The organism is Nonomuraea sp. NPDC001699 (genome assembly GCF_053596455.1).
Genome location: NZ_JBSFGF010000032.1, coordinates 1 through 54,591, shown reverse-complemented (window position 1 = coordinate 54,591; position 54,591 = coordinate 1). Strand labels below are relative to the sequence as shown.

At 73.8% G+C, this 54,591-nt stretch carries 56 protein-coding genes and 2 pseudogenes (1 of these 58 only partly in view); 19 read left to right on the top strand and 39 right to left on the bottom strand.

Features of this window, described 5'->3' with window-relative positions:
* Positions 1-1,356, top strand: partial view of a hypothetical protein gene (locus ACWCSU_RS47600; RefSeq protein WP_449943079.1) — the final stretch only. The gene continues 2,127 nt to the left of window position 1, outside the view; the window shows 1,356 of its 3,483 coding nt (coding positions 2,128-3,483); the start codon falls outside the window, past its left edge; its stop codon occupies positions 1,354-1,356.
* Between the two features lies 1 nt (position 1,357).
* The gene (locus tag ACWCSU_RS47595) at positions 1,358-5,722 is read left to right on the top strand and encodes a hypothetical protein (protein WP_449943077.1); all 4,365 of its coding nucleotides are present in this window, start codon (positions 1,358-1,360) and stop codon (positions 5,720-5,722) included.
* 104 nt (positions 5,723-5,826) lie between these two features.
* Here the strand turns inward: ACWCSU_RS47595 and ACWCSU_RS47590 are convergent, their stop codons facing one another.
* A complete protein-coding gene (locus ACWCSU_RS47590; RefSeq protein WP_449943074.1) occupies positions 5,827-6,675 on the bottom strand; it encodes an IclR family transcriptional regulator in 849 nt (282 codons plus the stop codon).
* Between the two features lie 426 nt (positions 6,676-7,101).
* Between ACWCSU_RS47590 and ACWCSU_RS47585 the strand changes: the two genes are divergently transcribed.
* Both ACWCSU_RS47585 and ACWCSU_RS47580 read left to right on the top strand, forming a co-directional pair.
* Positions 7,102-8,976 (top strand): acyltransferase domain-containing protein, encoded by a 1,875-nt coding sequence (locus ACWCSU_RS47585; protein WP_449943071.1) that lies wholly within the window; start codon positions 7,102-7,104, stop codon positions 8,974-8,976.
* 126 nt (positions 8,977-9,102) lie between these two features.
* Positions 9,103-9,429 carry a hypothetical protein gene (locus ACWCSU_RS47580; protein ID WP_449943068.1) on the top strand — a complete coding sequence of 109 codons (327 nt, stop codon included), beginning with the start codon at positions 9,103-9,105 and terminating at the stop codon, positions 9,427-9,429.
* Positions 9,430-9,494: 65 nt separating this feature from the next.
* Here ACWCSU_RS47580 and ACWCSU_RS47575 read toward each other — a convergent pair whose 3' ends face one another.
* From ACWCSU_RS47575 to ACWCSU_RS47560, 4 genes are all read right to left on the bottom strand, one after another.
* Positions 9,495-10,091, bottom strand: a complete 597-nt coding sequence (locus ACWCSU_RS47575; RefSeq protein WP_364100195.1) for an LGFP repeat-containing protein — start codon at positions 10,089-10,091, stop codon at positions 9,495-9,497.
* A gap of 66 nt (positions 10,092-10,157) precedes the next feature.
* Positions 10,158-10,571: a DUF6294 family protein gene (locus ACWCSU_RS47570; protein ID WP_449943066.1), complete on the bottom strand. Its 414-nt coding sequence runs from the start codon at positions 10,569-10,571 to the stop codon at positions 10,158-10,160.
* Positions 10,572-10,632: 61 nt separating this feature from the next.
* The gene (locus ACWCSU_RS47565) at positions 10,633-11,085 is read right to left on the bottom strand and encodes a cupin domain-containing protein (RefSeq protein WP_449943064.1); all 453 of its coding nucleotides are present in this window, start codon (positions 11,083-11,085) and stop codon (positions 10,633-10,635) included.
* Positions 11,082-11,474: a VOC family protein gene (locus tag ACWCSU_RS47560; RefSeq protein WP_449943061.1), complete on the bottom strand. Its 393-nt coding sequence runs from the start codon at positions 11,472-11,474 to the stop codon at positions 11,082-11,084. The genes ACWCSU_RS47565 and ACWCSU_RS47560 overlap by 4 nt, the downstream gene beginning before the upstream one ends.
* Before the next feature lie 60 nt (positions 11,475-11,534).
* Here ACWCSU_RS47560 and ACWCSU_RS47555 point away from each other — a divergent pair, with 60 nt between their 5' ends.
* Positions 11,535-12,158 carry a TetR/AcrR family transcriptional regulator gene (locus tag ACWCSU_RS47555; protein ID WP_449943059.1) on the top strand — a complete coding sequence of 208 codons (624 nt, stop codon included), beginning with the start codon at positions 11,535-11,537 and terminating at the stop codon, positions 12,156-12,158.
* Between the two features lie 74 nt (positions 12,159-12,232).
* Here the strand turns inward: ACWCSU_RS47555 and ACWCSU_RS47550 are convergent, their stop codons facing one another.
* Entirely contained in the window at positions 12,233-12,469 is a 237-nt protein-coding gene (locus ACWCSU_RS47550) for a hypothetical protein (RefSeq protein ID WP_357705627.1), read from the bottom strand.
* Between the two features lie 69 nt (positions 12,470-12,538).
* Positions 12,539-12,940 carry a DUF6223 family protein gene (locus ACWCSU_RS47545; protein ID WP_449943056.1) on the bottom strand — a complete coding sequence of 134 codons (402 nt, stop codon included), beginning with the start codon at positions 12,938-12,940 and terminating at the stop codon, positions 12,539-12,541.
* 216 nt (positions 12,941-13,156) lie between these two features.
* Here ACWCSU_RS47545 and ACWCSU_RS47540 point away from each other — a divergent pair, with 216 nt between their 5' ends.
* The gene (locus ACWCSU_RS47540; RefSeq protein ID WP_449943053.1) at positions 13,157-14,269 is read left to right on the top strand and encodes a sensor histidine kinase; all 1,113 of its coding nucleotides are present in this window, start codon (positions 13,157-13,159) and stop codon (positions 14,267-14,269) included.
* On the top strand, positions 14,266-14,931 hold the full coding sequence (locus ACWCSU_RS47535; RefSeq protein WP_449943051.1) for a response regulator: 666 nt from the start codon (positions 14,266-14,268) through the stop codon (positions 14,929-14,931). Before ACWCSU_RS47540 ends, ACWCSU_RS47535 begins: the two co-directional genes overlap by 4 nt.
* Before the next feature lie 9 nt (positions 14,932-14,940).
* Here the strand turns inward: ACWCSU_RS47535 and ACWCSU_RS47530 are convergent, their stop codons facing one another.
* A complete protein-coding gene (locus ACWCSU_RS47530; protein ID WP_449943049.1) occupies positions 14,941-15,795 on the bottom strand; it encodes a universal stress protein in 855 nt (284 codons plus the stop codon).
* Positions 15,796-15,997: 202 nt separating this feature from the next.
* On the opposite strand from ACWCSU_RS47530, the gene ACWCSU_RS47525 reads away from it, so the two are divergent.
* On the top strand, positions 15,998-16,873 hold the full coding sequence (locus tag ACWCSU_RS47525) for a universal stress protein (RefSeq protein WP_449943047.1): 876 nt from the start codon (positions 15,998-16,000) through the stop codon (positions 16,871-16,873).
* A gap of 55 nt (positions 16,874-16,928) precedes the next feature.
* Here the strand turns inward: ACWCSU_RS47525 and ACWCSU_RS47520 are convergent, their stop codons facing one another.
* Both ACWCSU_RS47520 and ACWCSU_RS47515 read right to left on the bottom strand, forming a co-directional pair.
* A complete protein-coding gene (locus ACWCSU_RS47520) occupies positions 16,929-17,534 on the bottom strand; it encodes an Rv1733c family protein (RefSeq protein WP_449943044.1) in 606 nt (201 codons plus the stop codon).
* A 225-nt stretch (positions 17,535-17,759) separates the two neighbouring features.
* Positions 17,760-18,638, bottom strand: a complete 879-nt coding sequence (locus ACWCSU_RS47515; protein WP_449943043.1) for an AMIN-like domain-containing (lipo)protein — start codon at positions 18,636-18,638, stop codon at positions 17,760-17,762.
* Between the two features lie 134 nt (positions 18,639-18,772).
* Between ACWCSU_RS47515 and ppk2 the strand changes: the two genes are divergently transcribed.
* Together ppk2 and ACWCSU_RS47505 are read left to right on the top strand one after the other, a co-directional pair.
* Positions 18,773-19,567, top strand: coding sequence for a polyphosphate kinase 2 (gene ppk2 / locus ACWCSU_RS47510; RefSeq protein ID WP_357705635.1), 795 nt, complete (start codon positions 18,773-18,775; stop codon positions 19,565-19,567).
* A 123-nt stretch (positions 19,568-19,690) separates the two neighbouring features.
* Positions 19,691-20,881, top strand: a complete 1,191-nt coding sequence (locus ACWCSU_RS47505; protein WP_357705636.1) for a MarP family serine protease — start codon at positions 19,691-19,693, stop codon at positions 20,879-20,881.
* 16 nt (positions 20,882-20,897) lie between these two features.
* Here the strand turns inward: ACWCSU_RS47505 and ACWCSU_RS47500 are convergent, their stop codons facing one another.
* The 12 genes from ACWCSU_RS47500 to ACWCSU_RS47445 form a co-directional block, all read right to left on the bottom strand.
* Positions 20,898-21,455, bottom strand: coding sequence for a hypothetical protein (locus ACWCSU_RS47500; protein WP_449943039.1), 558 nt, complete (start codon positions 21,453-21,455; stop codon positions 20,898-20,900).
* Between the two features lie 112 nt (positions 21,456-21,567).
* Positions 21,568-23,064 carry a carboxylesterase/lipase family protein gene (locus ACWCSU_RS47495; RefSeq protein ID WP_449943037.1) on the bottom strand — a complete coding sequence of 499 codons (1,497 nt, stop codon included), beginning with the start codon at positions 23,062-23,064 and terminating at the stop codon, positions 21,568-21,570.
* 128 nt (positions 23,065-23,192) lie between these two features.
* On the bottom strand, positions 23,193-24,293 hold the full coding sequence (locus tag ACWCSU_RS47490) for an alcohol dehydrogenase catalytic domain-containing protein (RefSeq protein ID WP_449943034.1): 1,101 nt from the start codon (positions 24,291-24,293) through the stop codon (positions 23,193-23,195).
* On the bottom strand, positions 24,293-25,210 hold the full coding sequence (locus tag ACWCSU_RS47485) for a DMT family transporter (protein WP_449943032.1): 918 nt from the start codon (positions 25,208-25,210) through the stop codon (positions 24,293-24,295). Before ACWCSU_RS47485 ends, ACWCSU_RS47490 begins: the two co-directional genes overlap by 1 nt.
* Positions 25,211-25,236: 26 nt before the next feature.
* A complete protein-coding gene (locus tag ACWCSU_RS47480) occupies positions 25,237-25,848 on the bottom strand; it encodes a glycerol-3-phosphate responsive antiterminator (protein ID WP_357705641.1) in 612 nt (203 codons plus the stop codon).
* Between the two features lie 10 nt (positions 25,849-25,858).
* Positions 25,859-27,412, bottom strand: a complete 1,554-nt coding sequence (locus ACWCSU_RS47475) for an FAD-binding oxidoreductase (RefSeq protein ID WP_449943031.1) — start codon at positions 27,410-27,412, stop codon at positions 25,859-25,861.
* Complete coding sequence (locus tag ACWCSU_RS47470) at positions 27,409-29,082, bottom strand: glycerol-3-phosphate dehydrogenase/oxidase (RefSeq protein WP_357705643.1); 1,674 nt, start codon at positions 29,080-29,082, stop codon at positions 27,409-27,411. The genes ACWCSU_RS47475 and ACWCSU_RS47470 overlap by 4 nt, the downstream gene beginning before the upstream one ends.
* A complete protein-coding gene (locus ACWCSU_RS47465; protein WP_449943029.1) occupies positions 29,079-30,605 on the bottom strand; it encodes an FGGY family carbohydrate kinase in 1,527 nt (508 codons plus the stop codon). The genes ACWCSU_RS47470 and ACWCSU_RS47465 overlap by 4 nt, the downstream gene beginning before the upstream one ends.
* Positions 30,602-32,038 carry an MFS transporter gene (locus tag ACWCSU_RS47460; protein ID WP_449943027.1) on the bottom strand — a complete coding sequence of 479 codons (1,437 nt, stop codon included), beginning with the start codon at positions 32,036-32,038 and terminating at the stop codon, positions 30,602-30,604. The genes ACWCSU_RS47465 and ACWCSU_RS47460 overlap by 4 nt, the downstream gene beginning before the upstream one ends.
* A 197-nt stretch (positions 32,039-32,235) precedes the next feature.
* Positions 32,236-32,733 (bottom strand): hypothetical protein, encoded by a 498-nt coding sequence (locus ACWCSU_RS47455; protein WP_449943025.1) that lies wholly within the window; start codon positions 32,731-32,733, stop codon positions 32,236-32,238.
* A gap of 98 nt (positions 32,734-32,831) precedes the next feature.
* Positions 32,832-33,377 (bottom strand): GNAT family N-acetyltransferase, encoded by a 546-nt coding sequence (locus tag ACWCSU_RS47450; RefSeq protein WP_449943022.1) that lies wholly within the window; start codon positions 33,375-33,377, stop codon positions 32,832-32,834.
* 36 nt (positions 33,378-33,413) lie between these two features.
* Positions 33,414-33,812 carry a hypothetical protein gene (locus ACWCSU_RS47445; RefSeq protein ID WP_357705648.1) on the bottom strand — a complete coding sequence of 133 codons (399 nt, stop codon included), beginning with the start codon at positions 33,810-33,812 and terminating at the stop codon, positions 33,414-33,416.
* Between the two features lie 160 nt (positions 33,813-33,972).
* Here ACWCSU_RS47445 and ACWCSU_RS47440 point away from each other — a divergent pair, with 160 nt between their 5' ends.
* The gene (locus tag ACWCSU_RS47440; protein ID WP_357705649.1) at positions 33,973-34,497 is read left to right on the top strand and encodes a GyrI-like domain-containing protein; all 525 of its coding nucleotides are present in this window, start codon (positions 33,973-33,975) and stop codon (positions 34,495-34,497) included.
* Between the two features lie 5 nt (positions 34,498-34,502).
* On the opposite strand, the gene ACWCSU_RS47435 is transcribed toward ACWCSU_RS47440, so the two are convergent.
* The 5 genes from ACWCSU_RS47435 to ACWCSU_RS47415 are packed head-to-tail and all read right to left on the bottom strand — an operon-like array spanning position 34,503 to position 38,670.
* Entirely contained in the window at positions 34,503-35,729 is a 1,227-nt protein-coding gene (locus ACWCSU_RS47435; protein ID WP_449943018.1) for a hypothetical protein, read from the bottom strand.
* Positions 35,726-36,391 carry an ABC transporter ATP-binding protein gene (locus tag ACWCSU_RS47430; protein ID WP_357705651.1) on the bottom strand — a complete coding sequence of 222 codons (666 nt, stop codon included), beginning with the start codon at positions 36,389-36,391 and terminating at the stop codon, positions 35,726-35,728. The genes ACWCSU_RS47435 and ACWCSU_RS47430 overlap by 4 nt, the downstream gene beginning before the upstream one ends.
* Positions 36,384-36,890 (bottom strand): PadR family transcriptional regulator, encoded by a 507-nt coding sequence (locus ACWCSU_RS47425; RefSeq protein WP_397045461.1) that lies wholly within the window; start codon positions 36,888-36,890, stop codon positions 36,384-36,386. The genes ACWCSU_RS47430 and ACWCSU_RS47425 overlap by 8 nt, the downstream gene beginning before the upstream one ends.
* A gap of 50 nt (positions 36,891-36,940) precedes the next feature.
* Positions 36,941-37,570: a response regulator transcription factor gene (locus tag ACWCSU_RS47420; protein WP_357705653.1), complete on the bottom strand. Its 630-nt coding sequence runs from the start codon at positions 37,568-37,570 to the stop codon at positions 36,941-36,943.
* Positions 37,567-38,670, bottom strand: a complete 1,104-nt coding sequence (locus ACWCSU_RS47415) for a sensor histidine kinase (RefSeq protein WP_449943014.1) — start codon at positions 38,668-38,670, stop codon at positions 37,567-37,569. The genes ACWCSU_RS47420 and ACWCSU_RS47415 overlap by 4 nt, the downstream gene beginning before the upstream one ends.
* A gap of 87 nt (positions 38,671-38,757) precedes the next feature.
* Here ACWCSU_RS47415 and ACWCSU_RS47410 point away from each other — a divergent pair, with 87 nt between their 5' ends.
* On the top strand, positions 38,758-39,462 hold the full coding sequence (locus tag ACWCSU_RS47410; protein ID WP_449943011.1) for an ABC transporter ATP-binding protein: 705 nt from the start codon (positions 38,758-38,760) through the stop codon (positions 39,460-39,462).
* Positions 39,459-40,199 carry a hypothetical protein gene (locus ACWCSU_RS47405; protein WP_397045467.1) on the top strand — a complete coding sequence of 247 codons (741 nt, stop codon included), beginning with the start codon at positions 39,459-39,461 and terminating at the stop codon, positions 40,197-40,199. The genes ACWCSU_RS47410 and ACWCSU_RS47405 overlap by 4 nt, the downstream gene beginning before the upstream one ends.
* 26 nt (positions 40,200-40,225) lie before the next feature.
* Here the strand turns inward: ACWCSU_RS47405 and ACWCSU_RS47400 are convergent, their stop codons facing one another.
* A complete protein-coding gene (locus ACWCSU_RS47400) occupies positions 40,226-41,062 on the bottom strand; it encodes an EamA family transporter (protein WP_449943008.1) in 837 nt (278 codons plus the stop codon).
* 117 nt (positions 41,063-41,179) lie between these two features.
* On the opposite strand from ACWCSU_RS47400, the gene ACWCSU_RS47395 reads away from it, so the two are divergent.
* Entirely contained in the window at positions 41,180-41,779 is a 600-nt protein-coding gene (locus tag ACWCSU_RS47395; protein ID WP_449943006.1) for a helix-turn-helix domain-containing protein, read from the top strand.
* Positions 41,780-41,794: 15 nt separating this feature from the next.
* On the opposite strand, the gene ACWCSU_RS47390 is transcribed toward ACWCSU_RS47395, so the two are convergent.
* Complete coding sequence (locus ACWCSU_RS47390; protein ID WP_357705659.1) at positions 41,795-42,550, bottom strand: ZIP family metal transporter; 756 nt, start codon at positions 42,548-42,550, stop codon at positions 41,795-41,797.
* A 143-nt stretch (positions 42,551-42,693) separates the two neighbouring features.
* Positions 42,694-43,950 carry a cation:proton antiporter gene (locus ACWCSU_RS47385; protein WP_449943003.1) on the bottom strand — a complete coding sequence of 419 codons (1,257 nt, stop codon included), beginning with the start codon at positions 43,948-43,950 and terminating at the stop codon, positions 42,694-42,696.
* 188 nt (positions 43,951-44,138) lie between these two features.
* On the opposite strand from ACWCSU_RS47385, the gene ACWCSU_RS47380 reads away from it, so the two are divergent.
* Both ACWCSU_RS47380 and ACWCSU_RS47375 read left to right on the top strand, forming a co-directional pair.
* On the top strand, positions 44,139-44,660 hold the full coding sequence (locus ACWCSU_RS47380; protein ID WP_449943001.1) for a snapalysin family zinc-dependent metalloprotease: 522 nt from the start codon (positions 44,139-44,141) through the stop codon (positions 44,658-44,660).
* 81 nt (positions 44,661-44,741) lie between these two features.
* Entirely contained in the window at positions 44,742-46,163 is a 1,422-nt protein-coding gene (locus ACWCSU_RS47375) for a PI-PLC domain-containing protein (RefSeq protein WP_357705662.1), read from the top strand.
* Positions 46,164-46,179: 16 nt separating this feature from the next.
* Here ACWCSU_RS47375 and ACWCSU_RS47370 read toward each other — a convergent pair whose 3' ends face one another.
* A complete protein-coding gene (locus ACWCSU_RS47370) occupies positions 46,180-46,713 on the bottom strand; it encodes a GNAT family N-acetyltransferase (protein WP_357705663.1) in 534 nt (177 codons plus the stop codon).
* 53 nt (positions 46,714-46,766) lie between these two features.
* Positions 46,767-47,369 carry a hypothetical protein gene (locus ACWCSU_RS47365; RefSeq protein ID WP_449942997.1) on the bottom strand — a complete coding sequence of 201 codons (603 nt, stop codon included), beginning with the start codon at positions 47,367-47,369 and terminating at the stop codon, positions 46,767-46,769.
* 62 nt (positions 47,370-47,431) lie between these two features.
* Between ACWCSU_RS47365 and ACWCSU_RS47360 the strand changes: the two are divergent.
* Positions 47,432-47,548: pseudogene (locus tag ACWCSU_RS47360) on the top strand (hypothetical protein); the annotation flags it as partial.
* A gap of 49 nt (positions 47,549-47,597) precedes the next feature.
* On the opposite strand, the pseudogene ACWCSU_RS47355 reads toward ACWCSU_RS47360, so the two are convergent.
* Both ACWCSU_RS47355 and ACWCSU_RS47350 read right to left on the bottom strand, forming a co-directional pair.
* Positions 47,598-47,876 (bottom strand): annotated as a pseudogene (locus ACWCSU_RS47355) (alpha/beta fold hydrolase); the annotation flags it as partial.
* 12 nt (positions 47,877-47,888) lie between these two features.
* A complete protein-coding gene (locus ACWCSU_RS47350; RefSeq protein ID WP_449942995.1) occupies positions 47,889-48,305 on the bottom strand; it encodes an ATP-binding protein in 417 nt (138 codons plus the stop codon).
* Positions 48,306-48,461: 156 nt separating this feature from the next.
* Here ACWCSU_RS47350 and ACWCSU_RS47345 point away from each other — a divergent pair, with 156 nt between their 5' ends.
* A complete protein-coding gene (locus ACWCSU_RS47345; RefSeq protein WP_449942992.1) occupies positions 48,462-49,313 on the top strand; it encodes an MEDS domain-containing protein in 852 nt (283 codons plus the stop codon).
* Positions 49,314-49,326: 13 nt separating this feature from the next.
* Here ACWCSU_RS47345 and ACWCSU_RS47340 read toward each other — a convergent pair whose 3' ends face one another.
* Positions 49,327-49,941 (bottom strand): helix-turn-helix domain-containing protein, encoded by a 615-nt coding sequence (locus tag ACWCSU_RS47340; protein WP_449942989.1) that lies wholly within the window; start codon positions 49,939-49,941, stop codon positions 49,327-49,329.
* A 67-nt stretch (positions 49,942-50,008) separates the two neighbouring features.
* Between ACWCSU_RS47340 and ACWCSU_RS47335 the strand changes: the two genes are divergently transcribed.
* The gene (locus tag ACWCSU_RS47335; protein WP_449942986.1) at positions 50,009-50,854 is read left to right on the top strand and encodes an alpha/beta fold hydrolase; all 846 of its coding nucleotides are present in this window, start codon (positions 50,009-50,011) and stop codon (positions 50,852-50,854) included.
* An 18-nt stretch (positions 50,855-50,872) separates the two neighbouring features.
* Here the strand turns inward: ACWCSU_RS47335 and ACWCSU_RS47330 are convergent, their stop codons facing one another.
* From ACWCSU_RS47330 to ACWCSU_RS47315, 4 genes are all read right to left on the bottom strand, one after another.
* Positions 50,873-51,526, bottom strand: a complete 654-nt coding sequence (locus ACWCSU_RS47330; RefSeq protein ID WP_449942983.1) for an MFS transporter — start codon at positions 51,524-51,526, stop codon at positions 50,873-50,875.
* 7 nt (positions 51,527-51,533) lie between these two features.
* Positions 51,534-51,992, bottom strand: a complete 459-nt coding sequence (locus ACWCSU_RS47325; protein WP_449942980.1) for a hypothetical protein — start codon at positions 51,990-51,992, stop codon at positions 51,534-51,536.
* Positions 51,993-52,072: 80 nt separating this feature from the next.
* Positions 52,073-52,615, bottom strand: a complete 543-nt coding sequence (locus tag ACWCSU_RS47320; RefSeq protein WP_449942978.1) for a cysteine hydrolase family protein — start codon at positions 52,613-52,615, stop codon at positions 52,073-52,075.
* A gap of 111 nt (positions 52,616-52,726) precedes the next feature.
* Positions 52,727-54,475, bottom strand: coding sequence for a CBM35 domain-containing protein (locus ACWCSU_RS47315; RefSeq protein ID WP_357705672.1), 1,749 nt, complete (start codon positions 54,473-54,475; stop codon positions 52,727-52,729).
* Positions 54,476-54,591 lie beyond the last annotated feature (116 nt).

Here is a 54,591-nt window from a genome sequence, read left to right as displayed (position 1 = left end):
GCGTTCATCGCGGGAACGGCCGACCTCGGCCAGGTCGACACGGCCTTCCGCGACTTCTCCGCCGCCCTCGACGCGCTCGGCGCCGGCCTTCCCGCCGACGTGGACCACGCCGTCGTCGCGCTGCTCGGCCATCTGCGGCAGGCCCTCGCCATCTGGGACGACGCCCCCGCCGGGGTGCTGCCGCTGCGGCGGGCGATCGAGAGCGCCAAGGCCGGTCTCCGGCTGCCGGAGTCCGTCGCCGCCCGCCTGGAGTGGACGCCCGACATCCAGCCCTGGTCGCTGCGGGAGGGCGACCCGCCGATCTTCGTCCCGCACGACGGCCACGGCGACCCGGCGCGGGAGGGCCGCTTCTCCGTCGTCGTCGACCTGCGCGCCGGGCTGCGGCCGGACGTGCGCCCGGCCGCCGACGTGACCTGCACGCTGGAGGAGTTCGACCTGGTGCTGCTGCCGGGCGTGCTGGAGGCGATGCGGCTGGACTTCCGGCGGATCAGGTTCACCGTGCGCGCCGGGGAGAAACCCGACGTCGAGGTGGCGTTCCGGAACGTCGAGTTCATCGGGGCGCTGTCGTTCGTCGAGACGCTGCGCCGGATCATCCCGCTCGACGGGTTCAGCGACCCGCCGACGCTCGACGTCTCCCCGCGGGGCGTGCTGGCGCGGTACGGCATGCCGCTGCCGAACCTGGCGATCGGCGTCTTCAGCCTGGAGAACATCGCCCTGAACGCCTACCTGGACCTGCCGTTCGCGGGCACCAGGCCGCTGGAGATCGGGTTCGCGTTCTGCCGCAGGGACGCGCCCTTCCGGCTCACCGTCTCGCTGTTCGGCGGCGGCGGCTGGTTCGGGATCGTGCTGTCGCCCGACGGCGTCCGCGCGCTGGACGCGGGCCTGGAGTTCGGGGCCGCGGCGTCCGTCGACTTCGGCGTGGCGAGCGGCAGCGTGTCGGTGATGGCCGGGATCTACTTCCACCTGGACGCCGCCACCGGGCAGGCCGTGCTGTTCGGCTACTTCCGCGCCCGCGGCGAGGTGGACGTCCTCGGCCTGGTCTCCGCGTCGATCGAGCTCTACCTGGAGCTGGGGTACGAGGGCGGCGACGCGGTCGGCCGGGCCCGGATCACGATCACCATCGAGATCGGGTTCTTCGAGGAGTCCGTCGAGATCAGCTGCGAGAAGCGGTTCGGCGGCGCCCGGTCGCTGTCGGCCGCCGCGGGGCTCGCCGAAGAGGCCGGGGCGGTGGTCGGGGCGGCGGCGGGTTCCGCCTCGACCTTCGCCCAGATGATGGCGCCGTACCGGGATCCGGTCACCGGCGCGCGACGAGACCCGGTCGCCGAGTACTGCGGCGCCTTCGCGGAGGTGGGCTGACATGAGCGAGCGGACCGAGCCGAGCACGGGGGAGCGTACGGACATGGGCACGTTCAGGGTTCTGTGGACGGTGTTGCCGGCCGGGGTGGCCGGGCCGGGCGAGGTGCGGCTGTCGGTCGCCGTCAGCCCTCGGCTGGAGGCGCCACGCGGCCGGCTCGACGACGTCGGAGAGTTCACCGACTGGCCCAGGACGCTGCGCGAGACGGTGCTGCCCGCGCTGCGCGTCGTCTGGGACGGGCACGCCGCCCCCGTGCTCCCGCGTCCCGACCCGCGCTCGCCGTCCCCCGACTCCGACCTGTGGGGGAGGATGTTCCCGGCCGCCTCGCCGGTGCGGTCGCGCTCCCTGGCCGCCGGGGGCGCCTTCGGCGCGGCGGTCGCCGCCGGGTCGGCGGGCGTGCGGGTGCTGCGCTCGTTCCCCGCGGCGCTGGTCCACGAGCGGATCGCCACGCTGTACGACCAGATCGGCCAGGCCGTGATCATCGACCGCCTCACGCCGCCCGGCAGCGGCGAGGCCGTCCGCCACCACTCAGGCGGCCGGGACGGCGACGCGTCGCGGCCCTGGCGTCAGCCGTACACCGGTGTCGTCCGCGGCATCCCGGTGGTCGGGGAGATGAGCAGGTTCAGCGGCGATCCCCAGGCCGCCTACCGGGCCATCGACGGCATGATCGGGGACGCCCCGGCACCGCATGCCCGCGCCTCCGCCGACCTGGCCTCGGACCGGGCGGCAGACCGAGCCACAGACCGGGCCGCAGACCTCCGGCCCGCCACCCTCGATCGGACCAGTGCCGCCTACCGGGGTGACGAGACCAGGTTCGCGCTCGCGGAGGCCGTCAGGTTCTACGACCGGCCCAAGCCCGCGGGCGACGGCCGCGGTCCGGCGGGCGCGGAGGCCGTCCCGCCCCGGCCGGAACCGCCCGACGTGGAGTTCCACGGCGTCTGCGGCTTCCTGGCCGACTACCCGGAGCTGTGCCGGCGGCTCGGGCTCGTCCTCGATCTCGTGGTCCCCGTGCCTCCGGGGCTGGCCGCGACCGGACGTCTCCGGGTGGCGTTCGAGGACGTCCCGCCGCCGTTCGACACCGACCCGCTGCGCCCGTGGACGCTGTTCGACTTCGCGGCGGGCAAGCGGTTCACCGCCGCGTCCCCGCAGGGGCACCCCGTCCAGGGCGGCTGGCTCGGCCTGGGCGGCGACGACTGGACGGTCACCGACGCCGACGTCGACGGCGCGGCCATCAAGGCGGCCGACTTCACCGCGCTGATCGAGCGCATGCACAGGCTGAGCGGCCCGAGCGGCCAGCCGAGCGCGCAACACCTGGGCACCGGCACGACGGCGCTCCAGGGCGCCGGCCTCACCGTCTTCCACCGGGGACGGGACGCCTGGCTGGCCGACCAGATCGGCGACGACGCCGCCCACCAGCGGGGATCGGGCGGTGTGGCGCCCGAACTGCACGCCGGGCACCTGGTCCGCGGGTTCCGCGTGGACGCCGGGGTCGTCGGCCCCGCCGGCGCGATCAGTGGCTGGCTCTCCCTGTGCCGCCGCCGGGGCTCCTACCTCATCCGCCGGGGCGGGCAGCCGCCGTACTGGATCGAGGGGATCGCCGACGACGAGGGCGCCGTCCGGGCGAGCGCCGTCACCCGCGACGCGACGCGGTCCGACGAGCTGTACGTGCACCAGGCGCTGTTCGGCTGGGACGGCTGGAGCCTGTCCGCCCCGCTGCCCGGCCGCACGCTCGACAGGTTCGGCCGCCCGGTCGTCGCCGATCCGGAGGTGGACGCGAACTTCCCGCTCGACACCAAGTTCACGCCGGTGCCCGGCTCACTGCCGGCGCTCCGGTACGGGCGCACCTACCGGCTGCGGGCCCGCGTGGTGGACCTGGCGGGCAACGCCCTGGAACCGTCGGCGGAGGCGCCCGGGTCGGCGCTGTCGCGGGCGATCACGTACTCGCGGTGGGAGCCGGTGCCGCCGCCCGTGATCGTCGAGCGCAAGCCGTTCAACGAGGGCGAGTCCAGTCAGTGCCTGGTCATCCGCAGCACCGTCACGGCAGGCGGCCGGGACGTGCCCGCCTGGGAGTGGGCACTCGACCGCCAGGACGTCCCCGGCCACACCGACCACCCGCCCGCCACGGACGGGCTGAGCCGCCGGTACCTCTACTACGACGAGCGGTTCGTCGCCCCGCCCAAGACCTCGCTGCAGATGGCCGAGCGGCACGGCCGGTTCGACGACGCCATCGGCGGCGACCGGCCGCAGGAGGTGCGCACGAGGTTCTTCACGGCCGCCGCGCGCGAGGCCGGCACGTTCCTCGACACCGTGGTCAGCTACGCCGACGACCCGCGCCGCACCCGCGACCTGCTGTTCTTCGACGAGATCGCGGTCGCCAAGCACGACGCCCTCGACCCCGAGCCGGTCACCCCGCTGCCCGTGACGCGCGGCGCCGGGCTGAAGCAGGGCGAGTTCGTCGTGCACACCGCCGCCGAGCTGATCCTGCCGTACCTGCCCGACGTCCTGGCCAGGGGCGTCACGCTGTACGGCCTGCCGGGCGCGCCGCCGATCCACCCCGTCCCGTTCTACGACGACTTCCACGACACCTGGCCGGACGCCGCGCCGTTCAGACTGCGGATCGAGGAGGGGGACGAGGCGCCGCGATGGCGGGACGTCCCCCGGCTGCTGACCGTGTACCTGCCCAAGGCCGAGATGGCCACCGTACGGCTGAGCTGCCGGCTCACCCCGGCCGACCTCGCCCTCCTGCCCGTCTGGCAGCGCCTGCTCGTCTCGGACTTCTGGCGGGGCCTGACCGACGCCGAGCGGGAGCTGATCGCCGACGAGACCGTCGCCGGGCTGAACTGGCTGCTCACCCCGTACACGGAGATCCGGCTCGTGCACGCCGTCGAACGCCCGCTGTCGCCGCCCGAGCTCGGCGAGGTGAGCTTCGCCCGCGAACCCGAACAGACCTTCGCCGACCTGCGCGGCACCCTGCGGTCGCACCCCCGCAGCACCGGGCACGTCGACATCGACGCCACCTGGACGCGCTGGATCGACGACGTCACCGAACCGGCCCCCCGCCGGATCAAGGAGCACGCCCACGCCGGCCGCGTCGAGCTGGCCTACTCCGACCGCGACGAGGTGCGCCTGCCGCACGCGGCGACCCCCGTCCGCCACGACTTCGGCGACACGCTGCACCGCAACGTCGTCTACCGGCCGACCGCCACCACCCGGTTCCGCGAGTACTTCCACCCGTCGATCACCGCCGATCCCGCCCTCGTCACCAGCCCCGGAGAGCCGAGCGCCGGGACGGCCGGCCGGGGCTGGCCGGTGCCCGCGAGCAGGCGTCCGGAGCCGCCGAAACCTTCGTACCTGTTGCCCACCTTCCGGTGGAACCGCCAGGAGGACCGCCCCAACAAGCGGTACGTGACGGTACGCGACGGCGCCGGCGTGCGGGTCTACCTGGACCGGCCGTGGTTCTCCTCCGGCGACGACGAATTGCTGGCGGTCGTCCTGGACCCGCCCGGCGGCGACCCGCTGCCCGGCCATCTGGCGACCCGGTGGGGCACCGATCCCGTCTGGTCGGACGCGACCGTGCTGCCCCCGCCGGCTCCCGCGAACTTCCCCGGCCCCGTCGCCTCCGCCGGGCTCCGGCTGGCCGAGTCGGGGGAGGGGCGTGAACTGGCCGGGGCGGTCGTGGCGTACCAGCCGTCGTACGACGCGGCCAAGGGGTTGTGGTTCGCCGACGTCGACGTCGATCTGGGAGCGGCCGGGCGGGAGTCGGCCTACTTCCCGTACCTGCGGCTGGCCCTGGCGCGCTACCAGCCGCACGCGCTGGCGGGGCTGGAGTTGTCGCCCGTGGTGCAGGCGGAGTTCGCGCAGCTCGTGCCGGGTCGTACGCTGACGGTCGAAGAGGTGTCCGGCGGCGGGTTGCGCGTCACGCTCGCCGGGCCCGCCGCCGCCACCGAGTTCGGCCTCCAGGCCGGTGCCGGGCTGCCCGCGGTCGCGGCCGGCCACCGTGTCACCGCCACCGTCCAGCGGCGGCCCTTCACCAGCATCGAAGACCTCGACTGGACGGACACGGCGATCAGAACCGAGCTGACCTGCGGCGCGGCGCAGGCCGGGTTCCAGTGGTCCGCGGTGATCCCGCCCGCGGGGCTGGACATCATCTGGCAGTACCGCCTCCTGGTGGAGGACCGCGAACGCCACCGCACCGACCCGGGCACAGCCGACGAGACGGCGCTCATCGGAGGCGAGGGCGGTGGTTCGTCCGCAGCCGCCGCGGGTGGTGGGGCGCAGCGGATTCCGGTGGCTGAGCGGCTCGTGCACGCGGACAGCGTCCCGCTCCGTGCCCGGCTGGGCCGGCTGGTCATCGACTTCGACGCATAGCCGGGCTGTCGGTCCGTGACCGGTGGCGACGGCTGCCGGTCACGGCTCGGCGCCCGCATGAGACCGATGGTTCGCAGGCGCGCTCGTGGTCCGGCCGGAGGGGGCTATCGGTCGCGGGGTGGGCCTTCCGGGATGGCCAGGAGGCTCAGGGCGCGGCCCGCTCCCGGCACGCGGGCCAGGTTGGCGCTGATGCACGCCGCGGTCTCCCGTACGGCGTCCGCCAGCAGGGGGAGCCGGTTCGTGCCGACCACGACGACGGCCGCCGCGGCCACCACGGCTCCCGTCGGCGCCCGTACGGGGGCGGCCACGCAGCCCAGGGGCGGGAGAGCCGCCTCGAAGTCGAAGGCGACCCGCCGGTCCCGGGCGTCGCCGACGCGCCGCGCCCACTCGGCCCGGGAATGCCCCGGCGGCAGGCTCCAACCGGGATCCGGACGGAGGCCCGACGCCGGGTTCCCCGCCGCCAGCACGACCTCGGCGGCGCTGGCCGCGGGCAGCACGATGCCCGGACGCATCCGGAACACCTCGTCAACAGCCGGGTCGCCGATCCCCGCCACGACGATGACGTCGTCACCGTCCCTGACCGCGATGGTCACGCTGCATCCGGCGGCGGCCAGTCGCCGAAGCGGGTGTACGGCGGCCGTGCTCAGCACCTGGGCCGGTGACCACCGCTGACCCCAGCGGAACATGCGCGTCCCGATCCGGTAGCGGCCACCGTCCTCGCGGTGCACCACGCCGAGGTCGGTGAGCCGGCACAACAATCGATGGGCGGTCGCCTTGGGCAGGCCGGTGGCCACGGCGAGCTGCGTCAGCCCCGCCTCCTCCACCCGGGCCAGCTCCTCCAGCACCGCGAACGCGCCGTGCAGCACACCTCGGCCGCCGGATGGCCCGGCCCGTCCCTCATCCCCGAGACCGCCGCCGATCGAGCCGGCGACCTCTTCCGGGCAGAATCCCATCGCGCACCCCCCGGGCCGCACCGACCCCACCCGTTCGTATCACCAGGATGGACGGGCTCCCCAGGTCCCTGGCAGCTATAAGTGACTAACCAATCACTGTGTGTGATGCCAGGGAAGGGGTTGGCGACCACCCGTCCCTGAAAGCGGCGCCTCTGTGCCGCAGGTCTGTGGGTCCGAGCACTTCGCGGCTGCCCCTGCGTGCACACTCGGACCTCCGTCCTGCAAGAGGTGAGGACGGCTATAGGCGAGTTTCTCCACCGATAGGGTGACGTGTCGCGATGACACGACTACTTATCGTGTGCGAGCGGTATCAGTCGTGGGGCCGAACGGGTCGTCGGCGATGGGACCGGCAGCTCCCACAGTCGTACCCCTCGCCGCTCTCCCATGTGCCGCAAAAGCCCCGCCCCGCCTCCAGGAAGGGACTACATGCGCAGCAAAGTCGTCGCGGTTTTCCCGGGCAGCGTAGCCATTCCCCCCGCCGGTGTGCTGGCGCCTCTGGCCGCCCGTACGCCGGCCGTCTCGGAGCTCCTGCCGGAGATCGACGCCGTCGCCGCCGAGTACGGCTCCTCTCCGATCAGCGCCTACCTCCTCACCCCGGACGCACCCCGTCCGCCCGGCCCCGAAAGCCACTACCTGGCCTTGATGGCGGTGTCGTTAGCCACCTTCGACACGCTCGTACGGGACGGGCTCCAGCCGTACGCGCTCGTGGGCCACGGACTCGGGGAACTGTGGGCCCAGGTCGCCGCCGGAGTCCTGAGCGCGGGCGACGGCGCGCGCCTGGCCTGCGAACGCAGCCGCGCACTGACCGGCCTGAACTGGCAGGGCACGATGATGTCCCTCGACGTCTCCGCCGTGCAGGGCCGTCACCTGGTCGCCCTGCTCGACCATCCCCACCTCGTGGTCGGCTGTGACGACACCCCGCAGCGGTGCGTGCTGTCCGGGCCGGGCGAGCTGATGCCGCTGGCGTCCCGGATCGCCGAGCACTTGGGCTGGACGAGCACCGAACTCCAGGTCCCGCATCCCGCCCACACACCCGCGGTCGCCGCCGCGGCCGCCGACCTGAGGCACCGCCTGCCGGACGTCAAGCCGTCCGCGGCACGCTGGCCGGTGTTCTCGCCGACACTGGGCCGCCTGCTCACCCCGGACGACGACCCCGTCGCGGTCACCGCCAACGCGATGCTCGTCACCGTCCACTTCCAGCAGGCCGTGACGGCGCTGTCCGCCCGCGGTGCGGAGGTCTTCCTGGAGTGCGGGGCCGGCGATGACGCGGTCACGCTCATCCGCGCCATCATCCCCGCCGCCAGCACCGCCTCCCCTCTGACCACCGACGCCCCCTGGCTCCCGCTGGATCCCCCCTCCACACTCACCTCGAACGTCCCCACACCCGTACTGAACGGTCCGGCACCCGCCTCGAACGGCTCCGCGCCCACGCCGAATCACGCCGCACCTGCGCCGAATTCAGCCGCCCCCGCCGAACCTGTCGCCCTGCCGCGAGCCACCGCCGACCTCCCACCCACCCGGGGCCATCCAGGCGACACCGACCAGGATCATGGCCACGGGCAGGAGGAGGGCTTTGGCCGGGGGCAGGGGTATGGCGGCGGGCAGGGCTACGGGCAGGGGGAGGGCTTCGGTCAGGGGCGTGGTCGGGGGCGGGGCTCTGGGTGGGAGGGGGTGGCCTGGGTGCAGATGGGGGATGGCGCGGTCGGCGGGCAGGCGATGCGTCCACGGCTCGCCCCCGCGCCGCTGCCCTCACCCGCCACCGAACGCATGCTCCCCCCGGCGACGCTCCTGCTGTGCGGCCGGGCCGACGCCCCGGCCTTACGGGCGCTGACCGACGATCGCGACGACGTGGTGGTGGCCGACGCCGACACCATCGACTGGACCTGGCTCCCGCTGACGCCCCGGCACCTGCGAGTGGTGGCCCGTCCCGGCCCCGACGCCGGCCTGGTGCACCAGGCGATGCTCGCCACCGCGGCCCGCTTCCCCCACCTCCGCAGCATCGCCGCCCTGGTCATGGACGCAGTACGCGAGGAAGTGGTCCCGCACCCGATCGCCGGCCTGTTCACCGGGGCGATCCAGCCGCTGGCCGCCGAACTGGCCGACTGCGCCTGCGTCGCGGTCGCCACCACGGACGTCGAGCTGCCCGCCGCACTCGACGCACTGGCCGCCGAACTGCAGGCGGCGCCCCCGCTGCTGGCCGCCTTCTATCAGGGACGGCAACGCCTGCTGTACGAGCTCACCCTCGGCGAACACCCGTGGCCGGGCGACGGGCGTTCGCGGCCCTCGACGACCCCGGCGTGAACGACCCGCGTGCTGTCGGGCCTGTTCGGGAAGGGAGTCCTGGCCGGGTAGCGCTTTCCCTGTCGCCACTCTTTGCGTACGCTGCATGACAGTAAGTGACAGGTCATCACTCGTTCAGGAGGGGCTTTGCGCAAGACAAGGCATGTCGCGGCGGTCGTCGCCGGGTCCGTCGCGTTGCTGTCGCTGGGGTTCACCACGCCGGCGTCGGCGGCGACCGTCCTCGACTGCGACACCTTCGTCCACAACAACGACAACTACGTCGGCATCGCGATGTGCAGCAATCCCACGGGCCAGAACTGGCGGTTCCGGGCCGTGATCACCTGCGGCTGGGCGCCGGACGTCGTCGGGGAGTGGGTGGACCTCCCGCCGGGCGGTTCAGGCCAGTCGCAGGGCGTCTGCGGCCGGCTCGGCACAGGCGTCGGCGCGGTGGGCGTCGACGAGCGCGCCGCCTGAACCAGGCGGCAAGGGCTCTTGACCACCATCGCGGTCAAGGGCCCGGCCCTCTCGCGGCCGGGGGATCAGTGGGCGAGGCTGATGGACGTGGGGATGCTCCACGGGCCGCAGTCGGAGCCGAAGGTCGTCCGGTCGCAGCCCTGGACGATGAAGGCGAACTTGTCGACCTCATGGCCGTTGGTCGTGGTGCCGACGCCGCCCTGCACGTACGGGGCCATCAGGTACTGGCCGCTCCACGCGGTCAGCCGGCCGGTCTGGACCTGGGTGGCCTTGCCGCCGTTCTTGCTCCAGCGGACGTTGAAGTAGTCCCAGTCGCGGCCCAGGCCGCTCCACTTGAAGACGAGGTTCTGGCCCTTCTGGTAGACGCGGACGAGGGTGCCGTTGCCGAGGTTCGGCGACCAGACGATCTTGCCGTTGGTGAAGCGTTGCCAGGAGCCCTTCTTGTCCGGGTAGCCGAATTCCTTGGTGGTGGGGCAGCCGTACACGCTCTGCTCGCCGCCGTTGGAGCGCCACAGGCCGCCGATGAGGCTCCCGGCGGGCGCCACCAGCGAGGGATCGCACGCGCTGACGGCCGCCGCGGCCGGTGATGTGGTGAGGGAGAAGGCGGCGGTGAGCACGGCGGCGGCCGTGCCGATGAGGGAGGGTGAAGCCGCGCTGGCCATGGGCGTCCTTTCGTCGGGGGGCGGCGCGTGCAGTGGGCCGGGCTCGTCCAGGGGTGTTCGGGTGGCTCAGCAGTGCTTGCTCAGCGACATGCGCTTGACCAGGTCGAACAGTTCGGGGTCGAACTGGCCCTTCGCGATCCAGCGGTAGGTCCGCCGGTCGTGCAGGTTCTTGACGAACTTGGTGCTGGTGCTGCCCTGGACGCGTATGTCGCCGAGCAGGGCGCCGGCGCCGTCCTTCAGGTGCGCCCACATCAGCCAGGCGTCCTCGTCGCCGAGGCTGGAGATCGTGGCGTCGAGGCGGGCGGTCCCGTTCGAGTACAACGTCCAGGTCGCGCCGGGCTCGATCGTGCAGTAGCCCGCCGACATGTAGCCGCGCCAGGTGTACGTCTTCTGCTCCAGGGCGGACGCGCCGGCCGTCGTGGTGCCGGAGAGCACCAGGGCGAGGGCGGTGGCGAGCACGCTCGTGGTCCTGCCTGTCATGAGATCTCCTCGGAGCTCGGCCTGAAGGGGGGTGTGCTGGGGGGACGGGTGCGGCGGGAGGTCAGGCGGCGGTGCCCGGGGGCGGGCCGATGACCTCGTAGCCGTGACGGGCGGCCACCTCGGCCAGTAGGCCGGGGTCGGCGTCGCCGGCGGCTGCGACGTCCGCGGCGAAGGTCTCGAAACCGGCGGGCCAGGTCAGCTGGAGCAGGCGCAGCGGGGCGTCCCGGTCGTTGGCGAAGGCGTGCGGCACCCGGCGGGGGAGCAGGACGAAGGCGCCGGCGGCGGCCTGCCACGACTGCTCGCCGCAGTACATCCGCGCCGTTCCCGACAGTACGTAGAACGCCTCGTCGTCGTGCTGGTGCACGTGCCAGGGCGTGGCGAAGCCGGGCGGGCACTCCTGTTCGACGACGGTGAGGCTCTCGCCGGTCTCCGCCCGGCCCGCCTTCACCGTCATGGTGGTGCCGAGGAACCGGTGGGCGGAGCCGGCCCCGGCGGGCAGGTGGAGGGCGCTCATGGCCGTCTCTGCAGCGTGTAGAGCCGGATCTCGATGCCGTCGGGGTCGAGGAGGCCGCCGATGAGCCATCCCGCGCTGCCCTCGGCGATGTCGGAGTGGCCGACGCCGAGCGCGTCGAGATGGTCGGACCAGGCGTGGAGCGCCTCCAGGGTCGGCACGGCCAGCGCGACCGGATCGAACCCGCTCCACCCGCCGGCCCGCCCGGGCTCCTCGCGCAGCGCGATCATCATCGTGTGCGCCGCGTCGCTCAGGGCCACGCCGCGCAGCACGCCGTCCTCGACGAACTCGATCGCCACGTCCAGGCCCAGCACGCGCCGGTACCACTCCAGGCTCTTGTGGACGCTGGAGACGGGGAGCTTGACGTGGTGGAACCCGTTCAGGAGCGTCATGCCTCACCACCGTTTGTAGTCTCACTTTAAGGTACTACTCTAAAGTGGTACTCTAAATCGATGGACGACGTCAAGAGCCCCAAGCGGCGCTCGGCACAGACCAGAAGCCGGATCGTGAACGCCGCCCAGGGGCTGTTCGTCGTGCGGGGCTATGCCGGGACGACCTTCCAGCTGGTCGCGGACGCGGCCGAGGTGTCGGTCCAGACGGTGTACTTCCACTACGGAACCAAGAGCCGGCTGCTCAAGCACGTGGTCGACGTCGCCTCCGCCGGTGACGACGAGCCCGTGCCACTGCTGGGACGCTCCTGGTTCGAGGAGTTGCGGTCGGCGCGGGACCCAATGGAGGTCGTACGGGGGTGGGTGCACCAGAGCGGCGTCATCCTCGGTCGCGTCGCCCCCGTCCTGGCCGTGGTCCGCGACGCGGCCGCGGGGGACGCCGACATGGCGGCCCAGTGGGCCGTCAACAGCGAGCAACGGCACACCGCCCACGGCCAGGTCGTCGCCATCCTCGACGGCCTGCACGCCCTGCGGCCCGGCCTGACCGGCGACCGGGCCACCGACATCACCGTGGGGCTGCTGTCGCCGGATCTGTTCCTGGTGATGACCCGCGAGTGCGGCTGGACGACGGCGCAGTGGGAGGGCTGGAGTGCCGACCAACTGGCCCACGCCCTGCTGCGCCCCTGATGGGGGCATGGTCGTCGGTACGGCGCCGGATCGCCCTCCCTCTCGTCCGGTCGCCTGCCCGACCGGGGGCGTCGTCAGTCGGTCGGTTCCATGTCCGGGGGCTCGGGTTCGCCGGGGTCTTCGGCCACTTCGCGCCGCTCCTGCGCGACCTTCTCCTCGGGGTCGGGCGGGGGCTCGACCGGCTCGGCGGGGATGGGCCGGGGAGTGTCCCGCACCTCGACCCCCGCACGGGCGGCGGTCGTGTCGCTCTCCCCGTTGACCTGTCCGACCGCGGGAGGCATGTCCTCGGGAAGCTTGTCCTCTTCGTTCATGACCCGCAACTGCCCTGGCCTTGACCTCTTGAACGGAGACCGGCGGCGGGCCCGAGGTGAGCGGGACGGTCATCCGGTGCGGCGGTGGCGGGCCAGGGTGAGGGCGCCGAGGATCATGGCGGCCAGGCCGAGGGCCAGGTCCAGGTAGCCGCCGACGATGCCGTAGCCGGTGCCGGGGCCGCCCTTGGCGGCGGCCACGACCACGCCGCCGATGACCATGCAGGTCAGCCCTGCGGCCAGGGCGACGACGGCCCCGCGCCTGCCGGTCCCGGCCCCGGGCGCGATCCCGGCTCCGGTCGCGGTGCGGGGGCGGGGGAGGAGGCGGCCGGTGGAGCGGGCGAGGGCGAGGGCGCCGACGGCGGCCCCCGTCAGGCCCAGCCCGGCGGCGATCAGGGACCACAGCCGGCCGGTGGTCATGGCGTAGGCGCCGACCGGGTCGGCCTGGACCGCGAGCAGGTGACGGATGAGCATGACAGGTCCCTTCGTCTGGACGTCGGCGTGGGAAGAGCATCGCCGCCGGAACCGCCGCCGGTCGTCCGGCTGCGGCGGGCTTTCCGGGGTGCCGCCGATGCCGCAGCCGCCTACCGCGCGGACGGCAGGAAGTGCGGGATGTACCGCGTCCGCGGTAGTCGGCGGGTGATCCCTGGGCAGGAGTCGGACGGGCGGACATGCGGCTATGGTGCGCGTATGAGCACAAAGCGGGCCGGGGCCGTCGACTGGCTGATCGCGGTCGGCGTGGCGGCGGCGCTGGTGGTCACCGGATTGTCGGGGCAGCGTCCCGCCACCTCCCTCGCCCTGCTCGGATACGCGCTGCTGGCGGCCGGTGGCCTGGCGTTGGCCGCGCGCCGCCGGGCCCCGGTCCCCGTCCTGGCCGTGACGGGGTTGTGCGCGGTCGGGTACCAGGCGGCCGGGTTCGACGTGCCGGCCGTGGCGTACCTGTTCGCGGTGTACGCGGCGATGCGGGACGGAAGACGCCTGGTCACCGTGGCCGCGAGCGTCATCGTGCTGGCCCTGCTGCCCCTGGCGGCGCTGGCCTCGGGGTTGCACGACACGGGCGAGGCGTTCGCGCAGGCCCGGGGCGCGCTCGAACTGGCCTGGCTGGTCGCGGCCGGCGCGGCGGGGGAGGCGTTGCGGCAGGCGGAGGGACGGGCGGAGGAGGCCGAGCGTACCCGGGAGGAGACCGCGCGGCGGCGGGCCGACGAGGAGCGGCTGCGCATCGCGCGGGACCTGCACGACTCGCTCACCCACCAGATCTCGATCATCAAGGTGCAGGCCGAGGTGGCCGTGCACGTGGCCCGCAGGAAGGGGGAGCAGGTGCCGGAGGCCATGCTGGTGATCCAGGAGGCCGGCCGCGAGGCGACCAGGGAACTGCGCGCGACCCTGGAGGCGCTGCGCGACGACGTGACCCCGCCGCACGGGCTCGACCAGGTCCCCGAGCTCCTGGAACGGGCCCGCACCGCCGGCCTGGACGCGACGCTGACGATCGGCGGACAGCGGCGGGACGTGCCCGTCGCCGTGGACCGGACGGCGTACCGGATCGTCCAGGAGTCGCTGACCAACATCGCCCGCCACGCCGCCGCCGCGACCGCGGAGGTCCGGATCGACTACCGTCCCGACGCCCTGGCGATCCGCGTGGACGACGACGGCACGGCCACGCCGGACACCGCCCCCGTGCCCGGCGTCGGGCTGATCGGCATGCGCGAACGCGTCACCGCGCTCGGCGGACGGCTGCGGGCGGTGCCGCGTGGCACGGGCGGCTTCACCGTCCAGGCCGAACTGCCGATGGACCGTACGCCGTGATCCGGGTCCTGCTGGTGGACGACCAGCCGCTGCTGCGCGGCGGATTCCGCGCGCTGCTCGACCTGGAGGACGACATCGAGGTGGTCGCCGAGGCCGCCGACGGGGCGGAGGGCCTGACCCTGGCCAGGCAACACTTGCCCGACGTCGCGCTCGTCGACATCCAGATGCCGGTCGTGGACGGCATCGAGACGACCCGGCGCATCGCCGCCGACCCGGCCCTGGCCGGAGTGCGCGTCGTCATCCTGACCAACTACGGCCTGGACGAGTACGTCTTCAACGCCCTGCGCGCCGGCGCGGCCGGATTCCTCGTCAAGGACGTCGTGCCGGAGGACTTCCTGCACGCCGTGCGCGTCGCCGCCCGCGGTGACGCGCTGCTCGCCCCCTCGATCACCCGCAAGCTGATCGACCGGTACGTCACCCGGCCGCCGGCCGCCGCCACCACCGGCGAGGAGCTGCGGGAGCTGACCAACCGCGAGCGCGAGGCCGTCGCCCTGGTCGCGCGGGGCCTGTCCAACGACGAGATCGCCGCCCGGATGGCGATCAGCTCGATGACCGCGAAGACGCACGTCAACCGGGCGATGGGCAAGCTGCGCGTCCGCGACCGCGCCCAGCTCGTGGTCCTGGCCTACGAGTCGGGCCTGGTGACGCCGCGCACCCCGTGAGGGGCTGACTCAGTGGCGTTCGCGGACCACCGCGACGGTGCAGTGCGCGTGATGCAGGACGCCGCGCATGACCGAGCCGAGCACGGCCGAGCCCAGCCCGCTCCTGCCGTGCGATCCGATGACCAGCAGGTCGGCCCGCTCGCCCGCGCCGGCGAGCGTCTTGACGGGATGGCCGCACTGGACGTCCGTGACGACCTTCACCTCGGGGTGCCGTTCCCGCCACGGGGTGAGCTGTTCCCTGGTGATGCGCAGGTGGCTCTCCCGCAGGGCCTCGATGTCGCAGGAGAAGTCCGGCGCCAGCGCGAACGGCGGCGGCCAGGCGTGCACCGCCCGGAGCATGCTGCCGCGCAGCTCGGCCTGCCGGAAGGCGTAGGCGAGGGCGGGCTCGGCGGCGGGGGAGCCGTCCACGCCGACGGCGACCTCGCCGTACGCGGCGGCGCCTCCGTCCCGTACGACGACCACCGGGCCCGGCGCCTGACCGGCGACGCTCATGCTGACCGAGCCGAGCACGGCCCCGGCGAAGCCGCCCGTCCCCCTGCGCCCGACCACCAGCTCGGCGGCCTCGGACGCCTGCTCCCGGAGGGCGACCGACGCCTTCCCGGCGATGACCCGGGTGCTCACGTCGACCGTGGGCCGGCGTTCCCGGACGATCTCCTCCGCCTGGGCCAGGATCTCCCGCGCGCGTTCCGTCATCGAGCTCTCCCACTCGACGGCGGCGATCTGCGGAACCTGGTACGGCCAGGTCTCCACCACGGACACGATCCGCAACGCGCCCTTCGCCCTGAAGGCGTCGTCGGCCGCCCACGCCACGGCGTCGAACCCGGACGGCGACCCGTCGACCCCCACCACGACCAGCTCAGACATCGCTCATACCTCCCCTACTCATTCAGCCGTCCGGCAGGTGAGCGGACAGGATCGCCCGTCCCAAAACTTGGAGAAGATTGGCGGCCGGAGCGGGCGCGGGCGGCGCCGGGCGGCTTCGCGTCCACGGAACTGGAGGATTCTTCGCCCACTCCTGACTTTGCGGAGACGGGCGCCGAGGAAGATCCACGGCCGGGAGGGCACGATGCCGGGACGGATCATGGTCGGCGTCGACGGGTCCGCGCCGTCGAACGCCGCGCTGGGATGGGCCGCCGACGACGCGGCGCGCACGGGCGCGGAGCTGCGGATCGTGCACGCGCTGGACCGGCAGCCGTACAGCGTCGGCAGGTTCCCCGACTTCGGGCAGTGGAACTACCTGCTGCTGGCGGCGTCCAGGGTGCTGGAGGCCGCAGAGGCGGTCGCGCGCGCCCGTCAGCCGTCGCTCAGGACGCGCGCCGAGGTCGTCGAGGGGACGCCCGCCGCCGTGCTCCAGGAGCAGGCGCGGCAGGCCGACGAGTTGGTCATCGGCAACCGGGGGCTGGGCGGGTTCGCCGGAGCCCTGCTCGGGTCGGTGACCATGCAGGTGGCCGGGCAGGTCAGGTGCCCCGTGGTGGTGGTACGCGCGGACCCGCCCGAACGGGTCGGCGAGGTCGGCGTCGGGATCGACGACTCCGACGTCTGCGGGCCGGCGATCGGCTACGCCTTCGAACAGGCCGAACGGCGGGGCGCGACGCTCCGCCTGATCCACGCCTGGCAGGCTCCCGTGCACGCCTTCGCCCCGGAGATCGCCTTCGACGTGGACGAGGTCCGCGCCGCCCAGACTGCGGTGATCCGTACCAGGACGGCCGGATGGCGGGAGCGGTATCCCGGGGTGAACCTGGTCGAGGACGTCCAGAGCGCTCATCCGGTCGAGGCGCTCACCGGCGCCCCCTGCGACCTGCTCGTGGTCGGCTCGCGCGGCCGGGGCGCGTTCGGCGCGCTGCTCCTCGGCTCGGTCAGCAGGGGGGTGCTCCACCACGCGCGCTGCCCGGTCGCGGTGGTCCGTCCCGCCGAGGCCGCCGGGGGCGGCGAGTCGGGCTGAGGGAGACCGGGGCGCCGCCGGGGGCGGCGGGCCGGGCTGAGGGAGACCGTTGCGGTCAGGGGCTGCGCCGGCGTCCCCAGTCCTCGTCGGCCCGCGCCCACTGGACCTCCCACTCCTGGTACCGCCTCCGGTCCGTCCACCACCGGAACCCCGCGAACCCGCCCAGAGCGGCCAGCACGATCACGGACATGAGCAGCGTCCCGGTCACCACGCCCCTCGTCCGCAGGACCGCGCGGTCGGCGGGCGGCGGCGCCGGGCTTCCGGCGGCGTCGATCCACAACGGGACCGTCGAGCCGGCCTTGGCCACCGCGGGGACCGGCACCGGGCCGCTCCGCACCGCGCCCGAGGACGTCGTCCAGCGCGCCATCGCCCGCTGCCCGCGCACCGGCATCTCGGTGAGGGTCACACGGGCGGCCGGCGCGTCCGCCAGCAACGTCGCCCTGACCTGGTGTCGCCCCGCGGCGTGCGCGCTCTCCTCCTGGAGCGCGCCCTCGTAGGCCAGCCGCCCCGCCAGGACGGCGGGCCAGACGCCCGCGAGCAGCACGAGCGCGGTCACCAGCACGGCGACCGACTCCAGCCGGTCGGAACGGCGACGCAGGGGATTGCCGTCGGGACGGTACAGGCGTACACGCCGGGCCAGAAGATCGATGAACGCTTTCAACGGGCACCTCCTTGAAGCACTGTGCGAGTGTCCCGGCGGGGGACGGCAGGGGCGTGTGGCTCTTGACGGGAGGGCTTTCGTCCCGAGTGCGTCATGACGGGACGGACCGGGCGGCCCGGTCGTCCGGATCGCGGAGGGCACGGGAAGAAGGTGCGGTCACACCGCCATCATGAACGAACCCGGGAGATCAACATGGCCGTTCTCCTGGGAAGACACCCGGCTCTCTCAGTCCGGCTCCAGGGAACGGGGGATCGAGTCCGACGGCCCGGCGGGGGCCCCGGTACGGCCCGCCGCGTCGTAGATCTTGACCCACCTGATCGCCGGGAACTGCTTGAGCGTCGGCCTGATCTGGTCGGCGACGGTGAAGGCCGCCCCTCCGCCGTCGACGGGGCCGGTCAGGTAGACCCTGGCGATCCCGTCCCGCACGGTCAGCCTGCTGAAGCCGGTGGCCTTGGAGCCGACGAAGCGCAGCCCGCGCGCCCGCTCGTCCTGGGTCGGGCCGGCGAACAGCCGTCGCAGCGCGCCGAGCGCGGTCGCGGGCGGGGCCACCGGGCGGGTCACGGCCGTCGTACGCGGGCTCCGGGCGGTGGTGTCGAGGAAGTGATCGCGTACGGGCACGGTCCGGTAGGACGTGGTCAGGTCGACGACGACCCTGCTGGGGTGGGTGAGCGTGCGGATCCGGTAGGGCACGCGCCTGGCGAGTCCGACGCCGAAGGTGAGCGTGGCCTCGAAGTCGCCGGTGTTGACGACCTGGACGACGCCGGGGAGCGCGTACGTCCGGCGGGTGGGGCCGTAGGTGGTCCGGCCCCGGCGGTCGTGGCCGTCGGCCTGGTCGAAGCGGACCTGGAGCAGGGCGTCGCCGACCGCGCCGACCGTACGCCCGGAGCCGTCGGCGACCAGCCGGGACACGTAGCGGACGTCCTGCCGGGCCGGGACCGGGCCTTGGAACTCGAAGACCAGCCGGTCCAGTCCGGGCAGGTGCGCGGCCCGGACACCCACCAGGACGGGGACGGCGGCCTGCCGTGCGGCCCGCGCGGGTAAGGCCGGCACGCCGGTGACGGTCACCGCCAGGGCGACGGCGAGCAGGGAACGGATCGAGGGCATGGTCATCATCTCTTTCCCGTGGTCGAACCTGGTCCCAGACTGACGCGTGCGGCCGTGGGGCGACACCGCCGGACGTCCTGAACTCCGTGACCTTCCGGCCTCCCGGAAGGGGCCGGCTTCTAGAATCCGCAGGCATGGGGACTGACAGGTTGCGCCGCAAGCCGTACGAGAAGGAACTCCTCCGCCTCCAGCAGGAGCTGGTGGAGCTGCAGGAGTGGGTGCGGGCCGAGGGGCGGCGCGTCGTGGTGATCTTCGAGGGCCGGGACGCCGCGGGCAAGGGCAGCACGATCAAGCGGGTCGCCGAGTACCTGAACCCCCGGGTGGCCAGGATCGCCGCGCTGCCCGTGCCGACCGGGCGGGAGCGGTCGCAGTGGTACTTCCAGCGGTACGTCGAGCACCTGCCGGCCGCGGGGGAGATCGTGCTGTTCGACCGGAGCTGGTACAACCGGGCCGGGGTCGAGCGGGTGATGGGCTTCTGCACGCAGGAGGAGTACACGCGTTTCCTGCACCAGTGCCCGATCTTCGAGAGGCTGCTGGTCGAGGACGGGATCCTGCTGCGGAAGTACTGGTTCTCGGTGAGCGACGCCGAGCAGGAACGGCGCTTCCGCGACCGGCTGGAGGACCCGATGCGCCGGTGGAAGCTGTCGGAGATGGACCTGGAGTCGATCACCAGGTGGGAGGAGTACTCCCGGGCCAAGGACGAGATGCTGGTGCACACCGACATCCCCGAGGCCCCCTGGTACGAGGTGGAGAGCGAGGACAAGCGGCGGGCCAGGATCAACATGATCGCGCACCTGCTGTCCACGATCCCCTACCGGCGGGTGGAGCGGCCGCCGCTGGAGATCCCGCCGCGGCCGCCCGCCACCGGTTACCGGCGTCCGCCGCGCCGCCCGGACGGGTACGTGCCCGACGTCACGGCCGGGCTCTGATCGGGGGCTGTCACGTTGCCCGGCGCGCCGGGCCGGCCTTTCCGCGGGGGCGAGTGGATCAAGGAAAGCTGCCGTACCGGATGGAATGGTCCCTTGTCGGGGAAAAGGTGATTGTCTTTCCTTGTGCCTGGTGATCTGCTCGACGTCGTCCTGGTCGTTCTGGTGATCGGCTTCGGTGTCGCCGGGTTCAGGCAGGGGTTCGTCGTCGGGGTGGCGAGCTCGATCGGGTTCGTCGCCGGATGCGTGCTGGGGATCGCCGTCGCCCCCGCCGTCACGGACGCGCTCGTGACCGGCGACATGCCGCAGACGGCCCTGGCGGTCGTCATCGTGTTCCTGATCGCGCTGGCCGGGCAGTTCGCCGCGTCCACGCTGGGGGTGCGGTTACGCACGTACATCCGGGGCGAGCCGGCCCTGATCCTGGATTCCGTCGGTGGCGGGCTGGTCAACGCCGCGTTCGTCCTGGTGGTCGCCTGGCTGGTGGGCAGCCTGCTGGTGTCCGGCCCGTGGGCGCTGGTGGTGGAGCAGATCCGCGGCTCGGCGCTGCTGTCCACGATGGACGAGGCGGTGCCCGAGGCGGCGCGGGACTGGCAGCGGCCCTTCAAGCAGTTCGTCGACCGGTCGGACTTCCCGCCGGTGCTCGACGCCATCGCCGGGATGAGCACCGCCCGGGTGCCGCCGCCGGACGTGGCCGTGCTGCGCAGCCCGGCGCTGCGGCAGGCGCGGACGGGCATCCTCCAGGTCCAGGGGACCGCCACCTCCTGCGGCAAGCGCATCACCGGCACCGGCTTCACGTACGCGCCCGACCACATCATGACCAACGCGCACGTCGTGGCGGGGGTGGACACGGACCTCCAGGTCGTCGACCACCAGCAGCGGCCGCACCCGGCGCAGGTCGTCTGGTACAACCCGCGGCGGGACATCGCGGTCCTGTACGTCCCGGGGCTCGGGCTGCCCCCGCTCACCTTCGGCGCCCAGGCGCGGGAGGGCCAGGACGCGCTGGTCGCCGGATACCCGAACGGCGGCGGGTTCACGCCGGAACCCGCCCGCGTCGCGATCCGGCAGCGGGCCGGCAGCCCCGACATCTACCGGGCCTCGAAGGTGACCAGGGAGGTCTACCAGGTCAGAGGCAAGATCCAGCAGGGCAACTCCGGCGGCCCGCTGCTGGCCGTCGACGGCCGGGTGCTGGGCGTGATCTTCGCCGCCGTCGCCGGCCAGGTGGAGACCGGCTACGCGCTGACGGCCGCCGAGGTCGCACCCGACGCCCGCCAGGCGGCCACGGCCACCAACCCGGTCAGCACCCAGGCCTGCGACTGACCGCCGGGCCCGCCGGTCAGTACGAGACCGTGGCGTACTGGTAGACGGTGTCGCCGTTCTCGTCGCCGAAGTGCCTGCGGCCGGTCATGATCTCGCCCGGGTTCGCCTTCGACTCGTGCCTGCTCTCCTTGTACGTCTGCGACCAGCGCTTGTTCACCAGCGTCACGGGCCTGCCCTGCCAGGTGAGCAGCGCGAAGTAGGCCGAGGTGACGCCGTTCTCGTCCCCGTCGTGCTCGCGGCCCACCAGGGCGTTGCTCTCCGGCCCCTCGAACCACGAGTAGGTCTCGGTGGCGACCTCCTGGTGGTGGGCGGTGGACACGGCGACCTGCTCGGTGCCGATCCAGATCCGGCCGCACCAGTACGTCGTCCAGCCGTTCTCGTCCCCGTTGTGGGACCGGCCGATGAACACCTCGCCGGCCGGGCAGAAGAACTTGCTGTCGTTCTCCCGGATCGTCGCGGAGTACCCCTCGACGATCTGGACGGACGGCTTCGCCGCCGCGGGCGCGGCGGGAGCCAGGGGCAGGGCCAGGACGGCGGACGCCGCAGCGGCAAACGCCTTCTTGTACACGGTCACCTCAGGTCAGTCGATCTCGCCGGTTCTCCGGCACGACGGACACGATCGCCCAGCCTGGTGCAGTCCCACTTGGAAGTGACCTGTGACCGACAAGATCCGCAGGCCAGGGCGGTCACGTCCGCAGCGGCAGCGGGTCGAAGGCGTGCCCGGCCCACAGCGCACGGGACACCTCCTCCGGATACGCCGCCGTGCCCGGCTCGGTGTCGATGATCCAGGCCCGCCGGTCGCGCGGCTCGTACGCCGGCCAGCCCGGGTCGCCGGTCGCGGCGAAGGAGGTCCACGCCGCCCGGACCCGGGCCGACAGCCCGGCGGCGTCCGGGGGCGGCTCCTGGCCGAGCAGCAGCCCGGCCGCGCCCTCGGTCAGGTTGCCGAACGTCAGCGGCAGGCCCAGCCCGTGGCAGGCCCCCAGGATCCCGCCCATGCCGGGGGCCGGCCAGGTCAGCTCGTACAGGTGGGCCCGGCCGTGCCTCAGGCGGGCCTCGGCCAGCCGCAGCGACGGCATCCGGAACAGCCAGTCGGAGTGCACCAGCTCGTACAGCCGTTCCTCGTCGGCCTGCGGGTGGGCGGCCCGGTAGGCCGCCGGGTCGGGGGCCAGCGTCCGCAGCGCGGTGGCCGTCTGCTCTGCGGTGACCTGGCCGAGGTCGCCGGCGAGGGCCATGAACAGCCGGTACTCGTCGCGGTTGTGGCCCACGACCAGCTCGACCCCGGGCGCGGCCCCGTCCGCCAGTGCCCGCCACGGCGTCGCGGGCAGCACCTCGCCGTCCACGACCGGCGCGAACGGCGTGCGGACGTGCGCGGCGAGCCCCCATCGCGGGTTGCCGCCCATCCTGGCGGCCACCGCGTCGCCCGCCCCGATCAGCCGCTCCGGCGACAGGCGGGCCAGCTCGTCGGCGTGCGGCGGCAGGCCCAGCTCGCCGGACACCGCGGCGGCGAGGTCGGCGGCCAGCTCGGGGGTGAAGAACAGGGCCGGCACGCTCTGCGCGATCGCCCGGCGGAACAGGCCGGCCGCGCCGGGCATGGTCATCAGCGCCGCGACGCTCCCGGCGCCGGCGGACTCGCCGAAGACGGTCACCCGGTCCGGATCGCCGCCGAAGGCCGCGACGTTCTCGCGCACCCAGCGCAGGGCGGCCACCTGGTCCAGCAGGCCGCGGTTGGCCGGCGCGCCGCGGAAGAGGCCGAAGCCCTCGGCGGAGACGCGGTAGTTGACGGTGACCACGACGACGCCGTCCCGGGCCAGCGCGCGGCCGTCGAAGAGGGGGTCGCCGGACCAGCCGTACATGTAGCCGCCGCCGTGGAGCCACACCATCACCGGCAGCCGGGCGGCGCCCGGGTCGGGGGTCCACACGTTGGCGGTGAGCCAGTTCCCGTCCGTGCCCGGCTCGCCGGACGCGCCCAGCAGCCTGGACTGCGGCGGCGGCGGGCCGAACCCGGCGGCCTCGCGCACCCCGTCCCACGCCTCGGCCGGCTCGGGGGCGGCCAGACGCAGGCCGCCCACCGGCGGGCGGGCGTACGGCACGCCGCGGAAGACGGCCACGCCGCCCTCCAGCCGTCCGCGCAGCCGGCCCGTGCTCACCGTGACCTGCGGGCGATCGCCTTCGACGGCGCTCATGGCACGCTCCTCATCCGGGGGGCCGGCTCTCACGGCCGTGCGCGGCCATCCTCACCCCGGCGACGGCTCCGCCGCACCTCATTTGTTCGCGCACCCCGTACGGGCCACGCGAGGACGGCGTGCCGCCCTCACGCGTCGAAGACGATCAGCTGGCGCAGGGCGGCGCCCTCGGCGAGCTGGTCCATCGCCTCGTTGACGGCCGCCAGGCCGATCCGGGCCGAGACCAGCCGCTCCACCGGCAGCCGGCCCTCGCGCCACATCCGGGCGAACACCGGGATGTCGCGGGCGGGCAGCGCCGAGCCCAGGTAGCTGCCGACGATGCTGCGCCCGCCGGCCACCAGCGCGAGCGGCGAGATCGAGGCGCGGGCGCCGGGTGCGGGCAGCCCCACGCTGACGGTGCGGCCGCCGGGGGCCGTCGCGTTCACCGCCGTCTCGAACGCCCGCGCGTTGCCCGCCGCCTCCACCACGACGTCCGCCCCGCCCGGCAGGTCGGCGGGGCCGTACACCTCGTGCGCGCCCAGCTCGCGGGCGGTGGCGAGCTTGGCCGGGTTGGCGTCCACGCCGATCACCCGGACGCCGTCGAGGGCCAGCGCGGTGAGCAGCGCCGCCATGCCCACGCCGCCGAGCCCGACGACCGTGACCGTCTGCCCGGGGCGCGGCCTGCCGACGTTGAGCACCGCGCCCCCGCCGGTCAGCACGGCGCAGCCGAGCAGGGCGGCGACCTCGGGCGGCACGTCGGCGTCCACGGGGACGACCGAGCGCCGGTCCACCACCACGTGGGTGGCGAACGCCGAGACCCCGAGGTGGTGCAGCACCGGCAGGCCGTCCCTGCGCTGGCGGACCGCGCCGCTCAGCAGGGTGCCGTCGTTGTTGGCGGCGCTGCCCGGGACGCACGGCGTGACGCCCTCGGTGGCGCAGCCGTCGCAGCCGCCGCACCGGGGCAGGAAGGTCATCACGACCCGCTGCCCGGGGGCGAGGTCGTCGACGCCGGGGCCCGTCCGCTCCACCACGCCCGCCGCCTCGTGGCCGAGCAGCATGGGCAGGGGACGCGTCCGGTTGCCGTCCACCACCGACAGGTCCGAGTGGCACACGCCCGCCACCTCCACCCGTACCAGCAGCTCGCCCGGCCCCGGCGGGTCGAGTTCGAGGTCGCAGACCGACAGGGGCCGCGAACCGGCGTAGGGCCGGGGCCGGCCGATCTCCTCCAGAACCGCGCCGCGAATGCGCATCAGTTCGCCCTTCTTCGTGTCGAGAGGTTGGCCAGCAACACCCCGAAGCCGCCCAGGACGAGCCCGGCGACGGCGAGCGGGGGCAGCGGCTGCCCGGCCAGCGACCAGGCCAGCACGGCGGTCACGGCCGGGGTCAGGAAGAACACCGTGCTCACCCGGCTGGCCGGTGAGCGCAGCAACATCCGGTTGAGCAGGATGAACGCCGCGATGGAGTTGACCAGCGCCATCCAGCCGACCGACAGGCCGAAGGCCGTCCAGTCCGACACCCGTACCGGGCCGAGGGCCAGGCAGGCCAGCCCGGCGGCGGGGGCGCTGACGAGCAGCTGCGTCGCGGTGCCGCTCAGCGCGTCCATGCGGGGGGCGTACCGCTGCTGGTAGAGGGTGCCCGCGCTGAGCCCGGCCAGACCGAGCAGGCACAGCGCCACCCCGGACGCGGACAGGCTGATCCGGTCGGCCACCGCCAGCACCACCCCGGCCAGGCCGAGCGCGAACCCGGCCCACTGCCCGGCGCCGACCCGCTCGCCCAGCACCCGGCCGACCAGCAGGATGACCACCGGGTTCAGCCCCTGGACCAGGGACACGACCGCGGCCGGCAGGCCCGCGCCGAGCGCGCTGTAGAAGGCGCCGAACTGCACGGCCTGGATCAGCAGCCCGGCCACGGCCACGTGCGCCAGGTCCCGGCCCCGGGGCCACGGCACCCGCCTGACCAGCGCGTACGCCCCCAGCAGCACCCCGGCGACGGCGAACCTGCCGAACATCAGCAGCAACGGCGGCGCCGCCCTGACCCCGGGGATGCCCGCGATGAACGCGCTGCTCCACAGGACGACGAACACCGCGGGCGCCACCGGCCACCGCCTCCCGGCGCCCCGGACGGGCACCGTGGGGGCGGCGGTCTCCCGCACGCGGGCAGGCGTCATCGCATGGTCCTTCCGGATGAGAGGGATCAGGAGGCGCGCAGGGCCGAGCGGCGCAGCCCCCACAGCTCCTCGTCGGAGGTGCACACGCCGACGGCCCCGTGCCGCAGCGCCTCCACCACGTCGTCGGCGCTCTGGACGAACCCCGCGGCCAGGCACGGCACCCCGACCGCCCTGACCTGCCGCTCGACGTGCCGCAGCACCATGGCCGGCATGAGCTGCACCAGGTCGGGCCGCGACCGCGTGATGGACTGCATGCTGCGCCGCAGGTTCGACCGGTCGGTCACGAACACCTTCTGCATGGTCAGCAGCCCGAGCCCGGTGGCCCGCTCGATCATCGCCTGCCGCGTGGAGACGATCCCGACCGCGCCGATGCCCTGCAGGTACGTCAGCGCCCCGGGATCGTGCCCCAGGCCGGGGGTCGAGTCGATGTTGACGAACGCGATCTTCTGGGCGGCCACCGTGCGCTTGACGGTGGCCGCCAGGTCGCCGAGCGGGATCGAGGCCAGGATGCCGAGCGGCGTGGGGGAGGAGGTGAACCGCTCGACCATCTCCACCCCCACCAGCGACGCGGCGACGGGATGCTCGGCCAGCGCGGCGAGCAGGCGCCGATCCAGCGGGCCCTTGTGGCGAGAGTTCACCGCATCCACCTTAGTGCGCCGGGTTTTCGAAGGACGCGGGCAGGCCCAGCTTGCCGGGGTTCATGATGCCCCGCGGGTCGAGCGCCTGCTTGACCGCCACCAGCGTGGGGTAGCCGCTGCCCAGCGCGTCCCGCATGTACGGCGAGCGCAGCAGGCCGACGCCGTGGTGGTGGCTGATCGCCGCGCCGTGCTTGACGAGCACCGCGGCGGCGGCGTCCCAGGCGGCCCGGTACCAGGCGCGCCGCTGGTCGCGTTCGACGTCGCCGCGCAGGGAGAAGTACAGGCACGCGCCGTCGGTGTAGGCGTGCGACTGGTGGGCCGAGGCGCGCAGCGTGCCGGGGACGGCCTCGACGGCGGCCACGACCTCGTCGTACAGGGCGGGCAGCGCGGACCACGGCCCGGCGATCTCGCAGGTGTCGGAGACGAACCCCGGTCCCCGGACGAACCCGTCGGCGGCCTTGCCGACGATCATCCGCTCGTCCAGCCAGCGGGCGAAGACGGCGTCGCCGTCCAGCGTCACCGACGCGCGTTCGGCGCAGACCTCGGCGGCCACCTTCATGACGGCGTCGACCAGCACCGGGTCGCCCTCGTCGGCGATGAGCAGCAGGTTGGTGCCGGGCTCGCCGAAGTGGGTGCCGCTCTCGTGCCGGTCGTACAGGCGCAGCGCGGCCGGGGTGGCGCCGCGCTGCAGGATCTCCCGGCACGCGTCGAGCCCGGCGGCGAAGGTGGCGAAGCCGTAGGCGATGCCCTTGGCGTAGTCGGGCAGCCGGTGCGTACGCAGCCGCAGCCGGGTGATCACGCCGAGCGTGCCCTCCGAGCCGATGAACAACTGCCGCAGGTCGGGGCCCACCGCGGCCCGGGGGTAGGTGCCGTAGCTGGCCGTGGTGCCGTCGGGCAGCACGACGTCCAGCCCGACCACCATGTCCTCGATCTTGCCGTAGCGGGTGGAGAGCTGGCCCGCGCCGCGGCAGGCGGCCCACCCGCCGACGGTGGAGATGGCGAACGCCGACGGCCAGTGGCCGGTGGTGACGCCGTGCGTCTCCTGCAGCTCCTTCTCGAACAGGTCGCCGAACATGCCCGCCTGCACCTCGACGATCATGGACTCGGCGTCGAAGGACAGGATGCGGTTGAGCCGGCACACGTCCAGCACGACGCCGCCGTGCACGGGCAGCGCGGCGCCCAGCACGTTGCTGCGGCCGGCCGAGACGGTCAGCGGGAGGCGGTGCTCGTGGCAGATCCGCACGACGGCGGCCACCTGCTCCTCCTCGTCCACCTCGACGACGACCGCCTCCGGCGTGGCCGGGCGGCCGTCGGTCTCGCCGATGGAGGTGCCCGCCCACCAGTCGCGGGTGCGCAGGATCACCTCGTCCCGCTCGGTGTGCACGGCGGCGGCGACCGCGCGCAGCTCGGCGACCACGCTCTCGGGGACCGGCACGACCTGGTCCTGGAGACTGGCCGGGCCCGTCCCCGGCGGGCAGTCGGCGGCCCAGCGCGGCGGGGTGGGCGCGCCCACGACGTAGTCGCCGCGGTTGAACGGATGGGTGACGGTCTGCCTGCTGATCATGAAAGTCCCTCCATCAGAACGCTCTTCTCGCGGTCCACGCCGCGTACGTAGTCCTCGACCTGCCTGGCCACCTCGTCGTCGGAGAGGCCGAGCTCGCGCTGGAGCAACCGGCCCACCTCCGGAGCCGCCTCTACCGACAGGTCGCGGGCGAAGACCCGCATCCGGGTGCGCCGCGACAGCACGTCGTCCACGTTCCTGGCCAGCTCGCAGCGGGCCGCGTAGACCACCTCGGCCCGCAGGTACTCGCTGCCCTCGACGACCGGCCCGGCCAGCGACGGGTCCTCGGTGATCAGGTCGGCGACGAACCGGGCCTCGGTGCCGTACCGCTCGCCCAGGTGGGCGCCGAGCCCGCCGGTCGCGGTCGTCGCCTCGGCGTCGTAGCCGGCGCCGCCGAGCAGCGGCAGCCGCGCGGTGCGGCAGCGCGCCTTGCGGCCGAGCACCTTCAGCGCCTCGTCCACCGCCAGCTCGCCCATGTGCCTGCTGGTGGTCAGCTTGCCGCCGGTGACCGTGACCAGGCCGAAGCCGTCGGTGATGATCCGGTGGTCGCGGCTCATGTCGAGCGTGGCGCCCTCCTTCTCGCCGACCAGCGGGCGCAGCCCGGCGATCGAGCCGATCACGTCGTCCGGGGTGAGGTCGGCGTCGAAGGCGGTGTTGGCGCCGTCGAGCAGGTACTGCATCTCCTCGCGGGTGCACAGCACCTCGTCGGGCGAGCCGTCGTAGTCGGTGTCGGTGGTGCCGACCACGACCACGTCGCCCCAGCGGGTGCAGGTGGCGCGGCGGGCCCGGCCGGGCACCGGGACGGTCACCGTGCCGTCCACCGGCAGCCGCGTCCACGGCACCACGATGTGCACGCCCTTGGCCGGACGCACCCGCGGGCGGTGTGCCGGGTCGGACAGCGCGTCCAGGGTGTCGGTCCACACGCCGGTGGCGTTGACGACGACCCCGGCGCGCACCTCGACCGTGCGGCCGTCCACCTCGACGCGGGCGCCGCGCACCCGGCCGCCCTCCTTGACCAGCTCGCGGCAGGTGGCGCCGTTGAGCACGGTGGCGCCGAAGTGGGCGGCGGTCCTGGCGATGGTCAGGGTCAGGCGGGCGTCGTCGGTGCGGCTGTCGTAGTAGAGCAGGCCGCCCTTGAGCCGGTCGGCGCGCAGGCGCGGCGCCCTGGCCAGCACCTCGGCCACGCTGAGCCGCTGGTGCAGCCGGCCGATGCGCCAGCCGCCCGCCAGGTCGTAGGTCCACAGCAGGCCCTCGAAGGCCTTGGCGATGCGCGCGTCGAAGACGCCGTCCTGGGCGAGGATCGGCAGCACGAACGGCAGCCGCCGCACCAGGTGGGGCGCGTTGCGGCGGAAGCGCTGGCGCTCCAGCAGCGAGCGGCGCACCAGCGGCAGGTTGCCCTGCTCGATGTAGCGCAGGCCGCCGTGCACCATCTTGGAGGACTTGGAGGAGGTGCCCGAGGCGAAGTCGTCGCGCTCCACCAGCGCCACGCTGAGGCCGCGGGTCGCGGCGTCCAGCGCGGCGTAGCAGCCGGTCACGCCGCCGCCGACGACGAGCACGTCCACCGGCCTGGCGGCCAGGCGCTCGATCTGCGCCTGACGGTCAAGCCGCAGCGGGGTGCGCCGGATGGCGCTCCTGGTCTCCGATCTGGGCTTGCGTTCTGGAAGCCGGATCACGAGGGGGATTCCTCCTGTTGGTACGAGATGTGCCGGGCGAGCAGGTCGCGCCAGGCGGCACGGGCCTCCTCGCGGGCGGCGTCGGGCAACGTGGGCTCGAAGACGGGGACGTCGCCGAGCCCGGCGAGGGCGGCGGGCAGGTCGGTCCAGAGCCCCGCGCGCACGCCCCCGAGGTAGGCGGCGCCGCGCAGGCTGGCCGTCTCGTTGGCGCGGGCGCGGCGGACCGGCCGCCCGACGAGGTCGGCCTGGCTCGCCATCAGCACGTCGCTGCTGGCCAGCCCGCCGCCGCAGAACAGATCGGTGACCGGCGCGCCGAGCGCCTGCTCCACCCCGTCGAGCAGGTCGCACACCGAGTGCGCGATGCCCTCCAGGACGCCCCGGGCCAGCTCGGCCCTGGTGGTGGACAGGCTGAGCCCGGTCAGGACGCCGGTGGCCTCGGGCGACCAGACCGGGGTGCGCATCCCGGCCAGCGCGGGCAGGAAACGCACCCGGCTCGGCCCGGGATGCTCGCGGGCCAGCGCGGTCAGCTGGGCGGGCGAGTCGAACAGCCCGATCTCCTCGCACAGCCAGCGCACCGCCGAGCCGGTCGTGGCGGCGTAGCCCTCCAGGCTGAACACCGCCGCGCCGCGCGAACGCCAGCCGACGAGCGTCAGCACGCCCGGCACCGCGCGGCGATGCGCGGGCGGCCGGTCGCCGGCGACGGCGTCCAGGAACGTTCCCGTGCCGTGCACGCACATGGCCTGGCCGGGCCGGTGCGCGCCGAGCGCGATCATCGCGGCGTGCTGGTCGCCCATCACCGACAACACCGGCAGCCGTACGCCGAGCACCGACGGGTCGGTGTGGCCGTAGTCGCCGTCCTCGTCCAGGATGCGCGGGAGCACGTCGCGGGGGCAGCCGAGGAAGTCCGCCCACGGCTCGTACCAGTCGCCGGTGCGCAGGTCGTAGGCGCCGGCGGCGACCGCGTTGGTGGCGGACATGACGTGCCGCGCGCCGCCGGTGAGCCGCCACACCAGCCAGGTGTCGACCGACCCGAACGCCACCCGTCCCGCCTCGTGCGCCCGGCGCGCGGCCGGGTCGTCGCGCAGCACGTCGGCGGCCCACAGCAGCGGGGCGCGCGAGCCGACCGGCCGGCCGGTGTGCTCGACCAGGCGGGCGTCCCAGGCGGGTTCCCATTCCCGCAGCCGGGCGGCGTACCGGCGGTCCTGCCAGACCACGGCCGGGGTGAGCGGCTCGCCGGTGACGGTGTCCCACAGCAGCACGGTGGCGCGCTGGGTGGCGATCGACACGCCGGTGACCTCGACGTCGTGCGCGCGGGCCCACTCCAGCGCCTCGGCGCAGACCTGGGCGGTCTTCGTCCAGATCTCCATGGCGTCCTGCTCGACCCGCAGGTGGTCGGGGGAGTGGACCGAGATGGGCCGGTAGGCGGGCGGGGCGGCGGTGCCGTCGTCCAGGACGACCGCGGCGCGGGTGCCCGTGGTGCCCTCGTCGATGCTGAGAATCCCTCGTCGGGTGCGGCCGGTCATCGGCGCCCGTCCCTCTTCGGCAGCGCGATCTCCTCCTCCTCCAGGTTGACCGCCACGCGGGTGGGGTCCCACTTGATCAGCAGGCAGGTGACCAGGCCGGCCAGCGGCACCACCGACAGCACCATGAGGCTGGCGCCGACCCCGATGCCCGCCTGGAGCTGCGGGAACAGGTACAGGCCCGCGACCGAGCCGAGGCTGCCGAGCATGCCGGTCACGCCGGTGCCCAGGGTGCGGATGTCGCTGCGGTAGGACAGCGCGGCGATCGACTTGCCGTTCGGGCCCGGTCCGGCGGAGTGGAAGAAGATGAACAGCACCGGCAGCAGCGCGGCCAGCGCGACCGGCAGTTCCTTGAACGTCGCGCCCATCACCAGCAGGGCCACGAACACCACCGCGTACCCGGCCATCGAGCTGACCCGCAGGCCGAGGCGCCGGCCCGTGTAGGCGGCCAGGCAGCCGCCGACGATGCCGACCGCGTTGAACGCCATCGACCCGATCGTGGCCTTCTCGAACTCCTTGCCGAACAGCTCCAGGCTGATCACCGGCAGGTACCAGCCGACCGCGAAGTACTGCATGGCCTGGGTGAGCGAGATGACCGTGGACAACATCGTGCGCGGCAGGTACGGCCTGCGGAACAGCACGCCCGCGTCACCGAACCCCACCTGCCGCCCCTGCTCGGCCGCGCCGCCGGCCTGCCGGGTGTCCTCCTGGACGGCGAAGCCGTACATGCGGCGCAGGGCGGCGGCGGACTCGCGCAGGCGTCCCTTGGCGGCCAGCCACGTCGGGCTCTCCACCAGGAACATCAGCTGAAGGATCAGCAGCACGACGGCGAAGGCGGCCGAGGAGCCCACCGACCAGCGCCAGATGTCCGCGCCCACGTCGAAACGGTAGAACACGAGCGTGAGCAGCAGGTTCGTGGTCGTGGCGGTGTACCAGACGCCTTGCCAGAAGTTGAGCCTGCCCTTGAGCGTGGACGGGGTGTACTCGGCCAGCAGCGCCATGGCCACCGCGAAGTCGATGCCGTACGCGATGCCGACCAGGCCGCGGCCGGCGAAGACGGTCTGGAAGTCCGAGCCCGCCGCGGTGAGCAGCGCGCCGAGCGCGAACACCACCTTGGTCAGCAGCAGCGGCTTGACCCGGCCGATCCGGGCGGCCAGCCAGCCGCCGAACGGGTTGGAGATGATGGCGATGGCCGGCGCCATGGCGGTGAGCACCCCGACCTGGCCCGGCGACAGGCCGAGCTGCTTGACCATGGGGGACAGGCCGGCGCCCAGGGCCGCGTTGGAGTAGGCGTCCAGGAACAGGCCCGCCAGGGCGAGGAACCAGATCCAGTTCGCCCGCCCGGTCAGCCTCGTCAGGGTGTTGATGACGTCGGCCGCGTCTCCGGCGTTGCGGATCGGCGTGGTGGAGGTGTTCTGCACGGGGGCGTCGCTCATGCCCGGCCGCCTTTCAGGGGGGTGTGATCCCTTGCCAGCGGTCCGGATACGACAAAGGCACAGACGAAGACCACTGACAGGGATGTCTTCGTCTGTGCCTGCCGATTGACGGGACACTATGTGCCCGTTGTCTGGTATGTCAAGCAGTCAGGGTCGTATCGCCGCAGCTCGCACGCCCTGCCCGGCGCACCGGCCGGTCAGGAGTACCTGATCTCCCACCAGCCGCGGGTGCACGACCACTTGCCCGCGGCCTTCACGCAGGCGCGGAACTTGCGGCCGGTCGGGGCGTCCACCGCGTACGACGTGACGCTGCGGCGTCCGCCGCCCCTGACCACCGCGTGGCAGGCGTGGTAGGTGCGGCCCCCGTCGTCGGTCCAGTCGATGGAGATCCGGTCGCCGGAGCGCAGGCTGGTGCCCCATGCCCACCACACGTTCCGGCCGCGGTAGATGCCGTCGGCCTCGTACAGGTAGACCATGCCGCGGCGGCCCTTCGCCTTCGTCATGCGGTGCCAGGTGTTCCTGCCCACGTCCCGGCTCACCCGCAGCCGTGCGCCGCACGAGTAGTTGATCGGCCCGGCGGCCTGCGTCCGTGTCGCCTGCCGGGCGTCCTGCGCGGACGCGCCGGCGGGCGAGGCCGCGGTCAGGACGCCGCCGGCCACGATCGCGGCCACCACCAGGGCGTGAAGCTTGCGCATGTGCTCCCCCTTGTCGCGAGATCTTGTGATCGCAACGTAGGAGCACCGGTGTTGAAGATCTGTTGAGCCCGTGTTGATCTCTGCCCGGCGGACGCCGGTCAGGCGCCGCCGTCCGGGGCGGTGGCCTCCCGGTTCCCGTCCAGGTCGGCGCGGACGATGCCGTACATCACGCCGTCGCGCCACTCGCCCGCGCGGAAGCCGCACCCGCGCAGCACGCCTTCGCGGGTGAACCCGGCCTTCTCCAGCGCCCGCTGCTCGGCCACGTTGCCCAGCTCGGTGGTCGCCTGCACCCGGTTCACCGGCGAGTGGTCGAACAGGTAGCGCACCAGCAGTCGCTGCGCCCGCGTCCCGTGCCCCTTGCCGCGGAAGCCGGGCGCCACGATCAGGCCCATCTCCCAGCAGTACGACACCCGGGAGGTGAGCTGCCTGCGCCACGACACGAGCCCCGCCCGCTCATGGCCGGAGGCGATCACGAGGATGCCGCCGTCGTCGCCGAGCAGCCCGTTGTCGTCCCAGCGGCGGCGCAGGCGGTGGGGGTCCTGCCAGCCGTACCACTGGTACTCGCCGCTGCTCTCCGGGTCGCCGATCAGCCGGGTCAGGAACGCCAGGTCGTCCTCAAGGGCGGCACGCAGTTCGATCGTCATGATCGTGACACTATGCGCTGGATGTGACCCGCGCTCTCAGTCGCCGGCGGGCGGGACGGCACGGAAGGCGAGCACCGCCGCGGCGAGCAGCAGCACCCCGCAGACGCCCTGCTCGGCGACCATCCAGCTCGGCAGCGGCAGGAACAGCAGCACGCCCACCACCGCGACGAGGATCACGACGAGCACGATGCGCAGGCGCAGGAGCGCCCGGTCGCCCCCGCTCTGGGCCCGGCGGGCGAAGGCGAAGGTGAGGACGGACGTCGCCGCCACGATGACGCCGCGCCCCCATGCCTCGGGGGTGACCAGCGACGGCGCGACGGCGGAGAAGACGGCGATCGCCACGACGGTCAGCAGGCTGAGCGCGGCGTAGGCGGATATCAGGACCTTGGCCGTGTGCAGGCCGGGGAGTGCGGCCGGAGAGTTCGGCGTGGTCATGGGACATCCTCCGGATCTGTGGGGGTGGAGCCGGTCGGACGGCGCGCGGAGGCGATCGGGGGCAGGAGCACTCTGCGCACCCCGCCGTCGCTGACTGGACTCTCCCCCATGGGGAGACCCCACGCTAGGGGGATTCCCCCGAGATCTACCCGGAGAATCGATGACCCCGCGACTGATCCACTGCGCCCCCGTCACCTGTCTCAACGTCACGGGCATGGGAGAGCCCGGCGGCGCCGAGCACGTCTCGGCCATCGGCGCCCTGTACGCCGTGGCCTCCGCCATGGGCGGCCCCGCCGGACCGCTGGAGGGGCGGTGGTGGGTGGAGGACACCTCGCTGCCGCCGCTGGAGACTCCCCGCGACCGGTGGCGCTGGCATCTGCTGCTGCCGTTGCCCGAGACGCCCGAACCCGGGGCGGCCGAGGCGGCGCGTGAACGGACGCGGGCGTCCGGGGCGGCCGTGGACCGGGTCGTGGTCGTCACCTTCACCGAGGGCGAGTGCGTGGAGCTGCTGCACGAGGGGCCCTACAGCGAGGAGAAGAGGTCGCTGGAGGTGATGGAGGCGTTCATGGCCGAGCACGGTCTGGAGCCCAACGGGCCGCACCACGAGATCTACCTGACCGACTTCACCGACCCCGCCCCCAGGACGCTGCTCAGACAGCCGGTCGCCCGCCGCCCGTCAGCGTAGCCGGATCACGCCCGCGCCTCGGGACGCAGCGCGCCGCGCAGCAGGGGACGGGCCGCCAGGGCGACGACCACGGCGGCCAGCACCCCGACGCCCGCCATGAGGACCGCCCTGGTGATCGCCCACGCCAGCGCCTCGACGGGGTAGACGTCCACCACGGTCAGGACCACCACGGCGACCCCCGAGACGGCCGCCACCACGCAGACCGGCAGCGCCGCGACGACCGCCTGCCGCACGAGCACCCCGCCCAGCGCCCGTTCCGGCACCCCGGCGGCGGACAGCGCGGCCAGCGAGCGGCGCAGGTCGATCAGCTCCTCCGCCTGGTGCACCACCAGCGCGACCGCCGAGGTCGTCAGGGCCAGCAGGAGCGCGATGTCCACCAGGGCGTGGGCCTGGGAGTAGCCGACGGGGGCCTGCTGGGCCCCGACCGCCGCGCCGAAGAACACCGTGAGGCTCACCACGGACAGGGCCCTGGCCCACGCCCGGGGGTCGGCCTCGACCAGCCGCGCGGCCAGCAACGCCTCCGGCGACCGGGCCCGCCGGCCGGTCCGGCGGGCCGACATCCCGATCAGCCAGGTCGTGGCCAGGGTCAGCCCGAACAGCATCATGACCAGCCCGGCCGTCATGGCCAGCACGGACCCGTACGGACCGGCCAAGGGGAAGCGGCCCTTCAGCCAAGCCCCGAGAACGTAGAGGCCGACGCCTGCCGCGAGGAGGAGCAGGTCCCGCACGCGCGGCCCCCGCACGCGCGCCCGGCGGGTCACTCCCAACGGGGAGACGACGACGTCCCGCCCGGCGCGCGCCCCCGACACGACCCCGCCGTACGTCACCAGGGCCACGACCACCGGCACCTGCGGCAGCGGGCCGCCGAGGTGGGTGACCACGTAAAGTGCGCCGCCCGCCAGCGACCCGGCCAGGGTCAGCAGGCCGCCCTCCAGGGCGCCCAGCCGCCGTACGTCGCCCGGTGTCGCGCCCGCCAGCCGCAGGGCGGCCAGCCGTCGTTCCCTGGTGGCCGAGGCCAGCCGGTTGGCCTGGTGGACCAGGCCGGCGACGGGCACCGCCAGCAGGGCCAGTGCGAGCCCCGTCAGCGAGCCGCCCTCGTCCTCGACGTCGGCCAGGCTGACGGCCGTGCAGACCAGGAACGTCGCCACCGCCGCGCCCGTCCCCACCAGCCAGGCGCGTACGCGCTCGGCCCGCGAGCGGCCCCTGTTCAACATCAGCAGTACGGCGATCATCGTTCCACCCCTTCCAGCACCGCTCCGTCGCGCAGGGGGATCTCGCGGTCGGCGTAGGCGGCCACCCGGTTGTCGTGGGTGACCAGGACGACCGCGGCCCGGCCGGCGCGGGCCGCGCCGAGCAGCGCGCCCATCACCTGCTCGCCGCCGAGCGTGTCCAGGGCCCCGGTGGGCTCGTCGGCGAAGACCACGCGCGGGCCGGTCACCAGCGCCCGCGCGATGGCGACCCGCTGCCGCTGCCCTCCGGACAGCTCGCCGGTGCGCTGCCCGGCGCAGTCGGACACCTCCAGCCGGGCCAGCCACTCGGCCGCGGCGGTCATCGCCTCCTGCCTGCCGTGCCGGTTGAACAGCAGCGGCAGCGCGACGTTCTCCGCCGCGGTCAGCTCGGGCACCAGCTCGCCGAACTGGAAGACGATCCCGAAGCTCTCGCGTCGTAACCTGGTCAGGTCGTCCTCGGGCAGGGTGTCGATGCGCCGGCCGTCGAGGACGACCTCGCCGGACTCCGGCCGGACGACCCCGGCCAGGCAGTGCAGCAACGTCGACTTGCCCGCGCCGCTCGGCCCCGTGATCGCGACGACCTCGCCCTCCGCGATCTCCAGGGAGACGCCGTTCAGCGCCCTGGCGCCGCCGAACAGCTTGCTCAGGCCCCTGGCCTCAAGCATCGTGGTCCTCCTTCATCCGCGCGAGCGCGGTCTCGATCCAGCGCAGGTCCGCGTCCAGGTGCTGGAGCGCGTAGTCGGCCGCCAGCACCTGGGCGGGCCCGCCGGACGCCTTCTCGGCGGTCAGCTCCCGCATGCGGGCCAGGTGCGCCTCGCGTTGCCGCACGAGATAGCCGTCGGCGGCCTTCCCCGCGACGGCGACCCGGGCGAACAGCGGGCCGGCGACGTACGGCGCCGACGGTTCGACGGTGTTCAGCCACCGGTCCAGCTCCGCCCGGCCGGAGTCGGTGATCGTGTACAGGGTGCGTTCGGGGCCGCCCTCCTGCCGGGTCTCGGCCACCTCCGCCAGCCCGTCGCGTTCCAGGCGTTGCAGGGTGGCGTAGACCTGCCCGTACGCCAGGGGTCTGGCGCCGGCGAGACGGTGGTCGTGCTCCTTCTTGAGCTCATATCCGTGTTTCGGCCGCTCGGCGAGGAAGCCGAGCAGCACGTGGCCGGTTGACATGATCACGACTATACATTCAATGAATAGTCGCGCGGCCGGGAACGGCGCCCTCAGACGAGCCGCGCCTCGTAGGCGGCGATGACCAGATGCACGCGGGTACGGGCGCCGAGTTTGGTCAGCAGGCTGCTGACGTGCGTCTTGACCGTGCTCATGCTGACGAACAGGGTGGCGGCGATCTCCGCGTTCGACAGGCCCCTGGCCACCAGGACGAGGACCTCGCGCTCGCGTTCGGTGACGTCCAGGCCGTCCGCCGTCGACGGCGGACGCACGTGGCGCTCGACCAGCCGCCGGGTCGCGCTCGGCGCCAGCAGCGACTCGCCGGACGCGACGACGGCCATGCTCCTGATCAGCTCGGCCGGGGGCGTGTCCTTGAGCAGGAAGCCCGCCGCGCCCGCGCGCAGCGCGCCGTAGACGTACTCGTCGAGGTCGAAGGTGGTCACGATGAGCACGCGGGTCTCCGGCAGGTCCGCGCAGATGCGGCGGGTGGCCTCGATGCCGTCCATCTCCGGCATGCGCACGTCCATCAGGACCAGGTCGGGACGTTCGCGGGCGGCCGCCGTCACCGCCTGCGTGCCCGTCGCGGCCTCGCCGACCGCCCGGAACCCCGGCGCGGAGTCGACCAGCCGCCGGAAGCTCGCCCGGATGAGCACCTGGTCGTCGGCCACCAGAACCCTGATCACAGCGGCAGCCTCGCCCGCACCCGGAAACCGCGCACGGGACGGGCGCCCGCCTCGAACTCGCCGCCGAAGACGCGCACCCGCTCGCGCAACCCGGTCAGGCCGTGCCCGTCGGGGCGCGCCCGGCCGCGCGTGCCGTCGTCGGTGACCTCCACGGTCAGCTCGTCCGCCCGGCGCTCGACGCGGACGACGGCGTGCCGGGCGCCGGCGTGCTTGAGCACGTTGGTCAGCGCCTCCTGGACGATCCGGTACACCGTCGGCTCCATCTCCCCGTCCACGGCGCCGTCGATGGACAACTCCACCTCCAGGCCCGCCGCCCTGGTCCGCGCGACGAGCGTGCCCAGGTCGGCCAGGCCGGGAGCGGGCGCGAGCTCGGCCTCGCCGTCCTCGCGCAGCACGCCGAGCAGCTGCCTGGTCTCCCGCAGGGCCGACCTGCTGGTCTCCTCGATCGAGGCCAGCGTGCGGCCCATCTCCTCCGCCTCGCCCAGGTGCCCCGCCACGCCCGCCTGCACGGCGATCGTGCTGAGGCTGTGGCCGATGACGTCGTGCAGCTCCCTGGCGATCCGCAGCCGCTCCGCCACGGCCTCGGCGCGGGCCCGCTCCTCCGCCTGCGCGGCGAGCTGCCCGGTGTAGAGGTTGCGCTGGCGTACGGCCGTGCCGGCGGCCCAGGCGGCGAGCAGGATCGCCAGCGCCAGCCCGAGCCGGTCGCGGACCGCGTCCGTCAGCGGGACCACCGCCACGCCCTGCACGGCGACCGCGCACGCCACCAGCAGCGGCAGCACGGCCCTGTTCCGCGTGGCCAGCGTGTACAGCGCGAGCGGCAGGCAGAGCAGCTCGGCGTGGGGAAGCAGGAACTCCCGCATGCCGAGCCCGCCCAGCAGGACGACCACGAACACCGGCCCCGGCCACAACCGCCTGACCGCCACGGGAAGGCCCGCCGCCAGCGCCGCCACGAGGTCCGGCACGCCCGGCTCGGACGGGTTCCGCGACCAGGTGAGCCCGGCGTAGGCGAGCGTGACGATCAGCGCGACGGCGGTGTCGACGGAAATCCAGCCCCAGGCCGGCACCCGGCTCAGCAGAGGAGGACGGATCTGTTGGCGCACGGTACGAACCTAGCCCGGCGCCCCCGCCGTCCGTATCGGTCTCAGGACCGATGCGCGCCGGACGGGCGGCCGTGAAGGGTGAAGGGCATGATCGAAGTCAACGGACTCACCAAACGCTTCGGGCGGACCCTGGCGGTGGACGACGTCACCTTCACGGTCCGGCCCGGCCGCGTCACCGGCTTCCTCGGCCCCAACGGCGCGGGCAAGACCACGACCATGCGCGTGCTCCTCGGCCTCGAACAGCCCACCGCCGGACGGGCCACCGTGAACGGCCTGCCCTACCGGGACCTGGACCGCCCCCTCACCCGGGTCGGCGCGCTGCTGGACGCGTCGGCGGTGCAGGGGGGCAGGCGCGCCGAACAGCACCTGTGGTGGCTGGCCCGCTCCAACGGCCTGGCCCGCGCCCGCATCGGCCCCCTGCTGGAGCTCGTGGGGCTCGGCGGGATGGGCGGCAGGCGCGTCGGCGGGTTCTCACTGGGCATGAAGCAGCGGCTCGGCCTGGCCGCGGCGCTGCTCGGCGACCCCGAGGTGCTGGTGCTGGACGAGCCCGCCAACGGGCTCGACCCCGAGGGCATCCGCTGGATGCGCGGCCTGCTCAGGTCGCTGGCCGCCGAGGGCCGCACCGTGCTCGTGTCCAGCCATCTCATCAGCGAGATGGCGGTCACGGCCGACCACCTGATCGTCCTGGCCGGGGGCAGGCTGCGTGCCGACGCCGGGCTCGGCGAGCTGGCCGGGCCGGGGGTCTCGCTGGAGGAGGCGTTCATGGAACTCGTCGGAAGGAGCGAGCGGTGAACGCCGTCGCGGCCGAGTGGATCAAGTTGCGGACCCTGCGCTCGACCTGGTGGGCGCTCGGCGTCGGGGTGCTGGTGTCGCTCGCGCTCACCGTGCTCGGCGCCGGCACCGTCATCTCGCGCTGGGACCCCGGCCGTACGGCCGACCAGGCGGCCATGGGGGTCGTGGTCGCCGTGTACGTGGGGGTGGTCCTGGCCCAGCTTCCGCTCGGCATGCTGGGCGCGATGACCGTCAGCGGCGAGCGCGCGTCCGGCATGATCGACGTCACGTTCGTGGCGATGCCGTCGAGAGGCCGGGTGCTGGCGGCCAAGGCGGTCGTGCTGGGCGGCGTCGCGGTCGCCGGCTCGCTGCTCATCGCGGTGCCCGGCTATCTCTACGGGCGGTCCGTCGCCGCCGGGTTCCACCCGTCGTGGCTGCCCGCCGGCTCGTGGACGATCGTCGCCGGCGGCACTCTGATGATCGTGGTGACCACGCTGCTCGGGCTGGCACTCGGCGCGATCCTGCGCAACGGCGCCGTGGCGACGGCGGCGCTGGTGGCGATCGTCCTGGTGCTGCCGTTCGTCGCCCGCATGCTGCCGGGCGGCGAGGTGGTCAACCGGGTCCTGCCCGCCTTCCCGGCTCTCCAGCTGATCGAGCAGGTGCCGGACGTCATGCCGACGTGGGCGGCGTTCGCCGTGTTGGCCGGGTGGGCGGTGGTCCCGCTGGCCGTCGCCGTGGTCGTCAACTCGCGCTCCTGACGCCCGCGAACGGCCGGGCGCCCTGCTCAGGGCAGGGCGAGGAGGCCGACCGCGACGGCGGCGGCGCCCAGGCCGACGAGCTGGCCGCGGTGGATGCGTTCGGCCAGCACACCGCGGGCGAGCAGGACCGTGCCGGCCGGGTAGAGGGCGGTGATCACGGCCACGACGGCCAGGTCGCCGCTGCGGGAGGCGAGCAGGAACAGCAGGTTCGCCACCGAGTCCAGCACGCCCGCGGTGGCCGACAGCGCGTACGCGGGCCGCTCGGAGCCCAGCCGGCGGCGCAGCAGCCCGGCCGCGGTCAGGGTGACCGCCGAGGAGACCGCGCGGCCGACGATCAGCGGCGCCACCCCGCTGTCGGACGGCGCCTGGTGCAGGAAGACGAGCTGGAGCGCGATCGCCGACCCCGCGCCGAACGCCAGCAGCAGCGCCGTGCGCGACGGACGCGCCGAGCCCCCGCCGTGACCGGCGCTGACGAGCACGACCGCCACCAGCGCGAGCGGCAGCCCCACCAGCCCGGCGGCGGACAGGTGCTCGCCCTGGAGCAGGCCCACGGCGACCGGCAGCGCGGCCGAGACCAGCGCGGTCACCGGCGACAGCACGTTCATCGGGCCGATCGCCAGGGTGCGGTAGAGCAGGGCGAACACGGCGGCCGAGGCCACCCCCGAGGCCGCGCCCCAGCCGAGCGCCGCCGGGCTGAACGACGCGCCGAGCATCGGCCACAGAAGCAGCTCGACCACGAGGCTGGCCGGGGCCGCGACCATCACGGTACGCAGCACATGGGCCCTGCGGGCGCCCAGGCCGCCGAGGAAGTCGGCGCAGCCGTAGGCGAGCGAGCTGCCCAGAGCCAGCAGCAGAGCGATCACGACACCTCCCGTGCCTTCAGCGGAACGACCAAACAGTACAGTAGAATGACCGCGACATGCCAACGGACCGACCGCGCAGTACATTGCACTGGTCTGCCTGCGAGGGAAGGTGAACAGATGGCCGAGCCGGCCCAAGCCCTGCGAACGGTCGCCCACAACGTCAGGGCCGCCCGCACCCGCGCGGGCCTGTCGCTGGAGGAGCTCGGCCGGCGCGCCCAGGTCAGCAAGGGCGCCCTGGTGGCGCTGGAGAGGGCGCAGGGCAACCCCAACCTGGCCACCCTGGTGCGGCTGGCCGACACCCTCGGCGTCCCGGTGTCGGCGCTGATGCAGGGGCCGCCCGAGGGTCGGCTGCGCATCGTGGCCGCCGACGACGTCACCCCTCTGTGGACCGGGCCGCGGGGCGGTCAGGCCACGCTCATGCTGACCACCGCGGGCCCGGTTCCGGTCGAGGTCTGGCGCTGGCGGCTGGAACCCGGCGAGGAGTACCCCAGCCAGCCCCACCAGGCCGGGGTCGTGGAGACCCTCAGCGTCGTGTCCGGGCGGATGACGCTGATCCTCGACGGCGTCGAGCACTCCGTCGAGGCGGGCCAGACCGCCACCTTCGACGGCGACGCCCCGCACGGCTACCGGGGCGCGGGCACCGGCGCCTGCTCCATGATCATGACGGTCCAGCTGCCTCCCGGCCCGTGGGCGCTCGGATCGGCCGCCGCTCCCTGACCTGATGGGCGGCCGTCAGGCCGCCAGCCGCTCGATGGCGAACGCCGACAGGAAGCCGACGGTGGTGATCAGCCCGGTCAGGACGTGCGCCTGCTCGAACGCCTCCGGGATCATGGTGTCGGCCACCATGGCCAGGATGGCGCCGGCCGCGATCGCGGTGATGAGGGCGATGGCCTCGGGGGAGGCCGTCCGCAGGGTCAGGTAGCCGGCCAGGGCCGCCAGGCCGCTGACCACGGCGATGCCGCCCCAGACGCCGAACACGTACGCGGGGCCGCGCCCGGCCCGTCTCATGCCGGCGGCGCTGGACAGGCCCTCCGGAACGTTGGAGACGAACACCGCCGCCACGACGGCGAGGCCGATCTCGCCGCCGTGCAGCAGGGACAGCCCGAGCACCACCGACTCGGGGATGCCGTCGAGCAGCGCGCCGACGGCTATGGCGGCGCCGCTGCCCTGCGCGTCGGCCTCGCTGGGCTGCTGGTCGCCGGAGCGTTTGCGGTGCCGGGCTCCGTGCCGCGCCAGCATCGCGTTGGCCGCCACGTACGCGCAGGCCCCCGCGAGGAAGCCGACGGCCGTGGGCAGCAGGCCGCCCGACCGTTCGGCCTCGTCCAGCAGCTCGAAGGAGAGCGCCGAGATCAGCACCCCGGCGCCGAAGGCCATGATGGTGGCGATCATCCGCGCCGGGACCCGTACCAGCATCGCCACGGCCGCGCCCAGGACCAGCGCGGCCCCGGCGACCAGCCCCCATGTTCCCGCTTCCAGCCACTCAGGCATGTGCACCACCCGTCTCGCGCGCTCGTCCGCGCCCCAGGTTCTCTCGTCCAGGTCCCGTTCGCCACCCGTCCCGGGTGGGCGTCCGTCCTGCGGCAGGCGTACGGTGACGCGGCCTCGCGGCCCCCTCTCCGCGAGGCCGCGTCCTACCTCCGCGCGCGGGGCGTCACCCGCTCGCGGAGGGCGTCGAGGCGGGCCATGGCCGGGGTGGCGGTGATGCCGTGCAGGACGACCGAGAGCACCACGGTGAAGGCCGTCACCGCCCACAGCTCCTCGGGCGGCACGCCGAAGTCGGCGTGACCCAGCGCGTACGCCAGGTAGAACAGCGACCCCACCCCCCGGATCCCGAACAGGGAGATGACCCGGCGCTCCCGGGGCCCGGCCCGGCCGCGGATCTGGGCGAGCCGGCCCGACAGCGGGCGGATGACCAGGACCAGCAGCAGGCCGACGAGGGCGCCGCGCCAGGTGAGCGGGGCCAGGCCGCCGGTGGCGACGAAACCGCCGAGCAGGAGCAGCAGCCAGGAGGTGAAGAGCCGTTCGAGCTGCTCGACGAAGCCGTGCAGGACGTTGTTGTAGCCGTGGCCGTGCTCGACCCGGCGGATGGCGCAGGCGGCGACGAAGACGGCGATGAAGCCGTAGCCGCCGGCCAGCTCGGTGACCCCGTAGGCGAGCAGGGTGGCGCCCAGGGCCACGAAGCCGTCGCGGCGCTCGGCCAGGCGCAGCTCCTCGGCGGGGGAGTGGAAGAACAGCCGGCCGAGCAGGCGGCCGATCAGCAGGCCGCAGACGACCCCGGCGACGATCCGGTAGAGCACGTCCGTCAGCGCCCACTCGCCCGTCCAGCCGAGCCCGCCGGCGGTGGCCAGGGCGATGGCGGCGTACACGATGGGGAAGGCCAGCCCGTCGTTCAGGCCCGCCTCCGAGGTGAGGGCGAAGCGCACCTCGTCGTCGGCGTTCTCGGCGTCGGCCGGCTCGCCCACGCTGACGTCGGAGGCGAGCACCGGATCGGTGGGCGCGAGCACGGCCCCGAGCAGCAGCGCCGCGGCGACCGGCCAGCCCAGCACGCCGGTCGCCGCGGCCGTGACCCCGGCGACGGTCAGCGGCATCGCCCAGCCGAGCAGCCGCCAGGTCGTCGACCAGCTCCGTAACCCGATCCTCCGGTTGAGCGCCAGCCCCGCGCCCATGAGCGAGACCAGCACGCAGATCTCGGTGATGTGCTCGACGGCCGCCCGGTGGGCGACGGGGTCGGGCTCGGGCAGACCGATCGGCAGCAGGTACAGCCCCATGCCGCCGAGCAGGTAGAGCAGGGGAGGGGAGAAGGCCCGGCGGGCGAGCAGGCCGGGCAGGACGGCGGCGAGCAGCGCGGCGGCGCCGCCGAGGGCCAGGACGAGATCGGGGGTGGACATCCCGGCCCCACTGCCCTGCGCAACTCACGACAATCTTGCTTTTTGCGTCCAAACCGCTCAGTATCGCCCGCAACGGGAAGCTATTGCCGCCATTGTCATATGGCGGCAATATGCACTAATTGCTACTTTTCTAACCCCTGAATTCCTGCATACCGTGACATGGCCCCCCAACTCCATGAGGAGGATCCGTGTCAAGGTCTCTCCGTGCCACGCTCTCCGTCGTCCTCACCCTCTCCTTCCTGCTGCTCACCTCCCCGGCCCAGGCCGCCGTGCTGGTCCGGGTCGTGCGGTACGACGCCTCCCGGTCGGCGGAGTTCGTCAACGTGGTGAACCAGGCGGCCCAGGTCTGGAACGCGAACGTGGTCAACGTCCGGCTCATGCAGGGCTCGCCCGCCAGCTTCGTGGTCCTGGCCGACGACGGCTGGCCCAGGACGCTGCCCACCGGCCTCGGCCGCGGCACCATCTGGATGGGCCGCCAGGCGGTCAACCAGGGCTACTTCCCGCTCCGGATCGCCACGCACGAGATCGGCCACATCCTCGGCCTGCCGGACCGCCGCACCGGGCTGTGCAGCGACCTGATGTCAGGCTCCAGCGCCCCCGTGAGCTGCACGAACGCCACCCCCAGCCCGGCCGAACGGGCCGAGGTGGACCGCAACTTCGCCGGCAGCGCCCCGGCGGTGGAGTTCGGCCGCGTGCACGAGGACCGCTGACCCCGCCCCGCCGTCCCGCCCCCGGTCCGGGTGGCGGGACGGCGTCGTTCCGCGAGACACCCCCGACGTGAGGATCCACGCATGCCCCGTTCGACAGCCGTCCTGTCAGTCCTCGCCGCCGTCGCCTCGGTCCTGACGGCCGGCGGATCGGCCGAGGCGGCGGCGGACGTCCCGTTACCCTCGGCGGTCTTCCGCGCCACGCACAACAGCTACTCGGGCAACATCGCCGGCGCCCGGAACTCGATCGCCTACCAGCTCGACCACGGCGTCCGCTTCGTCGAGCTCGACGTCCACGACAACGGGTACGCCACCGCCCGCGACTACTCCGTCGGCCACGACGCGCCCGGCGACGAGGTCGACCACGCGGGCAACCCGGCCTCCAACCTGCTCGGCGACTGGCTCGCGGTGATCGGCGACTGGTCGGCGGCGCATCCCGCGGCCGCCCCCGTCGTCGTCGCCCTCGACCTCAAGGACGACCTGACCGACAACCCCTCCCACGCCGCCGGCAACCTGACCGCGCTCAACCAGAAGCTCGTCTCCGCCTTCGGGCCGCGGCTGCTCCGGGCCGAGGACTACCCGGCCGTCCCGCCGACCGTGGACGCGCTGCGCGGCCGCGTGCTCGCGGTGATCTCCGGCGACGGCGGGACCCGCACCCAGTACAAGCGCGACGTCGGCGCCAACCCGGCCGTCGCGGCCAACAACCGCGGCCAGGTCGTGGAGGTGCACGACTCCGGTTCCGGGGCGCTGTGGTACTGGACCGGCAGGTACGGCGCCGACGGCCGCGTGACCTGGCTGCGCCACGGCCGGTACGACACCGGCGTGACCCCCGCCGTCGCCCTCAACGACAACGGCGACCTGGTCGAGGTCCACCAGTCCCAGAATGCCGCCACGCTCTGGTACCACGTGGGACGCCTGGACGCCGACGGCGAGATCACCTGGTCCGCCAGCCGTCAGTACGACAACGGCGTCCTGCCCACGGTCCGTTTCACCGACGCCGGTGGGACCCGGCTCCGCGAGATCCACCGCAGCCAGAGCAACAACCAGAACTGGGAGTGGACCGGCACGCTGGACGCCGCCGCGTCGAGCGTCGCCTGGACCGGCAACGCCAGGACCTCCGACGCCCGCCACGACAAGACCACCTCGGCCGGCACGGCTCCCCGCGTGCACGTGTGGACCGGCGCCGACGGCCCGACCCCGTCCGGCACCCTGCGGGTGGACACCGACGCGTTCACCGGCGACCGCATCCGCCCCCAGCAGGTCGCCTTCACCGAGTTCCAGCAGGGGAACAGCGCGGAGCTGCGGCAGGACGCGCTGTTCTACGCGGCGCCCGCCGGGCAGTCGGCGTTCATCATCCAGGCGCGGCAGGCGGGACGGCTCGTGCGCGGCTGGGACTTCGACTCGGCCGGCCAGGCCACCGATCCGCCGGCGAACTACCCGGCGGCCAACCGTCCCTACGACGCCTGGTACCAGGACCTGCTCACGCGGGCGGGCGCCGTCGAATGACCGGCGGGCGGGTCTCCTACGACGCCGGGACCGGCTGATCGGCCGGACGGCGGCGGGTCAGCACGTGGGTGCTGCCGCCGTCGTCCTCGGCGATGTCGCGTACGTGCTCGAAGCCGATCCTGCGCAGCACGGCCAGCGAGGCGAGGTTGGCCGGCGCCACGGTGGCGTGCACCTCCGTCAGGTCGAGGGCGTCGAAGCCGTGGGCGACGATCGCCTCGGCCAGCTCCCGGCCCAGGCCCGCGCCCCACACCTCGGGGGTGAGCGCGTAGACGAGCTCGTGGCCCGCCACCGTGTCGGTCGCCTTGATCTCGGCGTGGCCGATCAGCGCGCCGTCCCGGCGTACGGCCCACACGGCGAACAGGTCCTGGGCGTAGACCTTGCTGAAGATCCGGCCGAACAGCGCGCGGTCTTCGGCCTCGGTGGCGGTGCCGTCCCCCATCCAGCGCGTGACCTGCGGATTCTGGAACAGGGCGACGAAGGCTTCCTCGTCCTCGGGGACGTACGGCTCCAGCAGCAGCCGTTCGGTGCGCAGCGTCGGGGTCATGGTCATGAACGGCGAAGCTACTCGACCGCCGCCCCTTTTCACGACTGGTTTTCCGCCGGTCACCGGGCCTCCAGTTCGGCCGCCCGGCGCAGGTCCTTCGGGCGGCCCAGGGCGCGGCGCATCCCGATCAGGTCGTCCCGCGAGACGTAGTGGACCTCCAGGCCGTCCGGGCCGGTCGCGGTCACCGCGCGGTCCAGGCAGTCGCGGACCCGGAACCCTCCCCAGGGGAGCGCGGGGGTGCAGCAGTCGCCGCCGGCCCCGGGCGAGGTGAAGCGCACCTTCGGGCGCAGGAGGGAGTCCGGGTGCGCGGCCAGAGGGCGGCCCGTCTCGTCGCCGAGCCGGGCGCCGGCGGAGGCGAAGGCGCCGGCCAGGGCCGGGGCGTGGGCCGGGACGCCGTCCCAGAGCAGGTCGAGGTCGCCGGTCAGCTCGGCGGACCCGTGCATGATGCCGGCGACCTGCCCGATCACCACGGCCCGGACGCCGTGCCGGTGGAGGGCTTCCAGCAGCGGGAACGGGTCGAAGCCGAGGGCGCCGTCGGTGCCGATCGTGCCGGCGTCGTCGTCGGCGTCCTCGTGGCCCACGCCGGTGGCCCCCCGTTCCAGGGCCAGTTCGCGGGTACGTCGTGCGGCGGCGCGGAGGCGGTCCAGGGGTTCGTCGATCATCCGGACATGCAACACCGGCGACCGCCCGTGGCGCACGCGAATTTCCGTGCTGACTTGGCCGTGTGACCAACTTGGCCGATCGGCCACATTCCCCGCGTGGCGACCGCCGTCGCGAGCAGCTGGTGGAGACCGGGATCGTGTTGCTGGGGGAGCACGGATGGCCCGCCGTCACCACGCGGGCCGTGGCCGAGCGGGCCGGCACCAACCCCGGCCTGATCCACTACCACTGTCGGCCACCAGGTGGTGGGTCGTGTTCGCCGACAGGTCGGCGGCCGGGTCGGCGGCGTGCGGCCGGCTGCGCCCGCAGTTGCGCTGGTCGAACAGGATCACGCGGTACCGGTCCGGGTCGAAGCCGCGCCGCTGGCCCGGGGTGCAGTTCGAGCCGGGGCCGCCGTGGACGACCAGCGCGGTCTTGCCCTCGGGGTTGCCGCACGCCTCCCAGTAGACGAGGTGACCGTCACCGACGTCGAGCAGACCATGATCATAAGGTTCGATGGCGGGATACATCCGGCCACCGTACTAGGGGTGCGTGGTCTCCTCGTCCGTGTTCGCGGGGGCGCGGCTCATGAACAGTTCCAGCCGGGAACGGCCGTCCGGATGGTCGAGCGTGACCCGGTCGCACACGCGCTGCATCATCCACAGGCCCATGCCGCGCTGCGGCGGCCACGGCGGGACGCGGTTGAGGTGGGCGTCCGTCAGGGTGCCGCTCTCGTCCACGACGTGCACCGTCACGCCGTCGGGGTCGTTGCGGGCGCTCACCGTGCCGGGCGCCCGGGCGTGCTCCAGGACGTTGCTGGCCGCCTCGCTGACCGCCAGGACCAGCCCTTCCACCCGCTGCCCGTCGAGCCCCGCCTCCAGCGCGAAGGCGCTGATCAGGCCACGCAGCAGAGCCAGGTTCGTACCGATCGGCACGTGCAGTCCGAACGACTCGCCCATGGTCACCACCTGATTCGTCCCGTGGCCGCTCATCCCTCAGTGAGCAAATCCTAAGCACCTTGATACGACATTCGGCCGCAAAATCCTCGAAAGCCCTCCGGTGGACGTGCCGCGCCTGCCTAGGATGAAGGGCAACCGGGCATGGGAGGCAGCACGATGGCGATTCTGCCGCCAGTGCACACGGGCGACCACCTCGGAGCGCGCTTCGGCTCCGACGACGCCTTCCTGTCGGCCGCCGCCGAGTTCGCGCACGTCGGCGTCGCGGGAGGGGCCCAGGTGATGATCTTCCCCTCGCCCCGGCTGCGCGGCTCGCTCGGCGACCGGCTCGGCGCGTCCCCGCCGCTGCGGCGCGCGCTCCACGAGGGGCACCTGCACGTCATGGACACCGTCCAGGCGCGACACGCCGGCGGCGGGTTCGACGCCGGCCGCCTGCACGCCGCCTACCGGGACGCCGCCCTGGCCGCGACCGCCGCCGGCTACCCGGGCCTGTGGGTGGCCGTCGACATGGCGTGGGCATGCCCCGCGGGCCGTGCGGACGCCGTGGACGCCGTGGACATCGACGCGCTCGTCGCGTTCGAGGCCGCCGCCAACACCCTGTTCACCCTGGGGACGCTGACCGCCCTGTGCGCGTACGACACCCGCGTCTTCACCTCCGGGCACGTCTTCCGCGCCTGCCAGGCGCATCCGGCGATCGCCGAGGCGGCCCGCTTCGGCCACCGCGCCACCGCCGACGGCGACGGGCTGGCCTTCTCCGGCGAGGCCGACCGGTCCAACGCCCTGGCCTGGAACGCGCTGCTGTCCTCGTTCGACCCCGGCCACCACGTCGTGGACATCAGCGCTATGTCCTTCCTCGGCGTCCGGGCGCTGGCCGACCTGGCCGACCTGGCCGCCGCCGACCGTTCCCGGCCGCTCACCATCCGCGCCACCTCCAGCCAGGTCACCCGGCTGTCGCTGCTCAGGATCGACCGGCTCGCCGCCATCGAGGTCCTTCCCGCCCGGACGCCCTGACGCTCGGGGCGGGCTACCGGCCGGTCTCGTGCGGCGCAGGCGGGCCGGAAGGCGGGTCGGAAGGCGGGTCGGAAGGCGGGTCGGCAGGCGGGTCGGAAGGCGGGGCGCCGGAGGGGAACAGGATCGCGCTGAGCAGGTAGGGGGCGCGGCCGGGGGCCGGGGTGTTGCCCAGGCGGCCGCCCAGGACCGCCAGCAGGTCGGTCAGCATCGCGGCGAGCTCGTCGGGGCTGAGCCACAGCGTGCCCTGCCGGTAGGAGACCGAGTCGGCGACCGGGTCGGCGCCCTCGCGGCGCAGGTAGGCGTCGAACTCGGCGATCAGGACGGCCATGGCGGCGGCGAACCCCCTGCGGTGGTCGTCGAGCGACATCGCGGCGGCGGCGCCGGCGTCGATCGCGGGACGGTCCTGGCGCAGCCGGTAGCGGCGCTCGGTGGCGCCGCGTACGCGCTGCTCGCCCTCGACCTCCAGGAAGCCGCCCTCGGTGAGGTGGGCGACCTGGCGGTAGACGGTGATCTTCGGAACCTCCGGCATGCGGGCGCAGAGCTGCGCGATCGTCATCGTGCCCGCGGCGGACACGGCGTGCACGATGCGCAGCCGTACGGGATGCAGCAACTGCTCGACAGGATCCATGGCCCAACGATTTCATATGAGATACCGTTATCCAAAATGAAAACGTTCGGACGGCGGAGGAGGACGCATGCGAGACGTGCGGGGGCGGATGGTGCCGGTGAACGGACGGCACGTCTACGTCGAGGAGTCCGGCGACGGGCCCTCATGGGTGGTCTTCGAGGCGGGCGGCGGCTGCGGGCGCACCTGCTGGGACGCGGTGACGCCGCTGCTGGCGTCCAGGGCGCGGCTGGTGACCTACGACCGCGCCGGGCGCGCGCGCAGCGGCCCCGCCGGAGGGCCGCTCGGCATCGACGACCTGGCCGCCGACCTGGTCGCGATGACCGAGGCCGTCGTGCCGGAGGAGTTCGTGCTGGTCGCGCACAGCATGGGCGGGCTGGTCGCCCGCCGGGCCGCCGAGCGGCTCGGGCCCCGGCTGCGGGGGCTGCTGCTGGCCGACGTCCTGCCGGAGACCTCGCCGGTGTACGACACCTGGGACCGGACCACCGAGCAGGTCGACCGCATGCTGGCGGTGTCGCAGGCGCTCAGCCGGTTCCGTCCCCTGGCGCGGTTGTTCAGCGGGAACGTCCGGCGGTTGTTCCCCGCAGACACTTACCGGACCATGCTCGCCGAGGACTTCACCCCGGCCGGGGTCGCCCAGACCCGCAGCGAGGTCCGGGCCGTGGCCGCCGCGATCCCGGAGTTCCGGGCCCGGCCGCCGCGGCTCCCCGAATGCCCGGCGATCGTGTTGTCGGTGACCCGCGCCGCCCGTGGGCGGGAGCGTCAGCACGCCGCCAACCGCGAGCACCAGCGCCGTTACGCCGAGAGCCTGCCCGACGGGCGCCACGAGGACGTCTCCGCGGGGCATCTGGTCCAGGCCGAGCAGCCGCACCTCGTCGCCGACCGCGCGGCCCGCCTCCTCCACCACGCGTCCTGATCGGTGGCGCATCGGTGGTCACGTCCGGTCCTCGCAGGCCGCCTCGGCCGGGACGGGGACCGTACCGGGTCGTTCCGGACGAGGGCGTGCGGAGGAGGTGGTGAGGCGGCGGTCCGCCACGGCCACCAGGGCGGCGAGCAGCACGAGCGCCGCCCCCGCGGCCAGCAGCGCCCGCGGCCCCAGGACGAGCGCCGCACCGGCCGCGGCCGCCCCCACCGAGGACAGCCCCATCTTGAGCCCCACCACCGACACGAAGACCTGCGCCCGCGCCCGCGGCGGCGAGTACGCCGACCGTGCCGCCAGGCTGGCCGCGAACAGCGGCGCGTTGGCGAACCCGGCCAGCCCGAACGCCGCCACGGCCACCGGATAGACGGGCGAGAACGCGCACAGGGCCAGGGCGACGGCCAGGATCACCACGTGCCGGACCGTCAGCCGCTCCGGCTCCCCGCGCAACGGGAACGCCGTCACCGCCAGCGAGCCCGCGAGATTGCCCAGCCCGTACACCGCCGCCAGAGCCGCGCCAGCCGTCGCGCCGTGGCCGAGCCGGGCGCCGAACTCGACCGCGACCACGGTCAGCCCACCGGCGGTGACGGCGGTGAGCAGCGTGGCGACCAGCACCCGCCGCAGCGGCCCGACCGTGACCATGAGCCCCAGGGCCTGCCGCACCGTCATGGCCCCTTCACCCCGCCGAGCCGTCCCAGCCTTCGGCCCGTCCCCGCGCCATCCGCCCGCGGGCGGCGATCTCCGGCAGGCGGCTGCTCAGCCCGCCCGTCACCATCGGGCCGCCGGCCCCGGCGACCAGGAGCAGCGCGCCCACCACGGGCAACGGTGCGACCCCCATGAGCGCCGCGCCGGCCGCCAGCGCCGCTCCGTGCAGCGCGAAGGCCCCCGCCAGCAGCCGCCGCCCGTCGGCGGCCCCGTCCAGCCGGCGCGCCAGCCAGGGGCCGAGCAGATGGGGCACGGTCAGCAGGGCCACGAACAGGCCGCCGGCCGCGGCGCCCTGGGGGAGACGCTGGATCGCGAGCAGGATCAGGCACACGGTGGCGCCGCCGTCCACGCATCGGACCAGCGTCGCCGCGCCGACGTACCGGACCGTCGGCCATCCGGCGAAGGACGGCTCCGGCCTGAGGGTCTTCACGCCGACTCCATTCGGTAACTGATAAAAGGAAGAACAACAGTTACCGACTCTAGGTAGTCCCCTGGAATGCGGTCAAGGGCTCACGCGGGGAAGCAGTCGCCGGACGGGGCGAGCCGGGCCGACATGTTGCGTTCCATCATGCGCAGCGCCGCCTGCCCGAGATCCGGGTGGATGGACGCCACGCAGTCGGGCGGCACGGTCAGCTCGTAGTGCCGCACGTACGCGTCCAGCGCGCTGTACAGCACGCACTGCTCCGTCACCTGCCCCGCCAGGACGACCCGCTCCGCCCGGCTCTGGGACAGCAGGTACTCCAGGGACGTGCCGAAGAAGGCGCTGTGCCGCACCTTGGGCAGGAACGCGCACCCCGGCGGCGGCAGGACCGGCCGCACCAGGTCGGGCCGCCGGCCCTTCATCGCCCGCTCCTCGATCTCCCGCCGGTCGGCGGCGAAGTCGCCGTAGTTGTCATTGACGTACACGAGCTCGACGTCGTCCCGCTCGCTGGCCCGCGCGACCAGCTCCGCCAGCGGTTCGACGATCGGCTCCACCTGCCGCGCGAGCTGCTCGGCGTCCTGGTGCTCGTACGGGTTCAGCATGTCGATGACGACCAGCGCAGATCTTGCCATAACCCCTGTCCTGTCCAGGGGGCTGCCGTTTTATCCAGGACAAATCGGGGCAGACACCCCCGATCCCGTGCCGGGGGCCAACCGGCGGCCCCCGGCACGCTCACGGGGTGGTCAGTTGTTGTCGACGAACTGCTGGGCGAGGGTCCTGCCCAGCGTCACGGCCTGGTTGTGGTTCTCGATGGCCGAGACCTTCGTCCCCGAGCCGGTGAACACGATGTACGTGACGCCGGAGTCGGTGCCGCCGTTGCTCGGGTCGGGGTTGATGCCCAGGTCGGCGGCGGTGCGGTAGGAGGCCTCGCCGATGATCCCCGACGGGCCCGTGTCGCCCATGACCGCGTACTCCACCTGGCCGTTGTAAATGACGGCCACCACCGTCCCGCAGCCGATGCCCTTGGTCCGGTAGTCCCAGATCGAGCTGGGGCTCGGCACCACCATGTACGCCAGCTGTGCCGCGTTCAGCGGCGTGTCGGACGTGGTGTGGCAGAACGTGTCGGCCTGGAAGCAGCAGTCGGTGTTCTCGTTGCACTGCGTGGTGCGGACGCCGTCGCAGTCGATGTCCAGGTCGCCCTTCCAGAACACGCCGCCGGTCTTGCCGCACACCGGGACGGTCCCCGAGGAGACGTCGGAGTCGGTCTTGTACTTGCCGTTGGAGATCTGGGCGCACGTGGTGACCTTGGCGAGGAGCTGGTCGGCGGTGGGACCGCCGGTGCCGCCGGTCGCGGTGCCGGTGACCGCGGCGCTGTGCGCGGACTCGTTGCCCGCCGCGTCCACCGCCGTGACCGTGTACGTGTGCGTGGACCCGGAGGTCAGCCCCGCCACCGTGGCGCTCGCGGTGGGCGAGGTCGCCACCACGGCGGTGCCCTCGTAGACGCGGTAGCCGGTGACGCCCACGTTGTCGGTGGAGTCGGTCCAGGCCAGGGAGATGCTGGCGGCCGAGGCGCCGGTCACCCGCGGGCCCGCGGGCACGGTGGGCGCCTGGCCGTCGGGGCCGCCGGAGCCGCTGACCGACAGCCTGTCCACGTTCGGGCCGCCGTCGGCGCCGGTCCCGGTCGCGCGGACGGTGTTGACGCCGGCGTTCAGCGTCACGGTGGCGCGGGCGTCGGCCCAGGTGTCCCAGCTTCCGGTGCCGGGGAAGGCCAGGCCGGTCACCGCGGTGACGCCGTTGACGGCGATGTCCATCGGGCGGGCGACGGCGGTGCCGTTGGCGTAGCGGAAGGTCAGCGTGTGGCTGCCGGCCTCGGCGACGTTGACCGACCACTCGACGGAGCCGCCGGCGGCGTTGACGTAGTCGACGAATCCGGTGCCGGTGTAGCCGGTGTGGTTGGTGGCGACGCTCGCCTGGGTCAGCGTCGCGGCCTCGGCCTGGTATTCGGTGGCCGGGGCGTCGGCGGTGGTGGCCTCCAGGAAGTCGAGGTTGGGGTTGCCGCCCGCGGAGGCGGCGGTGACGCGGATCTTGTTGTCGCCCTGGTGCAGGGTGGCGGTGAGGGTGGAGGTCGCCCAGGTGTCCCAGTTCGCCGTCGCGCCGAACGAGCGCCCGGCCGACACGACCGTGCCGTTGACGGAGACGTCGGAGGTCCGGGCCGAGCCGGTGCCGTTGGCGTACCTGATGGCCAGGGTGGCGGTGCCGGCCGCCGGGGCGTTGACGGTCCACTCCGTGTACGGGCCGGCCGTGTTGTCGCTGTTGACGAAGCCGGTGCCGGAGAACCCGGCGTGGTTCGCCTCGACGGCGCCCTGGACGTTGGTGGCGTTCTCGGCCTCGTAGCGCACGGTCGCGGCGCGGGCCGGCAGCGCGACGAGCGCGGAGACGGCCAGGCACGCGGCGGCGATCGGGACGAGGGTGCGTAAGCGGGTTGCGAGCACGGTCACTCCCTCGGGGGCTATTGGATGGCGGAGCGGCGGATCGTGTCGGCGGTGCCGTCGCCGTTGTTGTCGGAGTTGGTCGAGCCGAACCAGATGGCGGCGGCGTTCGGCACCTT

Bases quoted from the DNA above. Each gene is read 5' to 3' on its own strand.
- ACWCSU_RS47390 (WP_357705659.1), bottom strand. From the start codon at position 42,550: ATGCCTGAGTGGCTGGAAGCGGGAACATGGGGGCTGGTCGCCGGGGCC.
- ACWCSU_RS47340 (WP_449942989.1), bottom strand. From the start codon at position 49,941: ATGGATCCTGTCGAGCAGTTGCTGCATCCCGTACGGCTGCGCATCGTG.
- ACWCSU_RS47370 (WP_357705663.1), bottom strand. From the start codon at position 46,713: ATGACCATGACCCCGACGCTGCGCACCGAACGGCTGCTGCTGGAGCCG.
- ACWCSU_RS47430 (WP_357705651.1), bottom strand. From the start codon at position 36,391: ATGCTTGAGGCCAGGGGCCTGAGCAAGCTGTTCGGCGGCGCCAGGGCG.
- ACWCSU_RS47395 (WP_449943006.1), top strand. From the start codon at position 41,180: ATGGCCGAGCCGGCCCAAGCCCTGCGAACGGTCGCCCACAACGTCAGG.
- ACWCSU_RS47560 (WP_449943061.1), bottom strand. From the start codon at position 11,474: ATGACGCTCCTGAACGGGTTCCACCACGTCAAGCTCCCCGTCTCCAGC.
- ACWCSU_RS47335 (WP_449942986.1), top strand. From the start codon at position 50,009: ATGCGAGACGTGCGGGGGCGGATGGTGCCGGTGAACGGACGGCACGTC.
- ACWCSU_RS47530 (WP_449943049.1), bottom strand. From the start codon at position 15,795: ATGTCTGAGCTGGTCGTGGTGGGGGTCGACGGGTCGCCGTCCGGGTTC.
- ACWCSU_RS47345 (WP_449942992.1), top strand. From the start codon at position 48,462: ATGGCGATTCTGCCGCCAGTGCACACGGGCGACCACCTCGGAGCGCGC.
- ACWCSU_RS47525 (WP_449943047.1), top strand. From the start codon at position 15,998: ATGCCGGGACGGATCATGGTCGGCGTCGACGGGTCCGCGCCGTCGAAC.
- ACWCSU_RS47435 (WP_449943018.1), bottom strand. From the start codon at position 35,729: ATGATCGCCGTACTGCTGATGTTGAACAGGGGCCGCTCGCGGGCCGAG.
- ACWCSU_RS47565 (WP_449943064.1), bottom strand. From the start codon at position 11,085: ATGAGCGCCCTCCACCTGCCCGCCGGGGCCGGCTCCGCCCACCGGTTC.
- ACWCSU_RS47585 (WP_449943071.1), top strand. From the start codon at position 7,102: ATGCGCAGCAAAGTCGTCGCGGTTTTCCCGGGCAGCGTAGCCATTCCC.
- ACWCSU_RS47490 (WP_449943034.1), bottom strand. From the start codon at position 24,293: ATGCGCATTCGCGGCGCGGTTCTGGAGGAGATCGGCCGGCCCCGGCCC.
- ACWCSU_RS47440 (WP_357705649.1), top strand. From the start codon at position 33,973: ATGACCCCGCGACTGATCCACTGCGCCCCCGTCACCTGTCTCAACGTC.
- ACWCSU_RS47460 (WP_449943027.1), bottom strand. From the start codon at position 32,038: ATGAGCGACGCCCCCGTGCAGAACACCTCCACCACGCCGATCCGCAAC.
- ACWCSU_RS47320 (WP_449942978.1), bottom strand. From the start codon at position 52,615: ATGGCAAGATCTGCGCTGGTCGTCATCGACATGCTGAACCCGTACGAG.
- ACWCSU_RS47375 (WP_357705662.1), top strand. From the start codon at position 44,742: ATGCCCCGTTCGACAGCCGTCCTGTCAGTCCTCGCCGCCGTCGCCTCG.
- ACWCSU_RS47365 (WP_449942997.1), bottom strand. From the start codon at position 47,369: ATGATCGACGAACCCCTGGACCGCCTCCGCGCCGCCGCACGACGTACC.
- ACWCSU_RS47465 (WP_449943029.1), bottom strand. From the start codon at position 30,605: ATGACCGGCCGCACCCGACGAGGGATTCTCAGCATCGACGAGGGCACC.
- ACWCSU_RS47595 (WP_449943077.1), top strand. From the start codon at position 1,358: ATGAGCGAGCGGACCGAGCCGAGCACGGGGGAGCGTACGGACATGGGC.
- ppk2 (WP_357705635.1), top strand. From the start codon at position 18,773: ATGGGGACTGACAGGTTGCGCCGCAAGCCGTACGAGAAGGAACTCCTC.
- ACWCSU_RS47330 (WP_449942983.1), bottom strand. From the start codon at position 51,526: ATGACGGTGCGGCAGGCCCTGGGGCTCATGGTCACGGTCGGGCCGCTG.
- ACWCSU_RS47540 (WP_449943053.1), top strand. From the start codon at position 13,157: ATGAGCACAAAGCGGGCCGGGGCCGTCGACTGGCTGATCGCGGTCGGC.
- ACWCSU_RS47425 (WP_397045461.1), bottom strand. From the start codon at position 36,890: ATGTCAACCGGCCACGTGCTGCTCGGCTTCCTCGCCGAGCGGCCGAAA.
- ACWCSU_RS47485 (WP_449943032.1), bottom strand. From the start codon at position 25,210: ATGACGCCTGCCCGCGTGCGGGAGACCGCCGCCCCCACGGTGCCCGTC.
- ACWCSU_RS47575 (WP_364100195.1), bottom strand. From the start codon at position 10,091: ATGGCCAGCGCGGCTTCACCCTCCCTCATCGGCACGGCCGCCGCCGTG.
- ACWCSU_RS47550 (WP_357705627.1), bottom strand. From the start codon at position 12,469: ATGAACGAAGAGGACAAGCTTCCCGAGGACATGCCTCCCGCGGTCGGA.
- ACWCSU_RS47385 (WP_449943003.1), bottom strand. From the start codon at position 43,950: ATGTCCACCCCCGATCTCGTCCTGGCCCTCGGCGGCGCCGCCGCGCTG.
- ACWCSU_RS47590 (WP_449943074.1), bottom strand. From the start codon at position 6,675: ATGGGATTCTGCCCGGAAGAGGTCGCCGGCTCGATCGGCGGCGGTCTC.
- ACWCSU_RS47495 (WP_449943037.1), bottom strand. From the start codon at position 23,064: ATGAGCGCCGTCGAAGGCGATCGCCCGCAGGTCACGGTGAGCACGGGC.
- ACWCSU_RS47570 (WP_449943066.1), bottom strand. From the start codon at position 10,571: ATGACAGGCAGGACCACGAGCGTGCTCGCCACCGCCCTCGCCCTGGTG.
- ACWCSU_RS47555 (WP_449943059.1), top strand. From the start codon at position 11,535: ATGGACGACGTCAAGAGCCCCAAGCGGCGCTCGGCACAGACCAGAAGC.
- ACWCSU_RS47350 (WP_449942995.1), bottom strand. From the start codon at position 48,305: ATGGGCGAGTCGTTCGGACTGCACGTGCCGATCGGTACGAACCTGGCT.
- ACWCSU_RS47475 (WP_449943031.1), bottom strand. From the start codon at position 27,412: ATGATCAGCAGGCAGACCGTCACCCATCCGTTCAACCGCGGCGACTAC.
- ACWCSU_RS47445 (WP_357705648.1), bottom strand. From the start codon at position 33,812: ATGACCACGCCGAACTCTCCGGCCGCACTCCCCGGCCTGCACACGGCC.
- ACWCSU_RS47450 (WP_449943022.1), bottom strand. From the start codon at position 33,377: ATGACGATCGAACTGCGTGCCGCCCTTGAGGACGACCTGGCGTTCCTG.
- ACWCSU_RS47545 (WP_449943056.1), bottom strand. From the start codon at position 12,940: ATGCTCATCCGTCACCTGCTCGCGGTCCAGGCCGACCCGGTCGGCGCC.
- ACWCSU_RS47515 (WP_449943043.1), bottom strand. From the start codon at position 18,638: ATGCCCTCGATCCGTTCCCTGCTCGCCGTCGCCCTGGCGGTGACCGTC.
- ACWCSU_RS47410 (WP_449943011.1), top strand. From the start codon at position 38,758: ATGATCGAAGTCAACGGACTCACCAAACGCTTCGGGCGGACCCTGGCG.
- ACWCSU_RS47455 (WP_449943025.1), bottom strand. From the start codon at position 32,733: ATGCGCAAGCTTCACGCCCTGGTGGTGGCCGCGATCGTGGCCGGCGGC.